Source organism: Sphingopyxis sp. Soil_C_28 (genome assembly GCF_057657055.1).
Window position 1 is genome coordinate 1,304,836 of record NZ_JBDGJE010000001.1, and the last position, 54,964, is coordinate 1,359,799.

Consider the following 54,964-nt stretch of genomic DNA (forward strand, 5'->3'; position numbering starts at 1 on the left):
CATAGCCCTTCAATGCCTTGGGCGTCGAACCGCCGCTCTGGTCGAGCGCAGCGATAAAGCCCTGTCCCGACTTGATCTGTTCGAGCATTGCGGCATTGGCGGTCGTCATAACGTCTCCGATGGTTGCATACGTATGTGGCGGCGCGCATAGCTACCCCGCGCACGGGATGCAATGCGGCCAGGAAAACTAGGCTTTGAGCGCGTCCACGCCCGGCAGCACTTTGCCTTCCATCCATTCGAGGAAAGCGCCGCCTGCGGTCGATACGAAGGTGAAGTCGGCCGCGACGCCGGCATGGTTGAGCGCGGCGACCGTATCGCCGCCGCCCGCGACCGAGATCAGCGAGCCTTCGCGGGTCAGCGCCGCGGCGGTCTTCGCCAGCGCGACGGTCGCGGTGTCGAACGGCGGCGTCTCGAACGCCCCGAGCGGGCCGTTCCATACGAGTGTCCGGCAGTTTTTGAGAACGTCCGCCAAGGCTTCGACCGCGGCGGGGCCGACATCGAGGATCATCTCGTCGGCCGCGACTTCATGCACGTTGACGGTGCGCGTCGGCGGGTTCGGCGCGAACTGCTTTGCTACCACGACGTCGTACGGCAGGTGGATCGTGCAGCCCGCGGCGTCGGCCGCTTCGAAAATCGCATTGGCGGTATCGACCAGGTCATGCTCGCAGAGCGACTTGCCGACATCGACCCCGCGCGCGGCGAGAAAGGTGTTCGCCATGCCGCCGCCGATGATCAGATGGTCGACCTTGCTCACCAGATGGCGCAGCACGTCGATCTTGCTCGACACCTTGGCGCCGCCGACGACGGCCGCCACCGGATGCGCCGGATTGCCCAGCGCGGCGTCGAGCGCCTTGAGTTCGGCTTCCATCGCGCGGCCGGCATAGGATGGCAACCGGCGAGCAATACCCTCGGTCGAGCCATGCGCGCGGTGCGCCGCCGAAAAGGCGTCGTTGACGTAAAGGTCGCCGATTTCCGCCAGCGCGTCGGCAAAGACCGGATCGTTTGTTTCCTCGCCGGGATTGAAGCGCGTGTTTTCCATCACCGCAACGTCGCCGGCGGCGAGCACCGCGATGCCCGCCTTGGCGCCCTCGCCCACCGCTTCGGGGATGAACATCACCGAATGGCCGAGCACATCTTCCAGGCCGCCCATCACGAGGCTGAGCGACTGGGTCGGGTTCTTCGCCCCCTTCGGGCGCCCGAAATGCGCAAGAAGCAGGACGATGGCGCCCTTGTCCGACAATTCGCGGATCGTCGGCATCGCCGCCTGGATCCGGGTCACGTCGCTGACCGCGCCTTCGATCATCGGGACGTTCAGGTCGACACGCACGAGCACGCGCTTGCCGGTGACGTCACCGATATCGTCGAGGGTTTTGAAAGCGGTCATCGACGTTGCCTTTAAATCAGAGGAACTTGGCGATCACGCCCGCGGTATCGATCATGCGGTTCGAGAAGCCCCATTCATTGTCGTACCAGCTGAGCACGCGCACCAGCTTGCCGTCGATCACAGAGGTTTCGAGGCTGTCAATGGTCGAGCTGGCCGCATTATGGTTGAAGTCGATCGAAACCAGCGGCTCGTCGGTATAGCCGAGCACGCCCTTCAGCGGGCCCTCGGCGGCCGCCTTGAGCAGCGCGTTGACTTCTTCCTTGGTGGTTTCGCGGAGCGGCGTGAAGGTCAGGTCCACCACCGACACATTCGGGGTCGGAACGCGGATCGACGACCCGTCAAGCTTGCCCTTGAGTTCGGGCAGGACCAGGCCGACCGCAGCCGCTGCACCCGTTGAGGTCGGGATCATCGACATCGCGGCGGCGCGGGCACGGCGCGGATCGTCATGGATCTGGTCGAGAATCTTCTGGTCGTTGGTATAGGCATGGATCGTGGTCATCAGGCCGCGCTCGATACCGATCGCTTCATGCAGCACCTTGGCAAAGGGTGCGAGGCAGTTGGTGGTGCACGACGCGTTCGAGATGATCAGGTTGTCAGCCGTGATCTTGTCGTCGTTGACGCCATAGACGACGGTCAGGTCGACTTCCTTGGCGGGGGCCGAGATCAATACGCGCTTGGCGCCGGCATCGAGATGCTTCTGGCCGCCGGCCTTGTTGGTGAAAAAGCCGGTGCATTCCATCACGATGTCGATGCCGTTCGCGGCATGCGGCAGAGCGGCGGGGTCGCGCTCGGCGGTCACCTGGATGCGCTTGCCGTTGATAATCAGGTCGTTGCCGTCGACTTCGACGGTACCGTTGAAGGCACCGTGCACCGAGTCATGGCGGAGCAGACGGGCATTTGCCTTGGCATCGCCAAGGTCGTTGATCGACACCAGTTCGAGATCATGGTCGGTACGCTCCAGAATCGCGCGCGCCACGTTGCGGCCGATGCGTCCGAAACCGTTGATTGCAACCTTCACTGCCATGTCGAAAAAATCCTTTCTGCGTGTGGAGGCTTGGTCGTTAAGCGCCGAGCCGATCCAGGATCTGGGGGGTGATAGCGTCGGCGGTAAGGCCGAAATGCTTGAATAGGTCTTCGATCGGTGCCGAAGCGCCGAAGCTGTCGATGCCGAAGCGCAGCCCGTGACGGCCGGTGTAGCGTTCCCAGCCGAAGGTCGTGCCCGCCTCGATCGAGACGAGAAGCGCATCGTCGGGCAGGATATCGGCTTGATATGCTGCGCTCTGCTCGTCGAAGAGTTCGGTCGAGACCATCGAAACGACGTCGGCGCCGTGACCGGCGGCTTCAAGCTTGTCGGCCACTTCGATCGCGAGCGACACTTCGGACCCCGTCGCAACAAGGACGACCTTGCGTGCCGTCGAAGCCGTGCGAAGGCGGTAACCGCCTTTCAGGCAAAGATTTTCGGTGACGTCATGACGCTGCGGCGGAAGGTTCTGACGCGTTAGCGCGAGCAGCGATGGCCGGCTTTCCTGCGCCAGCGCGAGCGCCCAGCATTCGGCGGTTTCCACCGCGTCGGCGGGACGTAACACGAGCAGGTTCGGCATCGCGCGAAGCGACTGGAGATGCTCGATCGGCTGGTGGGTGGGGCCATCTTCGCCGAGCCCGATGCTGTCGTGCGTCATCACATACACGACGCGCTGCTGCTGGAGCGCCGACAGGCGGATCGCGGCGCGGCAATAATCGGCGAAAACCAGAAAAGTGCCGCCGTAAGGCACGACGCCGCCATGCAGCGCCATGCCGTTCATCGCGGCGGCCATGCCAAATTCGCGAATACCATAATAGAGATAACGGCCCGAATAGTCATTCTTTGTCAGTGGCTTGGTCGACGAAGTTTTGGTGTTGTTTGAACCGGTCAGATCGGCGCTGCCGCCGACAAGCGCCGCGATATCGGCGGTCAACGCGCCCAGCGTGTTCTCCGACGCCTTTCGCGTCGCGACCTTCGGCGGTTCGGCGACCAGCCCGTCGAGATAGGCTTTAAAGGCGTCGCCCGGAACGATCTTGCCGCTCAGACGATTCTCAAATTCCTTTTTGTTCTGGTTGCTTGCGAGGCGATCATTCCATTCGGCATGAAGTGTCGTGCCCCTCTCGCCGAACGCCGCCCATGCCGAAGCGATATCGGCGGGAATGACGAACGGTTCGGCGGTCCAACCGAGTTCCTTGCGCGCGGCGGCAATCTCGTCTGCACCAAGCGGCGCGCCGTGCGTCGCCGAGGTGCCCTGCTTGTTTGGCGCACCAAAGCCGATGATCGTCCGGCACGCGATCAGCGACGGGCGCGGATCGGCAAGCGCGGCGTCGATCGCGCGGCGAATATCGGCAGGATCATGCCCATCGCAGCTTTCGACATGCCAGCCGGTCGCGGAATAGCGCGCCGGAATGTCTTCGCTGGTCGACAGGTCGGTCGATCCGTCGATGGTAATCTTGTTGTCGTCCCACAGGACGGTCAGGCGACCGAGGCCAAGGTGCCCCGCCAGACCGATCGCTTCGTGGTTGATGCCTTCCATCAGGCACCCGTCGCCCGCGATCACCCAGGTGCGATGATCGACGAGATCGTCGCCATAGAGCGCATTCAAATGCCGCTCGGCGATTGCCATGCCGACCGAGGTCGCGAGGCCCTGTCCCAGCGGTCCGGTCGTCGTTTCGACGCCGGCGAGTTCGAAATTCTCGGGATGGCCGGCGCACGGGCTGTGCAGCTGCCGGAAATTGCGGATGTCGTCGATCGTCGGACGTGCGTAACCCGCGAGGTGCAGCGTCGCATAGGCAAGCATCGAGCCATGCCCTGCCGACAGGACGAATCGGTCGCGGTCGGGCCAGTGCGGATCGGTCGCGTCGAATTTCAAATAATCCGAATAAAGGACGGTGGCGACGTCCGCCATGCCCATCGGCATTCCCGGATGGCCGCTGTTTGCGGCCTGTACGGCGTCCATCGCAAGCGCGCGGATGGCGTTGGCGAGCTGGCGTTCGGGCAGTGTCATTGGTCCCCCGGAAATGGCTGAGCTGGTGCCGGACCCAAAAAGACTCTGGGCGTCCGGACTGGATGCGCACAGCCCTTTGCGGTGGTGGGGGCAGGAGTCAACCGCTCGTAACGGAAAATCGGCGCATTTTGGACCGAGAGGACAATTGCACCCCCTCCCCCACGCTGCTAACCCTTCGTCATGGAACTCGATCTCGACGAATCCAGCCTGGCCATCGGCCGTATCGAACGCGCATTGAGCCGCATCGAAAAGGCTCTGACCGACCGCGCTAACCGCCCCGCCGTGGCCGTTGCAGCACCGGCTGCCGACCAGTCGGCGCTGAAGTCCGAAGTCGCCGCCGTGATTGGCGAACTCGACCTGCTGATCGCGGAGGCCAATCGTGGCTGATGTCAAACTGACGGTCGCCGGGCGCCCCTACGACCTGCATTGCGCCGACGGGCAGGAATCGCAGCTACTTCAGCTTGCCGCCGTCGTCGATGAAAAGGCACGCGAAATGCCGGGCGGAACAGAGGTACGACAGCTTCTGTTTGCCGCACTGATGCTTGCCGACGATGCTCAGGAAGCGAAGGGCAAGATCGAAAAGTCCGAGCCTCAGTCCGATTCGCTCCGTGCCGCTGTGGCTCTCGCCGAAAGCCGCGAGGCTGCGGCGCGCGACGAACTGCGCGCGGCGGTTTCCCGCGAGCAGTCCGCGCTCAAGGAGTTGGAGGCGGCACGCCAAAATGCTCCGGTGGCTTCGGTCCCGGCAAGCCCGTCGAACAACCGCGCCCTCCTGCAAATTGCGGACCGCATCGAGGCCTTGGCGGCGAAAGTTGAGCAACTCCCGTAAAGGGGGTTCGGCTTTCGCGTAAAGCCCTTGAGCCGACACGCCCGCCACCCTACATAGGGGGCGGCGGGTACTGCCCGGCACGAGCTTTTGCGAAAATCCCTGAGGCGATACATCATCCTAGGGAGCTGTCCCTGCCCGGACCCTGGTCCGACGTATATGGTTCCCACCTGACGTTACTGGCGTCAGAGGACTTTCCAGCAAACGACCTCGGCGGTCCCGCCAACCGATCCGCTAAACCCAGAGGAGGCGATGACCGACTTGTCCGTCGATCTGGTTCAGCAAAAAAAGAAATTGCGCGAAAAGTTGCGCTTCCGAAGGAAGCACTTCGCTGCGAATCTCGACGGTATGGCGCAACTGGCCGCATTTCGTGCTCTGCCCGCCCCGCTTTCCGAACTGCTCGCCGAGCATGCCATCGTCGGCGCCTATGCGGCGTGGGGCGACGAGCTCGACATCATGCCGATGTTCGCGAACCTCGCCGAGGCGGGCGCGCTCGCTCTGCCCCATCATGCGGGCCGCATAGACGAAATGAGCTTTCGTCGCTGGCGACCGGGCGAACCGCTGGTCAAAGGCCCGTGGAGCACACAGCAGCCGGCCGACGACGCGCTAGCAGCCACACCCGACCTCATCTTCTGCCCCCTCGTCGGCTTTGATCGCCAAGGCGGCAGGATCGGGCAAGGCGGCGGCCACTATGACCGCTATTTCGCCGCGTATCCCGATGCTTTGCGGATCGGAATCGGATGGTCGGTGCAGGAAATCGACGCGACGCCGCGCGAATCGACCGACATTGCGCTCGATGCGATACTAACCGAACAAGAATTCATCCTTTGCGGAGACCGTTTGTGAGCCAGAACCCCGCCGATCCCCAGCCGAGCTGGCGCAAGCCTGCCGGCATGTTCCTGATCCTGACGCTGATTGCCGTATGGACAGTGATCGTCGTCAGCGTTTCGCCATGGGTCGGAACCTGGCCGGTGCTGGTGCAGGCGATTTTTTATCTTGTCGCGGGGATCATCTGGATCCTGCCGCTGAAGCCGCTGCTGCGGTGGATGGAGTTGGGGAAATGGCGCGGCTGAAGCGCCGCGCCATTTTCCGATATTCCAGCGATGGAATGGTCCCAAGACGCGGTGGCCATTCCGTCCGAAAATGGAAGGAATGGCGCGAGTGACGGGGCTCGAACCCGCGACCTCCGGCGTGACAGGCCGGCACTCTAACCAACTGAGCTACACCCGCGTGTGCTTGGGAGCAGCGCCAATATGCGGCGCGCTCCGGCCTGTCAACCGTCGCTTTCCTCGTGCGTGCGATTTAATCGATCGCGCACGTCATCGGGGGTTGTCAGCGTGCCATGCTCGAACAGGAAACCCGCCAGATCGGGCGTTCCGGTCGACGCCAGCACGGTCTGCAAAATCAACAGCAACGGTACAGCCAGCAGCGCGCCCGGCGTTCCCCATACCCATCCCCAAAAGCTCAGCGACACAAGAATCAGCAGCGGATTGATCGTCAGCCGCTTGCCGAGCACCAGCGGGGTGATCAGATTCGCCTCGACCAGATGCACGCCGATAAAGATCAGCGCAGGAAGCAGCGCGAGCCCGACGGCATCGAACGTCATCAACCCGCCAAGCCCGAGCAGGACCGCCGCGACGATCGGCCCCAGATAGGGCACGAAATTGCAGATGCTGACGATCCCGCCCCACATGAAGGGCGACGGCATCCCGAGCGCCCAGAGCAGGAGCGAGACGGTCAGGCCGAGAATCGCATTGATCATCGTGATCGTCGCCAGATAGTCGGCCGTCGCATCGACGACATTCTGGATCACGCGCGCAGTCTGCATCGCGCCATCGAAACTGCCACGCCGCCTGATCGTGCCTTTGCGCAGCCGCGTCCAGCCCGAGAGAAAGAAGAAGATCACGAGCACCGCAAAGAAGAGCTGGATCGCTGCCGCGGGCGCCGATGTGATGAAATAATCGACGACCGACGTCGGCGCGGTCGCCGCGACCGCCTGCGCCGTCGCTTCGGTCCCGCTCGCCACCGACATCAATGTGCGGTCGACAAAGCGTTGCAGCGTCGAATAAAAATCGATCAGCGGCGCCAGGTTGCTCTGGATGCGCGGAATCGAATCGGGAAGCCGCGCGAACCATCCCGTCGCCGGCACCACGATGATCGCCAGCGCGGCGTTGATGATCGCCAGAAAGGTAGCGAGCGCGAGAAAGGCTGCGAGTGCCGAGGGCATGCCGCGCCGCTCGAGCCATTCGAGCAGCGGGACAAGCGCGATGGCGATGACGATCGCGGCGGTCAGCGGCAGGAAGAACTCGGCCCCGGCCTGTAAAGCGAAAGGCAACCCGAGGCAGAAGGCCGCACCGAAGATCAGCGCAAGCGCAGCAAGCAGCCGGTCGCGGCGAAAATCATCAACCTCGATCTGGTGCAGCGGATTGGGACGCGGCGAACGCGTATCCTTGCCGCCCCTTTCGTCCGCCACCCCTGCTCTCCTTGTTAACCGCCTCTTCTTACGCGAGCTTATCTTTTGGCGCCAGTCGCCCCGTTTTGCGACGAATGGAGCGCCCATTCTGTCCCTTTGTGGATCAAAAATTGTCTTTCTCTCTGCTTTTTAACCAGAAATTACCCTTTATCGGCGACTGAAGGCTCCAAGGACCAACCTGTTCGGAGTCAAAATGATGATGAAAGCGCCTGTGGGGGGCGCGAAGCATCAGCTTCTACCCTCTTGTTCACTTCTCGCCTTGCTGGCCGCGCTCGCGCTGCCAATTCAGGCTCAGGCCGCCGGCACTCGTGCCGGCTCGACCATCAGCAACACCGCGAGCGCCAGCTTTGATACCGGCGGCGGTACGACGACGATCGATTCGAACCGCGTAGAACTGCTCGTCGACGAGTTGCTCGACGTCACGGTCGATTCGAGCAATCCCGCCGACGTCCCGACGACGCCGGGCGCGACCAGCCAGGTGCTGACCTTCTCGGTTACCAACAACGGCAACGGCGTCGAAGCCTTCGGGCTCAGCACAATCGCAAACGCAGGCGGCGACAATTACGACCCCGTCGTTACGCAAATCTATATCGACAATGGCGACGGCGTTTTCGACGCCAGCACCGACACGCTCTACACGGCCGGCGCGAACGATCCGTCGCTCAATCCCGACCAGAGCGTCACCGTCTTCGTCCTGGCGACGACGCCCGGCACCGTCGTTGACGGCAATCGCGGCATCGTCAGCCTCGTCGCGGCGGCGAAGACGGGCATCGGTGCACCGGGCACCAGCTTTGCAGGCCAGGGCGAAGGCGGCGGCGATGCCGTTGTTGGCTCTACGGGTGCCGATGGCACGGATGTGGGTGCCTATATTGTGTCGGCCGCGACGGTGACACTCGTCAAATCGGCAGTCGTCACCAATTCGCTCGGCACCGCAGACCCCGTCCCCGGCGCGACGATCACTTATACGATCGTCGCAACCGTTGCGGGCAGCGGTTCGGTCGCCGGCCTTGCAATCACCGATAACATTCCCGCGGACACCAACTATGTCCCCGGATCGATCACACTTGGCGGCACCGCGCTGTCCGACGCGACCGACGCCGACGCGGGCGATTACAACGGCACGCGGGTCAACGTCGCGCTTGGCACCGTCGCCGGCGGCCAGACCCGCACCGTCACCTTCCGCACCACGATTCGATGATGGAGCCCCGTATGCGCACGGCCCTTTTCCTTTTGCTTGCTGCCCTCATGCCGGGCCAGGCTTTCGCCGCGAACCAGGTCGCGCTCGACAACAATGTGTTCGTCGAACGCGTGTCGATCGACGCTCAGGGCAAGCAGCGGATTTTGCTCGAAGAACCAAAGGTCGTCGTTCCCGGCGACCGCCTCGTTTTCGTGCTCAACTATCGCAACGCCGGCGCGCAGCCCGCCGACAAATTCGTGATTACCAACCCGATGCCGTCGGCGGTTCGTTTTGCGGACGCCGGCGACACGCGCCCCTTGGTTTCGGTCGATGGCGGCAAGCAGTGGGGACTGCTTGCCGACCTCTCGGTTCCGATGACCGGCGGCACGCACCGTGCAGCGCAGCCAGCCGACGTCACGCACGTTCGCTGGGCTTTCCAAAAGCCGATTCCGGTCGGTGGCACGGGCAAGCTCATGTTTCGGGGAGTTGTAAAATAGCGAATGAATAAAACCGCTTAACGGTTGCCAGCGGTGGGGAAACGGCAACCAACATAAAGTCCAGGAGCTCAGCTATGACCAGCAAGCTGACTTATATGGGTGTCATCGGTCTGGCGGCGCTTTCGAGCGTCGCCGCCACGCCGGCTTCTGCCGCCGGCACGACCGCAGGCACCACGATTACGAACACCGCCACAGTCGACTATCAGGTCGGTGGCGTCGCACAGGGACAGCAGTCGGCGTCGAACAATTTCACCGTCGACCGCAAGATCAACCTGCTCGTCGAAGAAGTCGGCACCGTCACGACCAATGTCGTGCCGGGGCAGACGAACGCCGTCACGACGTTCCAGCTGACCAACAGCTCGAACGAAACGCTCGACTTCGCGCTCGTGGCAACGCAGATCACGGGCGGTACCGCCGCACATGGCGGAACCGACACGTTCAATGCCAACAATATCCGGATTTACCGCGATAATACGGCAACGGGCACGATCGGTAGCTGGGATGCGGGCGATACGTTGATCACCGCCTATGTCGACGAACTCGTCGTCGATACGGCGATCAGGCTCTTCGTCGTCGCCGACATCCCCGCAGGGCTCGCCAACAATGCCGTCGCGGGCGTGACGCTGCGCGCCACGGCGCGCGAAGGCGGGCTTGCCGGTACCCAGGGTGCGGTCATCACCGAAACCACGGGCGCAAACACCGCGGGCAAGGACACTGTCTTTGCCGATATCGCGGGTGTCGCAGGCGACGTCGCGCGCGACGGATCGCACAGCGACAATGACGACTATACGGTGCAAACCGCGACCCTTGCCGTCACGAAGACCAGCCGTGTCATTTCGGATCCGTTCAACAATACGACGAATCCGAAGCTGATTCCGGGTGCCGTGATCGAATATTGCATCGCGGTGGCCAACACCGGCGGCGCGGCCGCGACCTCGGTCGTGATCAATGACCCGGTTCCGGGGCAGCTAACGTTCAACGCCGGCACGATCCTGCTGGGCGGCACGGTTACCAGCGGCACGTGCGACTTCAACGGCACCGCCGGTGGCAGCTATGCCGCGCCGAACGTGTCGGGCACGATCGCTTCGATCGCTGCGGGCACCGCCAGCACGCTCGTCTTCCGCGCGACCGTCAACTGATCGGGTAACCGATGGAGCAGCGGGTGCGGCCCAAAAACCGTCTCCCGCTGCTCCTTTCGGGGCTGATATGGCACTCCGCACGAAATTTTCCGGCCTTGTGACCGCCCTGGTCGCAGCAGCATTGCTGCCTGCGATACCCACGGCGCAAGCACAGGTGATCACGAACACGGCTTCGGCGCAGTGGACGCATGACGGGCAGCCCGGTCAGGCGCTGTCGAACCGCGTCGATGTGACCGTGACCGCGCGGCCGCCTGAGCGGCCGACGATCACGACCTATCGCCTTACCAATGGCAGCGGCAACAAATCGGTACCACTTGCCCCAACGCAGTGCATCCGCCCGGCGGCCCGCAGCGCGACCAGCACCATCGATTTGAGCGGCGTTTATGAGGGCATCTCGACCGCCCCGGCCTCGCTGCAAAGCACCGACAATTTCCGCGCCGGCGAAGTTCTCGTCGTCGGTGTCACGCTCGCATCGGCGAACACCGATCCGCAGGCGCGCGACACCCTGCCCGTCGTCCTCGAACTGGAGAATGGCGACCGCGAAGCGATCATTCTGACCGAAACCGCGAACAACAGCGGCGAATTCGTCGGCATCATCAACACGATCGGCGTCCCGCCCGCGGTCGTCGCAGGCGATTGCCGCCTCTCGGTCAATCCGGGCGCGCCGCTCGCGCTCCGTGTCACCGATCAGGCCAACGCCAGCCTTGTCGCGCTGGCGACGATCAATTTCCTCGTCGACCCGTTCGGCATTGTATTTGACAGCGGCGACGGCGCGCCCGTGGCCGGTAGCCGTGTAACGATCGTCGACGCCGCGACGGGCCAGCCCGCGCAGGTGTTCGGCGACGATGGCGTCTCCGCCTATCCGTCCAGCGTTGTCACCGGTCAGCCCGTCACCGACTCGGGCGGGACAACCTATAATTTCCCTCCAGGCGACTATCGCTTTCCGTTCGTCGCGCCCGGCACCTATCGCCTGATTGTCGCGCCGCCGGCGCCCTACACCGCACCCTCGACGTCAAGCGCCGTCGCGCTCGCTGGCCTCCGCCGCCCCGACGACGGGCAGCCGTTCGAGATCACCGGCGCGAGCTATGGCAATGCGTTCACACTCAGCAGCCCGGCCCCGGTGCGCGTCGACATTCCGGTCGATCAGCCTGGCCTGCCGTTAATCCTGCGCAAGACCACCTCGACACAGATCGCGGTGCCCGGCGACGTGATCCAGTATCGAATCGAAGTCGCCAACCGCGATACGCGACGCAACACCGGCGCGGTGACCATCCGCGACATGCTGCCCGCCGGAATGCGACTGCGCGCCGATACGGTGCGAGTCGACGGCGTGCGCGTCGATGCCTTGATCCAAGCCAATGGCCGCGAGTTCGCGGTCACCCTGCCCGGCATCGCCGCATCGCGTTCGGCGCTGCTCACCTATCTGGCCGAAGTTATCGTATCGGCGCAGCCGGGTAATGCGCTCAATCGCGCCACCGCGACCGACAATCGCGGTTCGACCAGCAACGTCGCCGAAGCAACGATTTCGATCAAACGCGATCAGCTCGGCGACCGCATGACCATCATCGGCCGCATTACCGACGGCGGTTGCAGCGTCGATCCGAGCAAGTCCAATGGGATCATGGGCGTCCGCGTGATGCTGCAGGATGGCAGCTATACCGCTACGGACGAAGACGGCCGCTATCATTTCGAGGGCGTCCGTCCCGGCCTGCATGTCGTGCAGATTGATCCGTCGACGCTCCCGCTCGACCGCGAGGCGATCGACTGCGCGCGATCAACGCAGAGCGCCGGCAGCGCGATCTCGCGCTTCGTCGAAGGTCGCGGCGGCGCCTTGAAGCGCGCCGACTTCCGTGCGGTCGCCAGCGCGCCGCGTGCCGCGCCGAACAAAACGGCCGTCGAAGCGCCCAAGACTCTAAGCGACCCCGAGGCCGCCGGTTCAGGTCGCGACTGGCTCGCGGGCCAGGCACCGGGAATCGACTGGCTCTTCCCTGACATCGACCATAACCCGCGCGCCAAGGCGATCCGCGCCGCGCTCAAGCATGCTCCGGGCCAGACCGTGTCGCTCCGCGTCAACGGCAAACCCGCCGATGCATTGACCTTCGAAGGCGTGAGCAAGTCGGCCGACGGCAGCGTTGCGGTCAGCCTTTGGCGTGGGCTCGAAATCCGCGAAGGCGAAAACCGACTGATCGCCGAAGTGAAAGATGCAAGCGGTAATCTCATCGAAACGCTCGAGCGCAATGTCCATTATTCGATCACCCCGATGCGCGCCTCGCTGATCCGTGAAAAGTCGGTGCTGGTTGCCGATGGCGTGACGCGCCCTGTGATCGCGGTGCGCCTGACCGACCGCGACGGCAAACCGATCCGCGCCGGCCTGACGGGCGATTTCAGCGTCCCCGCGCCTTATTATCCCGCGGTCGAAGCCGATGCGCAGCAGGCGCGCCAGCTTGCGGGCCTCGAACGCGCACAGCCGGTGTGGAAGATCGATGGCGACGATGGTGTCGCCTATATCGAACTCGAACCGACGACCGCGTCCGGCACGCTCGCGATGGATTTCACCTTCCGCGACGACAAGGTGACGCGCAAGCAGACGATCGAAACCTGGCTCGACCCGGGCAATCGCCCTTGGACCGTCGTCGGCTTTGCAGCGGGGACGCTCGGCTACAACACGCTGGACGACCGGATGGAACCAGCAGCCGAGACTCTCGACGATCTCAACGCCGACGCGCGCCTCGCGCTCTATGCGAAGGGCCGCGTGCGCGGAAAATGGCTGATGACGCTGGCGTATGACAGTGACAAGGACAAGGATGACACCCGGTTCGGCGGCGTGATCGATCCGCGCGCCTATTACACGATCTACGCCGACCGCAACGAGACGCGCTATGACGCCGCGTCGGTGCGCAAGCTCTACCTGCGCCTCGAACGCCCGCAATTCTACGCGATGTTCGGCGATATCGAGACGGGGATTTCAGAACCCGAACTCGCCCGCTACCAGCGCGCGCTTAACGGCGGCAAGGCCGAGTATCGCGGCCGCAATGTTGCCGCGACCGCTTTCGTCGCCGACACGCCGTATCGTTTCCGCCGCGATGAGATCCAGGGCAACGGCCTGACGGGTCCGTACCAGCTCGGCGCGAAGGACATTTTGCCGAACAGCGAACGCATTGTTATCGAGACGCGCGACCGGCTGCACAGCGAGCGCATCGTCGACAGCGTCAGCCTGTCGCGCCATGTCGATTACGATATCGATTATCTGTCGGGCACGATCCGTTTCCGCGAGCCGGTGCTCAGCCGCTCGTCGAACCTTGACCCGCAGTTCATCGTCGCCGAATATGAGGTAGACGGCATCGGCCAGCGTGTGTTGAACGCCGGTGGGCGCGTCAGCTATCAGTCGAATGACGAGAAATTGCGCGTCGGCGCGACCTTCATCCACGACGAAGACGGCAACGCCAAGACCAACCTTGGCGGTATCGACGCGCGTTATCGCCCCACCATCGAGACCGAAGTCCGTGCCGAACTCGCCGTCAGCGATGCCAAGGCGACCAACGGCAGCACGACCGCCAGCGGCACCGCCAAGGCATGGCTGATCGAAGCCGAACATCACAGCAGCAGCGCCGACTTCCTTGCTTATGTTCGCGAGCGCGAGGCGGGATTCGGCACAGGCCAGCTTAACAACAGCGAGGATGGTACGCGCAAATTCGGCTTCGACGCGCGGGTAAAGGCCAGCCGCGGCCTGTCAGTCACCGGCAGCGCGTGGCAGGAAGATTATCTCGACACCAATGCCCGGCGCCGCGCCGCCCGCGCGCTTGTCGAATATGACAATGGCACCAGCGTTGCGCGCGCCGGGCTGACGCATGCCGATGATCGTTTGTCCGATGGCACCCGCAATCGCTCGAACATCGTCCAGCTCGGCGCTACGCAAAGGCTGATGGGCAAACGCCTCGAACTCGACGCGCAGACCGAATTTGCGCTCGGCGGCAAGGACGCCAGCATCGATTTCCCGACACGGCACCGCCTCGGCGCGCGCTATGCCATCAACCGCGACCTCAACCTCGTCGGCAGCTACGAAATCGCCGACGGCGACAGCATCAAGGCGCGCACCGTGCGGTTGGGCTTCGACCTGACGCCCTGGTCGGGCGCGCGGCTGCTCGCGACTGCGAACCAGCAGGAGATCGGCGAATATGGCCCGCGCAGTTTTGCCGCCTATGGCCTGTCGCAGTCGCTGAAGATCGGCGAGCGCTGGTCGATCGATGTGTCGGTTGATGGCAATCGTACGATCGACGGCGTCCGCGCCGGCGATGTGCTCAACGTCGAGCATCCCGTCGCATCGGGCGGCTTCCTTGGCGGCAATGGCACGCTGACCGAAGACTTCCTTGCTATCAGCACCGGCGCCACATATCGCGCCGACCGTTGGACGCTGACAGGCCGCGCCGAATATCGCGATGGCGAGATTGCCAATCGGTACGGCTTGACGCTGGGCGGTCTCCGTCAGCTTGGCGAAGGTCGCGCACTGGGCGCGCTCTTCACTTACGCAAAGGCGAGCGGCGCCGGCACCGCACCGACCACCGAAGTCATCCAGTTCGAAATGAGCTGGGCCCACCGCCCTGCTGATTCGCAGGTTTCGTGGCTCAACAAGAGCGAATTCCGTTCGGACAAGGTGCGTGATGCGATCGCGGGTGAAGCCGGTCCGATCGGAGGCCCGTCGCTGACGATCGACGGCGATGCGACAAGCCGCCGCCTGCTCAACAGCCTGTCGGTGAACTGGACCCCGCTCGGCGACCGCGGGATCGGCAGCGGCGACAGCTGGTACGAGCGCGCCGAAATCGGCTTCTTCTGGGGCACGCGCTATAATTTCGATCGCTTCGGCGCGGACGATGTGAAGGGCTGGTCGAACCTGATCGGCGCCGACTTCCGTTTCAACCTCGGCGAGCATGTCGACGTCGGCGCATCGGGTACCGTGCGGGTCGGCACCGACGCCGATACGGTGAGCTGGGCTGGCGGCCCTACGGTCACGCTTGCGCCGATGACAAACGCGAACATCACCTTCGGCTATAATTTCGCGGGCTTCCACGACCGCGATTTCGAAGATGCGCGTTTCTCGCGCTCCGGGGCTTATGTGACTTTCAAACTGAAATTCGACCAGACGAGTTTCGCGGGGCTGGGACTCTAGTCCACTCGCGTGTAGCGAAGCAATCCGGGGCGAGCGTCCACTGCCCCGGATTGCTTCCCGCTACAGTCTCGAACTCAGTCCGCGAACAGCAGAACCGGCGTCTCGACCAGCTTTTTCAACGCCTGAACATAGCTTGCCGCGTCCCAGCCATCGACGACACGGTGGTCGCAGCTGATCGACAGGTTCATCAGCTTCGCGCGGCGAATCTCGTCACCATCGAATACCGGACGTTCGACGATCTTGTTCGGACCGATGATCGCGACCTCGGGACGGTTGATCACCGGGGTCGTCGCGATCCCGCCCAGCGGGCCGAGCGAGGTTACAGTAAGTGTGCCGCCGGTCAGTTCCTCGACCTTCGCCTTGCCGGTGCGTGCGGCTTCGGCGAGGCGCGTGATTTCGGTCGCCAATTGCCAGACATTCTTGTCCTGCGCATCACGGATGACCGGGACCATCAGCCCCGCGTCAGTCTGCGTCGCCATGCCGAGGTGCACCGCGCCGTAGCGCGTCACTACACCGCCCTCATCATCATAACGGGCGTTGATCATCGGAAACTGCGGGATCGTGCGGCAGATCGCAACGATCAGGAAGGGCAGCATCGTGAGCTTTGGCCGTCCACCGCGATTGGCATTGAGGTCCGCGCGCATCTCTTCGAGCGCGGTGACGTCCATTTCCTCGACATAGGTGAAGTGCGGAATTGCGCGCTTCGACGCCGCCATATTCTCGGCGATCTTGCGGCGCATGCCGATGACCTTGACCGGCTCGTCGGCGCGAGCGCGCGAGGCCCCCGGCGCGCTATATCCCTGCCCGCTGCTGTAGCGGAGGAAGGCGTCGAGATCGGCGTGGCGAATGCGGTCGCCTTCGGCGTGGACCTGACCCAGATCGACACCCAAATCCTTGGCGCGGGCACGAACGGCCGGCGATGCGAGGACCGCACGGCCAGGATCGGCCGCTGCGACGGGCGGGGGTGCCGGCGCTGGTGTCGGCGCGGGAGCGGGAGCCACAACGGGCGCGGGCGGCGCAACCTCAGCGACGGAGATTTCCTCGGCGCCCGGCGTTTCCGCCAAAATTTCCTGCTCGGCGGTCGTATCGGCCGGCGGCGCGTCGACCGTGCCCTCTTCGTCGGTCTCGATCACCGCCAGCGTCGATCCGATCGGGATCAGGTCGCCGACCTCGCCCGCCAGTTCGACGACGATCCCCGACACGGGCGATTCCATTTCGACGGTCGCCTTGTCGGTCATCATGTCGGCAAGCTGCGCGTCTTCCTCGACGCGCTCGCCGATCTTGACGTGCCAGGCGACGATTTCGGCCTCGGCAATGCCTTCGCCGATGTCGGGCAGGCGGAATGAATAACGAGCCATGGCGTCAGTCCTTCAAAATCTTGGTCAGCGCGGTCGCGATGCGCACCGGGCCGGGGAAATAGGCCCATTCGAGGCTATGCGGATAAGGCGTGTCGAACCCGGTCACGCGCTCGACCGGCGCCTCGAGATGATAGAAGCAGCGCTCCTGCACCAGCGCCGCGAGTTCGGCGCCGAAGCCCGAGGTCCGCGTCGCTTCGTGGATGATCAGGCAGCGGCCGGTTTTCTTTACCGACGTCTCGATCGCCTCGATATCAAGCGGCAGCAGCGTGCGAAGATCGATGATCTCGGCATCGATGCCCATTTCTTCGACGATCGTCTTGGTGACATGGACCATCGTGCCATAGGCGAGGATGGTGAGCGCTTCGCCCGAACGCACCGTCGCGGCCTTGCCGAGTTCGATGCGGTAATGGCCTTCGGGCACCGCGCTCGCGTCATGCTTTGACCACGGTTCGACCGGGCGGTCGTAATAACCGCTGAACGGGCCATTATAGATGCGCTTGGGTTCGAGGAAGACGACGGGGTCATTATCCTCGATCGCAGCGATCAGCAGGCCCTTGGCATCATAGGGATTCGACGGGATCACCGTCTTGACGCCGCAGATGTGAGTCATGATGCTTTCGGGCGACTGGCTGTGCGTCTGGCCGCCAAAGATGCCGCCGCCGAACGGGGTGCGCACCGTCATCGGGCAGATGAAATCGCCCGCCGAACGATAGCGAAGGCGTGCCGCTTCGCTGACGAGCTGGTCAAGGCCGGGATAGATATAGTCGGCGAACTGGATTTCGGGGACCGGGCGCAGGCCATAGGCGCCCATGCCGACCGCAACGCCGATGATGCCGCATTCGTTGATCGGCGTGTCGAACACGCGCGTCTTGCCATGCTTTTTCTGCAGGCCTGCCGTCGCGCGGAAAACCCCGCCGAAAAAGCCGACATCTTCGCCCATCACGACCATGTTCGAATCGCGTTCGAGCATGACGTCCATCGCGCTGTTGATCGCCTCGATCATGTTCATCGTCTTGGTGGCGGTTTGCGTGTCGGCGCTCATTATTCGGGCTTCCAATTGGGGCCGAACTTGGCCTCTTGCTCGGCGAGCATCTGCGCGCATTGTTCTTTCAGATGCCAGGGCAGCTCTTCGAACACATCGTCGAACATCGTTTCGAACGGTTGATGCATGCCGTGGCCGAGGATGCCTAGCTTTTCGGATTGTTTCTGGGTCGTCTTGACCAGATCGTCGAGCTCCTTCGCCTGGGCCTCGTGACGGTCGGCATCCCATTCGCCGAGCGCTTCGAGATGCTGGCGGAGGCGGTCGATCGGGTCGCCGAACGGCCAGATCGTCGGCTCTTCGGCGGGACGATAGGCGGTCGGATCGTCCGACGTGCTATGCCCTTCGCTGCGATAGGTGAAATGCTCGATCAGCGTCGGGCCATTGTTCGTGCGCGCCCGGTCCGCCGCCCACTGCGTCGCGGCGTAAACCGCGAGCGGGTCGTTGCCGTCGATCCGCAGCCCGGCGATGCCATAACCGACCGCGCGCGCCGCAAACGTCGTACGTTCACCGCCGGCAAAGCCCGAGAAGCTGGAGATCGCCCACTGGTTGTTCACGACGTTAAAGATCACCGGCGCGTTGTAAACGGTCGCGAAGGTCAGCGCCGAGTGGAAGTCGCCCTCGGCCGACGAGCCTTCACCGCACCAGACGGTCGCGATCCGGCTGTCGCCCTTCGACGCCGAGGCCATCGCCCAGCCCACCGCCTGCGGATATTGCGTGGCAAGGTTACCCGACACGCTGAAGAAGCCATGCTCGGGCGCAGAATACATGATCGGCAGCTGGCGGCCCATCAGGTGATCGCCGCGGTTCGAGTAGATCTGGTTCATCATCTGGATCAGCGGATAGTCGCGCGCGATCAGGATGCCCTGCTGGCGATAGCTCGGAAAGCACATGTCGCCGCGGTCGAGCGCCATCGTCGAGGCGACCGACGTCGCCTCTTCGCCGGTGCACTTCATATAAAAGCTGGTTTTGCCCTGCCGCTGCGCGCGGAACATGCGATCATCGAACGCCCGCACCAGCATCATATAACGCAGCATGACGCGCAGCCGCTCGGGCGTCAGTTTCGGATCCCACTGCCCCTTCGCCTGTCCATCGAAATGGAGCACGCGAACAAGGCCATAGCAGAGCTCGCGCATCGCATCGGGCTTTGTCGCCTCGCTCGGGCGCGGGGTCGCGTCGACGGCGGGAACCACGATGTCGCCGAAGTCGGGCGTATCGCCGGGGCGATAGCGCGGCTCGGGGATATGAAGCGACAGCGGCGGCAGATTGCTCGCCGGGCGCCGATCCGTTTCGGTCATCTCTTCATCCCTTTGAAGGCGCGAATCGCGCCTAGTTATATTTCAACACGGCGACATATTATTACGGTCGCCATACGAATGCAACGCCAGCCGTCAGACCGCGACAGGCGCGGAAATATGCGTTTGCGGTGCATAATCCTCGACCGCGAAATCCTCGAACTCATAGTCAAAAACGCTGTCGGGCCGCCGCAGGATACGCAGCTTTGGGCTTCCTTCGGGCACACGCGACAACTGTTGTTCGACCAGGTCCGCGTGATTGAGGTAGAGGTGCACATCGCCGCCCGTCCACACCAGTTCGTGTGCATGAAGGTCGCATTGCTGTGCAATTAGGCGCGTCAGCAGCGCCGCTTCGAAAATGTTGAAGGCAAAACCGAGGCCAAGGTCGCACGAACGCTGGAACAGCAGGCACGACAGCCCGCCGTCGCTGCGGACATGGAACTGATAGGTCATATGGCATGGCGGCAGCGCCATGCGATCGAGGTCGGCGACGTTCCAGCCGGTAAAGATATGCCGCCGCGACCCCGGATTGGTCCGGAGCGAATCGATCAACGCCGCAATCTGGTTGTACCCTTGTTCGGCGCGGCGAAAGAGTCCTTCACCCGCGAGCTCGTATCGCGGCCAGTTCACCCACTGATGGCCATAGACCGGGCCGAGATCGCCCCACCTCGCGGCGAATTCGTCATCTGCGACTATCCGCGCCTCGAAATCCTGCGCGGCCATATGATCGCCGGTCTCGCGGCGATATTTTTCGAGCGGCCAGTCGGTCCAGATTTTGACCCCCTGCGCCACAAGCGGCTGGATATTGGTGTTGCCCGTCAGGAACCACAGCAACTCGCGGAGCGCCGTTTTCCAATAGACGCGCTTCGTCGTGAGCAATGGGATCGCGTCGTCTTTCAGTGAGAATCGCATCGTCTCGCCGAACAGCGAGCGCGTACCGACCCCTGTGCGGTCGACGCGCTCGTCGCCTTCCACCCAGATACGGCGCATCAGGTCGAGATATTGAAGTTCATAATGGATGGAATCAGACAAGACATTCTCCCGGCTTCGCCTTCTCATTGCTAGGCTCCGCGTCGTCGGCGGACAAGGGACCAACAGGAGCGACGCCACAAAGCCTCCGATGCGGGGCAGTCGGGCGTTGGGAATCGTTGGCAGGGCGCGCATGGGGGCATGAATGACCCTGTCTGAACCCGTGGGCCAAACGCCGGAACCTTCGGCGCTGGCCGGATTTGTGCCATCCCGATCCGAGGATGCGGTGGCGCGCCAGCTGCTACGCCCGATGTTTGATAACGAACGAGAGACGCTGCTTCTCGCCGGATTCGACGCCTTCGACCGTCTCGTTCGGTTGGAACGCGTCGATGGTGACGATGCCGGGCGATGCGTCATCCCGCCGCAATGCTGGCGCGCCTTTCTGGGCGGCGGAATCGTAACCGTCGTCATGGCCCATAACCATCCGTCCGGCGTCGCCTGGCCCAGCGACGCCGACATCGACGCGACCCACGATGCCGCGCTTTTCTTGCGGACCATCGACATCGATCTGGTCGATCATCTGATTTTCGTCGAGCAGGGCCATTTCAGCTTTCGAACTGGCGAAATGCTGTAGTTCGGGCAATCCTGTCCGATGTGCCGATTGGCGCTTGAAGTTCCCAGATTGCACGTCTAGAGGACCGCCCTGCCTTCGCGGCGACCCAGGTCGGCGCGCAGATCGGTCGGGGAGTAGCTCAGCCTGGTAGAGCACTGTCTTCGGGAGGCAGGGGCCGGAGGTTCGAATCCTCTCTCCCCGACCAATTTCTTGCAAATTGCAGATTCTGCACCGTCTCTTCTTGTAAGTCGGCGCACAACATCCTAAATTCGTCTTACGCCGCCATGGTTTTCCCCCTTTCCATCGCGGTGAGTGTCCCGTCAGCATTGACGCGGACGCGTCCTCCCTGGACCCTGGCCACCTCGTACTTCGGTACGAGGTGGTTTTTTATTCAGCGGCTTGTGGAAATATGTCGGCCTCGGGCCGCGCCTGTCCAACCTCCCTCACCAATTCTGAGAACCAGCGCGAAAGCCGCGCGATGCGCTGCGTATCGGGCAAACGATCGGACGTTACGTAAAGCGTGCGGTCGATCTCGATCTGCACCGCGTGGATGGCATCGCCGGGCCGGCCATGCGTCCGGACGATATGGCCGCCGGCATAAGGCTGATTGCGCGACACGGGCTCGCCCAATCGCTCCGCCGCCCCGGTCACCCGATCGACCAGCCATTCGCCCGACGTCGCGCCAAAGCGATCCCCGACGACGATTCGAGCGCCGTACCCCGGCTGCCCCGGAGGAATCGGCGGCATCGAATGCAGGTCGATCAAAATTGCGTGGCCGAACCGACTGCGGGCAGCGGCCAGCGCATCGGCCAGCGCGGTGTGATAGGGTCGATGGAAGGATTCCAGCCGCCAGTGCAGCCCCGCGTGGTCGATCGGCCGTTTCCACAGCGGACCGCAATCCGCGAGCCGCGTTGGCACGACGCCCAGCCCCGCACGCTCCTTGCGCCCGGGTGCCGAAAATTGCGTCCGGAGCGGCAAAGCGACTTCCCCGGGCGCCATTTGACCCTCGGCACGGTTGAGGTCGGCGACCGCGCGGGCCCACACGGCCTGAACGACCGTTGCGCCCGCATCGGCGGCTCCGGCCGCGATCAGATCGCACCAGCTATCCTCCAGCCGTTCGAGTTGCGCCTGATCCACCCGCGCTGCCGCCAGGATTTCCGGCGGATAGATGCGCCCCGCGTGCGGCACCGACACAATGACCGGGCCCGCCACCGCAGGCCGGTTGACAGCGATGGCCGTGGGCGGGATGGTGCGGGATCGCATGAAATATGGGTGGCAAAAAAAGCGGGACAAATCCAGCGCCCGCGTCAATTTGTTAAATCTATGATGCTATGCGGGGCTTTCAGAGGGTGCAGCCGAGCGGAACCGGCCGCATCGAAGGACCAGAGGATTGTTTTCAGCATGATTCGTATTTTGCTGGCCGAAGACGATGACGTGATGCGCGAGTATCTGGCACGGGCGCTGACCAGTGCCGGCTATCACGTCACTGCGGTCGACCGCGGCACCGCCGCCGTACCCTATATCGATTCGGGAACCTTCGACCTTTTGCTGTCGGACATCGTCATGCCCGAAATGGACGGGATCGAACTCGCGCAGCACACGGCAAAGGTCGCACCGCAGACGCAGGTCATGTTCATCACCGGCTTTGCGGCGGTATCGCTCCGCGCCGAGGAGAATGTGCCGCAGGCAAAGCTGCTGTCGAAGCCGTTTCACCTCAAGGATCTGGTGCGCGAAGTCGACAATCTGTTCGGCCGCGCCGACCGGTCGAGCCAACAATAACGACATGACCTCGCGCGAAGGGCTTGCCAAGCCGCGTCGGGGATATTAGGGGCCGCGTCACCCCAAGGGATGGGCGTGTAGCTCAGTGGTAGAGCACTGTGTTGACATCGCAGGGGTCGCAAGTTCAATCCTTGCCACGCCCACCATTAAAAACGCCGCCACCCTATAGGGTTGGCGGCGTTTTTGCTTTCATCGTCGGGCGTCGTCGGCGCCGTTCAGGCCATCCCCCGTGCCACGTCGCCGCGCGACGCATCGCCGATCTGGCTCCCGCCGTCGCAGTCGAGGATCGTGCCGGTGATATATCCCGCCGCCGGCGAGCACAGGAACACCGCCGATTCGGCAACCTCCTCGACCTTGCCCCAGCGTTTCATCGCGATCCGGTCATAGTGCGCCTGCCGGGTCTCGGCATCGGGGGCGAGCCGCTTCATCCCCTCGGTGTCGGCGATCGGCCCTGGCGAGATGCCGTTCACCCGCACCTCGGGGCCCCATTCGAGCGCGAGGACGCGAATCAGCTGGTTGATTCCCGCCTTCGCGGCACAGGCATGGACCTGCAATGCCGACGCATTGACCGCCTGCCCCGCCGTGATCGCGATGAGCGACGCGCCCGGTCGGTTGAGCAGATCATGACAGCCACGGAATACGTTGAAGGTACCGTTGAGGTCGATATCGACCACGGTGCGGAACGCATTTGCCGACATGCCGAGCGCGGGCGCCAGGAAATTGCCCGCCGCGCCCGAGATGACAATGTCCATCGGACCCAGTTCGCCCGCAACCCGCTCCATCACGCCGCGGATCGCCGCATAATCGCGGACGTCGCCCGACAGGCCGAGCGCGCCCTCACCGATGTCCGCCGCCGCACGCGCCGCCTTGTCCGGATCGCGCCCCGCAACCGCAACCTTTGCGCCCAATTCGGCAAAGCGCTTGGCGATGCCAAGGTTGATGCCGCTGGTGCCGCCGGCGACGAAAGCGGTCTTGCCGGCCAGCAGATTATCGCGGAATGTCGTCATGTTTCTCTCCCTTGCGCGTCTCTATTCGTCGATGGCATCGATGCGGGGTTGACGGATCGAAACCAGTCGCCTTTTGAAACTGGAACAGACAGCAAGGATGATCCGATGGCAAGTGCCGGCCCCACCTCGAACAGTTTCATCTCGCAGCGGCTGAAGCTGCATTATGTCGACTGGGGCAATCGCGGGGCGCCACCGCTGCTGCTCGTCCACGGCGGCCGCGACCATTGCCGGAACTGGGACTGGGTCGCCGAAAAGCTGCGCGACCGCTATCATATCATTGCGCCCGATCTGCGCGGCCATGGCGACAGCGCATGGTCTCCCGACGGCAATTACGCGATGGACACGTTTGTCTATGACCTCGCACAGTTGATCCACCAGCTCGACCTTGGCCCGCTGTCGATCGTCGCGCACTCGATGGGGGGCAATATCGCGCTGCGTTATACGGGCCTCTATCCGGAAAACGTCCGCAAGCTCGTCGCGATCGAGGGGCTTGGCCCCTCGCCCAAGGTCATCGCCGAACGCGCGAAAACGGGTTACGCCGAACGCTTTCGCAAATGGATCGACGACAAGCGCCAGGCGGCTGGGCGCACCCCGCGCCGCTATGCGACGCTTGAGGACGCGCTGGCCCGCATGATGGGCGAGAACAGCTATCTCACCGAGGTTCAGGCGCGCCACCTGACGATCCACGGCATCAGCCGGAACGAGGATGGGACCTGGAGCTGGAAGTTCGACAATTATCTGAACGTCTGGCCTGCCTTCGACATGCCACAGGATGATATCGCGGCGCTGTGGAACGCAATCTCCTGCCCTACGCTTTTGCTCTATGGCGCGAACAGCTGGGCCTCGAATCCGGAGGGAGACGGGCGGCTCGTCCATTTTAAGAACGCAAAGGTCATCGAATTCGAAAATGCGGGCCATTGGCTGCACCACGACCAGTTCGACCGGTTCATGTCCACGCTAGACGAATTCCTCTAAACCCGACGCCGGTTGCGCACCTGCGTGCGCGATAAAGGGCGACACGATGGCCTATACGGGGCAGATTTCGGGGCGACAGAAAGCCTTGTCGGGTGGCGCGGCGCTGACCGCGGTCCTCGCGATCGGCCTCGGCCTCGCAAGCGGCCTCGATCTCGGCGTCGTACGCAAGGTCGGCGAAGCCATCACCGCGGTTGCCGTCCCGGCCCCGCCCCCGCGCGAACAGGTTGTGCCGTCGAAGACGCCGAGCGAGAAGGCCAGCGGCAAGACGTCGGCAGCCAATCGACATGCCAAGGCCACGGCGGTCGCAGCACCGCCCCCCAAACTTCCCCCTATCGTCCCGCCGGTCGCGATGGCCCCCAATCCGGGCGCTGGCCATGCCTCGTCGGCCGGCGCGACGCCGAATCCGGGTCCCGGATCGGGGGCAGGTGGCCGCGGCGATGGGACCGGCGCCGGCGGCACGGGCAGCGGAACGGGTGGTGGGACCAAAGCCATATGGCGAAGCGGCACGATCCGCGACCGCGACTATCCCCGCGAAGCGAGCCGGCTCAAGGCCGGCGGCGAGGTCGAGGTGCGATTCACGATCGAGCCGAGCGGCAGGGTCAGCGGATGCCGCGTAACGCGGTCGAGCGGAGATGCTTCGCTGGACAGGACGACGTGCGAGCTGATCGAGGACCGTTTCCGGTTCAAGCCTGCGACCGACGCCTTTGGGGGGCCCATCGCCAGCCAATATGGCTGGCGGCAAAGTTGGTGGCTCGAGCGGCGGCGATAGGAGCAACTTCTCGATCGTTGCGCATAAACGAGAGATATTGCGACAGTATCGCGAACGATTCGCAATATTAATTGACTTTGCAACCGACTCTCAATAGCGGCGCCTCCGAACCAATCAAAAAACAGGGGGTTTACGTGAAGCCATCGACATCCGCCTCATTCCTCGCACTCTCCTGCGTGGGCAGCCTGATCAGCGCGCCGGCCTTCGCCGCAGAAGGCGACGCGGCGCAGGACGCGCCCGGCAGCCGCAGCGACATCGTCGTCAGCGGCACGCTCGCTACCGAGGTGGAATCGCCCAAATCGACGGCACCGCTCGTCGACACGCCACAGACGGTCACCGTCGTGTCGCAGGAACAGATTCGCCAGCAGAACCTGCTGACGCTTCGCGATGCGCTCGCGACAATCCCCGGCATCACCTTTGGCGCGGGTGAAGGCGGCGGCGGTTATGGCGACTCTATCAACCTGCGCGGCTATTCGGCGAACAACGACCTGACCGTGGACGGGGTGCGCGACAGCGCGCAGTACAGCCGCACCGACCCCTTCAACCTGCAGCAGATCGAAGTCTATAACGGCGCGAACTCGGTCTTTAACGGATCGGGCAGCGTCGGCGGCACGATCAACCTCGTCAGCAAAATCCCCTTCGCGCGCAACGCGACGACGGTGCAGGCGGCGGTCGGCACCGACAATTATTATCGGGCATCGGTCGACAGCAACTGGCGTCTGAACGATTTGATCGCCGTGCGTCTGAATGCGATGTATCATGAGAACGACGTCCCGGGCCGCGATGTCGAATCGTACCAGCGCTGGGGCGTCGCACCGTCGATCACGATCGGCGTCGAAAGCGACACCAGCCTGACGCTCGCCTATATCCATCAGGACGACGACAATACGCCGATCTATGGCGTCCCCTTCTTCCTGAGCGGCGTGAACGACGGGCCGCTGGCCGGCGTCGACGACAGCGATTATTTCGGCATCGTCAACCTCGACGAGCAGAAGACGAAGGTCGACCGCCTGACCGCGACCTTCCGCCACGCGTTCAGCGACAATGTCTCGATCCGCAACCTGACCCGCTGGCAGCGCGTCCACCAATATAGCCAGACCAGCGCCCCGCAGGGTGTTTTCTGCCTTGCAAGCGGCGTGCAGCCGATCGGCGGCAGCGCCAATGCGACCGTCGGCACCGCCTGCCCCGCCGGTCAAAACACCCCCGGTTTCTACTATCCCGCCGGACCGCGCGGTCTTGTCCGCGACCAGGTCAACGACCTGATCCACAACCAGACCGATCTGACGGTTGTCAATGGCGCCAAGGGCGGCCTGTTCAACACCCTCGTCATCGGCGCGTCCTATACACAGGAAGATTATTCGATCGAGAATGCGCAGTTGCTGCGCAATCCCGGCGGCGCCTTGCCCAACCCCGCCCAGCCGCCGATCAGCCTGTCGAACCCGAACACCGTGTGGACCGGTCCGGTCAATTATGTCCGCACCGGCAACAGCTATGGCGACACGCGCAACCTTGCCGTTTATGCGTTCGACACGCTTGAAATCTCGCCGATGTTCGAACTGAACGCAGGGGTTCGTTATGAAAGCGTACGGACCATCTTCCGCGCCGATACGGTGACGACGCCAGCGACCGGGGCGGTCTATACGCGCGGCGTCGATCAGACGAGCGACGAGAATCTCTTCTCCTATCGCGTCGGCGCGGTTTTCCACCCGATCGAGAATGTCAGCCTCTATGCGGCCTATGGCAATGCCAAGACGCCGACCTCGGCGACCGTCCGCGCGGGCTGCGGCCTGCCGACGGCGCCGGGCGCCGCCGATCCATGCGCCGTCGCGCCCGAAAAGGCGCGCACATACGAGATCGGGGCGAAGGCCGAGCTGTTCGACAAGAAGCTGTTGCTGACCGCAGCGCTGTTCCGCAACGAGCGCTCCAACTTCCGTACCCCGTCTAACGATCCGGCGCAGCCCAATTCGCTGCAGGTGCTCGACGGCAAGTCGCGCGTCGATGGCGTCGCGCTGGGCATCAGCGGCAACGTGACGCCCGAATGGGCGATCTTTGCGAATTATACCTATCTCGACAGCGAAGTGCGGCAGAGCGTATCGGACTTCTGCCTCGCCACGCCGGGGGCGACGGGCTGCCCCAACAATGCCGCGATCCCCGATCCGCAACGCGGCGACCGGTTGATCCAGACGCCGAAGCATTCGGGCAGCCTGTTCACCACCTATGCCTTTCCGTTCGGGCTCCAGGTTGGTTACGGCCTGACCTATCAGGGCAAGTTCGCCACCAACCAGCGCAATCTGGCGCAGCGGACGCAGTTTATGGTCGACGATTATCTGATCCACCGCGCGTTCGTGTCGTATGACTTCAAGAATGGGCTGGTCGCGCAGTTGAACGTCAGCAACCTGACGAACGAAGATTATTATACCGGCGTCCGAAACAATGTGAACGCGACGACTGGCGCCGTTTCGGGTGGCTGGGCAACCCCCGGCGACGCGCGCTCGGCGGTGTTCAGCCTCTTCTACAACTTCTGATCAACCGGGCGGGCGCGGCGATTGCCGTTCCCGCCCTTTTCGGCCTAGAAGCGGCGCATGATCCGCATCATTCCCGACGTGCTCGACGCCGAAGGTGTCGCAAAGCTCCGGTCGATTCTCGACGCCGCCGACTGGATCGACGGCAACGAGACATCGGGTCCGCAGGCCGCGCTCGCCAAACGCAACCAGCAGCTTCCCGAATTTGGCGAAGCCGCCGCAGACGCGGGGCGCTTCGTGCTCGACGCGCTCGGCCGCAGTCCCTTGTTCATCGCAGCGGCGCTGCCGCTCAAAATCTATCCGCCCTATTTCAATCGCTATGCCGGCGGCGAAAATTTCGGCGACCATATCGACAATGCGATCCGCATGCGCCGCGGCAGCGATTTCCGGATACGAAGCGACCTGTCGGCGACGCTCTTCCTTGCCGATCCCGACAGCTATGAGGGCGGCGGCTTGGTCGTCGAGGGCTTTACCGACGCGCCCGGCCTGAAACCGCCCGCCGGGCATATGGTCCTGTACCCGTCGACCACCGTTCACCGCGTCGAACCGGTGACGTCGGGCGCGCGCGTCGCGAGTTTTATGTGGATCCAGTCGATGGTCCGCGATCAGGGGCAGCGCAACCTGCTGTTCGACCTTGATATGGGCGTGCAAGGCGCGGCGGCCGCGCTCGGCCAGGGCGATCCGACGGTCGTGCGCCTGACCGGGACATATCACAACCTCTTGCGCCGCTGGGCCGACAGCTAGCCCAGCATTTCGCGCCAGGCGCGCGACAGATATTCGCGGTCGCCTGCAACGACGCAGGCGGCGAGCCGCTGTTCGTCGGCGAGCGCGATCGCGGCCTCCGCCCCCAGAACCGTCAACGCGGTCGCCCAGCCGTCGGCGTGCATACAACTGCGATGAATCACCGTCACCGACGCGACGCCGTTGACGATCGGGCGTCCGGTCTTTGGATCGAAGCTGTGGGTATAATGGGTTCCGTCAGCCACAAAGCCACGGCGATAATTGCCCGATGTCGCGACCGACAAATCGTGAAGCGCGATCCGCCAGGGCAGGATCGACGATGTCGGCGGCATCTCGACATCGACCCACCAGGGCTGGCCGTCGGGGCGAATCCCCTCGCCGCGCAGCTCGCCGCCGACTTCGAGCAGGAAATGGCGTAAGCCGTCGGCCAGCAGCCATTCCGCCGCGAGATCGACGCCATAGCCCTTGGCAATTCCCGACAGATCAAGCGCGGCGCCCTCGCCGCGCCGGACGCGGCGGGCCGCCGGATCGAAATCGACGGTGCGGTCCGCGGCGGGATCATCTTTGGGGGCCTGATCGACGGGTCCGGCGCGGCCGAAACCCCAGGCTTCGGTCAGGCGGCCCAGCCCCGGATCGAAAGCCCCGGCGCTCGCCTGCGCTATTGCGAGCGCCGCCTGTATGACGTCAGCGAACTCGGCGGGGATATCGTGCCACGCGCCCGGCGCGGCGCGATTGAAGCGCGCGAGGTCCGATCCGTCGTCCCACTGGCTCATCTGCGCCACAACCAGGTCGAGCGCCGCCTGGACGCCTTCGGTCGTCCCCGCGGGCGGCGACACCGCCTGCAGCGACCAGCCTGTTCCCATGCTCGTCCCGGCGAAGCTTTCGATGACCGCCCCCGCATCGCGCCCGGCAAACGCGGCGGGCGTCAACGCGTGGGGGATCAGGATGCGGTCGGTCAGGGTGCCAGCACTTCCAGCGTCGTGACATAGCTCGCGCGGCGCTGCGGCGTCGCGGGTTCGGGAGCGCCCTCTTCGCGTTCGGTCTGCGGCGTCGTGACATTCAGCCAGTACAGGCCGGGTTCGGCCCAGTTGATCTCGACCTTGCCGTCGGCGCCGGTCTTAAGGTCGATCTGGCCGAGCTGGTCGCGATAGCGGATACCGCCGGGGATCACGGTAACCGGCAGGCCCGCTGCGGGCTGGCCGTCGAGCAGGAACTGGAAGGTCGCCGCCTCGCCCGAGATCAGGTCGTTCGGATGCGTAACGGGAACCAGCTCGATGCCCTTGCCCGTCGGCTTGAATAGCGTGCCCGTCGGTTCACCGACGGTCACGAAAATCTCGTTGCGATTGTTCGATTCGGCGGTCTTCACATTGGTCGCGCCGGCGGGAATGCGCTCGGCGAGGTTCGCGGTGGTGGTTCCGCGCGGCAGGCGCTCGGTCTTGCCGCCCAAAGCATAGCTGCCCATCACGCCGTCGGCGACCGAGGCGATCCGCCACGTGCCCTTCTGCGTCAGATGGACGTCGAACGTGCTGCGATACCGTCCCGTCGACTTGTTCTCGATCGTCGCCTCGGTGCCGTCGGGCGCCCAGGCCTTGAGCGCGTCGAGGCGCATCGGCTGATGCTCGAAATAGAAGAGATCGTTCGACACCGCCGCGTCGACGGTGACCCAGACATCGTCGCCGGACAGCACGGTGGCAGACGGCATCATCCACTGGCGATGCGCGGAGGCCGGAACGGCGACGAGTGCCGCAAGTGCGGCCGTCGCGGCGAAACCCCAAATTCGCTTTTTCATAGTCCTGTCCTTCTTTTTCAAGTTCAGCGGAAGGCGACCGACACGGCGCCCAGTTCAGTCGTTCCAGCAGCGCGTCCGCCTGCCCCGGCCTTCGCCGGCCAGGTGAAGGGAATGCGCAGAATTTCCCGCCCGCCGACTTCGCGCGCTGCCTCGATTATCAAGCTATACTGGCCGGGCGCCGCGGCGCCGAGCTGCGCGCGCGAGAAAGACACCTTGTGCGCGCCGGGCGCGCGCGTCGCGCCGGTGATGCCGTTCGCGGGGAAGGTCATCGAGCGGCCTGCGGCGCGCCACCACTGGCGCACGTCACGCAGCCATTTGGTGCCCTCGTTCGCCTTCATGTCATAATCGTACCAGACCGCGACGGTCTTGGCCTTTGCCCCCGCTTTCTCCACCCAGATCGCGACATAGGGTTTGTGATATTCGGCAACCTTCAGGCGCGGAATGTTGATCGTCACATCCATCGTGCCGAGGTCGGCAGCGAACGCGGGCGCGCCGAGCACGGCACCGAGCCCGATCGTGCCGCCCAGGAAGCGCGCGGGGGTGGAAAGCTGCATGAAGGGTCTCCCTAATGAATGAAGATGACGGCGATGGCGGCCGGGATCGCGAGTCCCAGCCCGACCAGCGGCCAGGTGCTCTTGCGCTTCGCCGAATGAAGCTGGAGCAGGAACAGGCCGGTGAATGCGAAGACGAGGCAGGCGAAAGCGAATATATCGATGAACAGGCTCCATTCGCCGCCCGAATTACGGCCCTTGTGGAGATCGTTCAGATAGGAAATCCAGCCGCGGCTGGTGATCTCGCTCGACGCCTCCCCGGTCGCAAGGTCGATCGCGACCCACGCGTCGCCGCCGGGACGCGGCGCGGGAAGATAGACTTCATCCGCCGACCACTCCGCCACGCTCGATGCCTTGACGGGAAAGCTTTGCTCGACCCATTCGGCGATGGCGGGGGGTAGCGGCGCCTTTTCGGCGTCGGGGACCCCCGCCTTCAGCCGCGTGAGCAGCGCCGGCGGCATTTGCGCCGATTTCTGCGTGATCACCGGCGATCCCTCGATATCGGCGGCATGGTTGAGCGTGAAGCCGGTGATCGCGAACAGCAGCAGGCCGATCAGGCTGACTGCCGAGCTCATCCAGTGCCACATGTGGAGCTGCTTCAGCCAAAAGGCTTTCCGGCTCTTCTTGGTCGCCGGTCGCGAGGGAGTGGGTGCATGCATGTGGGAAAGTTCTACCGTAAGGACGCACCGCCATTATCGAGAACGATTCGCAATTACAATAACTATTCCGGCTTTTGGGCTACGAGACGCCCGGCTCCGGGCGCCGATGGCCCGGAATTTTCGTCGGTCGAAAAGAGTAGTGGCGGAGACGGAGGGATTCGAACCCTCGGTGCCGCATTCACAGCACGACGGTTTAGCAAACCGTTGGTTTCAGCCACTCACCCACGTCTCCGCATGGCCTGCCGCGCTAACGACAGTTGGCCTAGGCGGGTCGCTATAGCCATGCACCTCGCGCCCCGCAACGGCAAAGATTGTGCATTTTTGCGGTCGCGGCAGGCATTTCGTCGCCGGAATGATTCGGTCTGGCGTAATTTCGACTCAGGTCATCGCCCGTTCATTGCTCGACGGCCAAAGCGAGTCATGATTGAAACAGATTTCGGCGCGCTTGTGCCGTTCGATTTTTGGGGGTCCAATATGCGGAAAACGTTCACCAGCCTTGCCCTGGCAGCAATGGCATCGCTCGGCCTCGCGCTGACTCCGCTTCCCGCGGCGGCGCAAATGCGCGAAGTCGATCCCAACAGCACGTCGATCGATGCCGACCTCAACAATCCCCCGCCGCCTCCGACGTCGAGCGATTCGACCGCCGGCACGTCGTACGACAGCGACCTTGCTACCGGCGACCAGCAGACGAGCGATACGCCCGTCGATGGCATCGCGACCAGCGACGATGCTTCGGCGGCAACCGTCACCGCCGCGCCGGGCTCGACCTATAAAAAGGACGATCTGATCGGCGCGGCCGAGGGGGTATTCGGCAAGGGGGCACAGGGCCTTGCCGGCTTGATCGAGGATATTTTGAAAAAGCAGGGCGAACCCAACGCCTATATCATCGGCCGCGAAGCCGGCGGCGCGCTCGTGCTCGGCGTGCGTTACGGTTCGGGAACGCTCCATCACAAGATCGAGGGCGAATTGCCCGCTTACTGGACCGGACCTTCGATTGGCTTCGACGCGGGCGCCAACGCCGGCAACACCTTCGTCCTCGTCTACAACCTCTTCGACAGCGAAGATCTCTACAAGCGCTATCCCGCGGGCGAGGGCGCCGCCTATCTGATCGGCGGCTTCAACGCGAGCTACCTGCGCCGGGGCGACGTCGTGCTGATCCCGATCCGCGTCGGTGTCGGCGCGCGGCTCGGCGCCAACGTCGGCTATATGAAGTTCCGCAAGAAGCAGAATTGGGTTCCCTTCTAAGCACAACCCGTTTGCCACGGGGGCGATAGCCCGCGCTTCGGCGCGGGCTTTTTCTTTGCCGGGATGTTATTATGCCGACGCAGCCGTCAGGGAGATCGACGACATGACATCGCAGCCTGCCAGCGGCCCGCATTATTCACCCTTTACCATCGGCGGAGGCCTTATCTTCGTGTCCGGCCAACTGCCGCTGCGTCCTGGCCGCGATACGTCATTGGCCGACGCGCCGTTCCCGGATCAGGTCGAGCAAACGCTCCAGAACCTGAAGACCGTTCTTCAAGACGCCGGAGTCGACCTGGCACAGGTGATCAAGACGACAGTCTATCTCAGCGACATCGCCGACTGGGACGAACTGGACGAGGTCTATGGCCGATTTTTCGGATCGACGCGGCCATCGCGGAGCGTAGTCCCCACCGGGCCGCTCCACTTCGGATTTCGCATCGAGGTTGAGGCCATCGCCCTTGCGACGAAAGATTCTGACTAGTCGCCGTCGAAGGCGATCAGCGTCTCACAGGTGAGGCCCGCAGCCTCCAGCCGCTGCGACCCGCCGAGGTCGGGCAGGTCGATCACGAACAGCGCCGCGGCGACCTCTGCCCCGACATTGCGCATCAACGCGGCGGTGGCGAGGATCGTACCGCCGGTCGCGAGCAGGTCGTCGACAAGGACGACGCGATGCCCCGGCAAAACCGCGCCTTCGTGCAGTTCCAGCCGGTCGACGCCATATTCGAGTTCATAATCGACGCCGATGGTGACGCCGGGCAGTTTGCCGGCCTTGCGCACCGGGACGAGGCCCAGCCCCATTGCGGTGGCCATCGCGGCGCCGAACAAAAAGCCGCGCGCCTCGACCGCGACGATGAAGTCGGGCCGATGGACGGCGGCCAGAGCGCTCAGGCGGCGCACACTTTCGGCAAAACCGGCGGCGTCGCCGATCAGCGTAGTGATATCGCGGAACTGAATACCCGGCTTGGGAAAGTCGGGGATAGTGCGGACCAGCGACGCAAGGTCGAGGTCGGGCTGAGGCGGGAGGGCGATCATCGAACGGGTCGCCCTCCCCTATGTCCTCAATGCTTCTTGTCGGCCCAGATGTTCCGGTACGACAGATAGGTCAGCACGGTGAAGATCAGCAGGAAGAAGAACACTGCATAACCCACCTGGATGCGCTTGATCAGCTTCGGCTCGGCGGTCCAGACGAGGAATGCCGTGACGTCCTTCGCCATCTGGTCGACGGTTGCCTTGGTGCCATCCGCATATGTCACCTGATTGGGGGCCAGCGGCGGCGCCATCGCGAGGTTGAGGTTCGCGAAATAGGGGTTGTAGTGTAATCCCGTGCTCGGCTGAAGTTCCTTGGGCAGGTTCTTCGGCGGATTCTGGAACCCGGTCAGCAGCGAATAGATATAATCCTTGCCGCCTTCGCGCGCCTTGGTGATCAGCGACAGGTCTGGCGGCAGCGCATTATTGTTCGCAGCGCGTGCAGCGACGTCGTTCGCATAGGGCGACGGGAAGTAATCCGACGAGAGACCATCGCGCGTCGCCGGCTCGCCGGTGTCGGGGTTGACCGACGGAACCTGGAAGCCCTTGGCGAAGGTCTTGATCTGACCATCGGTGTAGCCGAGGTCCGCAATATCGCGAAACGCGACAAGATGGAGGCTGTGGCAGGCCGAGCAGACCTCTTTGTAGACCTGCATCCCGCGCTGCAACTGCGCCTTGTCCCAATGCGGCAGAACGATGCCATCGCTGGCCAGCTTCAGATGCCGGGGGTGTTTGTGAAACTCGTGCGCGACATTGACTTCATTGCTGAGCGGCGTCGTGAAAATCGCGAGCACCAGCGCGGTAATGAAACCGAGACCGACGAGAAAACCGAGCGGACGAACCATGGCTGTATCAGCTCCTATTAAAGTCCGGCGCTCAGGCCGTTGCCGAAGCCGACGAGGTGTCGGTGGCGTGTTTGGCGAGGACCGCTTCGGTGATCGAATTCGGCATCGGAAGCGGGCGTTCGATCCGCGACACGATCGGCAGGATCACCAGGAAGTGAGCGAAATAATAGATCGCGCCGATCTGGCTGAGGATCACCCACGGCTGTTCCGCCGGCTGCATACCGCACCAGCCGAGCAGAAGCACGTCGGCGACCAGGATCCAGAAGAACCAGCGGTACAGCGGACGATAGTTCGACGACTTGATCGGCGAGCTGTCGAGCCAGGGCAGGAAGAACAGCAGCGCAATCGAACCGAACATCGCGATGACGCCCCACAGCTTCGCGTCGATCCACAGGAAGTTGAAGGTGAAGGCCTTCAGGATCGCGTAGAAGGGCAGGAAATACCATTCGGGAACGATGTGCGCCGGGGTCGAAAGCGAGTTCGCCGGGATATAGTTATCGGCGTGGCCGAGCATGTTCGGGCTGAAGAAGGTCAGCGCGACGAAAATCAGCAGGAAGACACCGACGCCGACGCCATCCTTCGCAGTGTAATAGGGGTGGAACGGGACGGTGTCCTGTTCGTCCTTCACCTCGATGCCCGTCGGGTTCGACGAACCCGGGATGTGCAGCGCCCAGATGTGCAGGATGATGACACCCAGGATCACGAACGGCAGCAGATAGTGCAGCGAGAAGAAACGGTTGAGCGTCGCGTTGTCGGGGACGAAGCCGCCGAGCAGCCACTGGCGCACCGGCTCGCCGACGATCGGAATCGCCGAGAAGAAGCCGGTGATCACCTGCGCACCCCAGAAGCTCATCTGGCCCCAAGGCAGCACATAACCCATGAAAGCGGTCGCCATCATCAGGAGGAAGATCACGACGCCGAGCAGCCACACCATTTCGCGCGGCGCCTTGTACGAACCGTAATAAAGACCGCGGAAGATGTGCAGATAGACGACGATGAAGAACATGCTCGCGCCGTTCATATGCGCATAGCGGATGAACCAGCCGGCGTTCACGTCGCGCATGATATGCTCGACCGAATTGAACGCGACGCCCGCATTGGCGGCATAGTGCATCGCCAGAACGATACCGGTGATGATCTGGATCATCAGCGCGGCGCCGGCGAGGACGCCGAAGTTCCAGAAATAGTTGAGGTTGCGCGGGACCGGATATCCGGGGCCCGTGGCATTATAGACGAGGCGCGGAATCGGCAGCTTCTCGTCCATCCACTTCATCAGCGGATGCGTCGGTTCATAGGGTTTGGCCCAGGGAAAGCTCATCTTATCTCGCTCCTCAGCCGATCGTCACGACGGTGTCGCTGTTGAATTCATAGGGCGGCACAACCAGATTCTTGGGTGCCGGGCCCTTACGGATGCGTGCCGCGGTGTCATAATGCGAACCGTGGCACGGGCAGAAATAGCCGCCAAAATCGCCTTTGTTCTCGCCCTCGGCGGCGCCGAGCGGCACGCAGCCCAGATGGGTGCAGACGCCCAGGGTGATCAGCCAGTTTTCCTTGCCGGGCTTGGTGCGCTGGTCGATCGTTTCGGGATCGCGCAGGTCGCCGAGCGGCACCGCCTTCGCTTCGGCGATTTCCTTGGCGACGAGGTTGCGCACGAACACCGGCTGCTTGCGCCAGCTGGTCTTGATCGCCTGGCCGGGCTGGATCGCCGAGATGTCGATTTCGGTCGTCGACAGCGCGAGGACGTCGGCCGACGGGTTCATCTGGTTGACCAGCGGCAGCACCACGGCGACCGCACCGACACCAGCGAAACTCACCGCCGCAATATTGATGAAATCCCGGCGGCGTACGCCATCCTCGATACCGGCGTTGAGTTCAGATTCACTGGCCATTCGACTGCCCTTGCATGGGTGAACTATAAAAGCTCTCGAAGTTCTGGCCGTCCCTGTTGCACGCGCACGAAAGCGCACAACCCGGCGGCCCCTCCGGGAATTGCGGGCCTGATAGCCGCACTGTCCGGGCTTGCCAACAGGCAATTTCCGCTTCTCGCACTGTACCAAGTCGCCGGGCGAAGACCTCTCGATTCAACGCACGCCCGCGGCTATGGGCTGTTTATGGAAATCGCCCTGTTTCAGCCGGATATCGCGGGCAATGTCGGCACGACCTTGCGTACCGCGGCCTGCTTCGGTGTGCCCGCGCATATCATCGAGCCGTGCGGCTTTCCCTTTTCCGACGGTGCGCTGAAACGCGCCGGGATGGACTATGCCGTCAGGGCCAATGTGCGGCGTCACGCCGACTGGACGGGCTTTTGCGCGTGGAGCGCGGAGGCCGGAGGGCGCCTTGTGCTGCTGACGACGGCGGGCGCGACACCCCTGCCCGCCTTCGCATTCCGGCCCGACGACGTCTTGCTGCTCGGCGCCGAATCCTCGGGCGTGCCGCCCCATGTCCATGATGCGGTGGCGGCGCGGGTCGCAATTCCGATGCAGACCGGCTTTCGCTCCTTGAATGTCGCGGTCGCGGCTGGCATCGCGCTCGCCGAAGCGCTCAGGCAAACGAAAGGCTTTCCGGCATGATCTCGCTCGACCCGCAGCAACAGACGGCCCGCACCTGGTTCGAATCGCTCCGCGACCGGATCTGCGCCGAATTCGAGGCGATCGAAGCCGAGGCCGGCAGCGACGCGCGCTTTGCCTATACGCCGTGGGACCGCGAGGCCGACGGGCTGGAGGCAGGCGAAGGCGGCGGCGGGGTGCGAGGCGTGATGACCGGGACCGTTTTCGAAAAGGTCGGCGTCAACGTCTCGACCGTCGGCGGACAGTTCGCGCCCGATTTCGCCGCATCGATTCACGGCGCGGGCGAGGATCCGAGCTTTTTCGCCACGGGAATCAGCCTCGTCGCGCATATGGCGAACCCCCACGTCCCCGCCGTCCATATGAATACCCGCTTCCTTGCGACGACGAAGCGCTGGTTCGGCGGCGGCGCCGATTTGAACCCGCCGATCGAATATGCCGAGGACACCGACGCCTTTCACGCGCGCCTGCGCGCCGCGTGCGCGCCTTTCGGTCCCGACGTCTATGAACGCTATGCCAAATGGGCCGAAGATTATTTCTATATCCCGCATCGCGGCGTCCATCGCGGGGTCGGCGGGATTTTTTACGATCATCTCGAATGCGGCGACGATGCCGAGTTCGACCGCAATTTCCAGCTGACGCAGGCGGTCGGAGAGGCTTTTCTTGACATCTTCCCGCAGATCGTCCGCCGCCGGATGGGGCTGCCCTACACCGACGCCGAGCGCGAGGCGCAGCTGATCTGGCGCGGGCGCTATGCCGAATTCAACCTCGTCTACGATCGCGGCACCCTGTTCGGGCTCAAGACCGGCGGCAATATCGACGCAATCCTGATGAGCCTGCCGCCGCTCGCCAAATGGAGCTGACATAGAAAGGGCGCCTCCGTTTCCGGCGGCGCCCTTTCCATTGCCCTGTACCGTCGATCAGGCGAAGACATCGCCCGATGCGCGCGGCGCGATGGCGCGATACACCCCGACCGGCATCGAGAACGAGATCATGATGATCGGCAGATAGACCACCGCGGCCATGACGATCATCGTCAGGATCGCGCCGACGACCGATCCGCCCATGATCGCGCCAAGAATGCCGCCAAAGATCATCCCGGCGATCAGCGCATAGATGAATATGGCGATCGTGAAGAGCAGATAGAAGCCGACGATCGTCCACTGCGACGGTCCGGTCAGCCGCCACGATTCGGTGAGTCCCGTCATCGGATTGCGCGTCAGGCGATCGGCCATCACGGGACCGGCCACCATGAAGCGGCCCTGCACCCACAGCATGAAGACGATGACCGCGATATAGAGGATGATCATCAGGAAGATCGCTCCTCCGCCCACCGCGCCCGATTCCAGCGCGCCGGGCGACAATCCGCCCATTCCGCCAAGCGCCGCGCCGAAAATCAGCGTCAGGATGAACATGACGATGAAGATCAGGATATAGGCGGCAATCATGACGACGACCATGCCGAAGGCCAGCGCCGGCCCGGCCTGGAACGCCCAGGGAAAATTGGGCGCTTCGCCGGGATGCATGCCGCCGCGCCAGATCAGCATCGACACGCCGTAAAAGATGACGGCGGCGAGCAGCGCGAACACCGCGATCTTGCCAAAGGCACCGAGAATGAGCGACGGGTCGTTCGGTGCCATCGCCATCGCCGAAAATGTCGAACCGAGGAAAAGAAAGCCGAGCAAGCCGACGACGACCAGAGCGCCACCGACCCACAATAGCATTTGCTGCCAATTGGCCTTCAGAAACGCGAAGGTTTCCGAAAAGGCCGCACCGATACTCATTTTCATCATGTCACTTCCCCCTGTTTTCAAACCAGATTCTTACACTCCACCCAAGGTGGGACAAAGCCGGACGGCCTCGTCCCGTTTGCGACACATCATATTATTGGCGGCGGTCCGCATCATTGAAACACATCGGACGACGTTCGGAGCGCAAGCTGGCGATAGGCGGCGGCCGACACCGCGACCGACGCCAGGCTGCCGGCTGCGCCGAACGCGGCCTCGATAAAGCCGCCGACCATCCGCCCGAATCCCGGCTCGGACCCGGCGATGACCGAAACGACGCCGCCGACGATCAGCGCCGCGATCACGATCACGAGCGCGACGAGGAACAGGAAGAAGAAGATTGCCCAGCCATTGTTCCGCGTGAGGTCCCAGCTCGCGCGGATCGCCTCGAACGGATTGAAGAGGCCGCGATCGGCGACGGCGGGCGCCACCAGCGCGAGACGCCCGACAAGATAAAGGCCAGGGACGATCAGCAGGATGAAGCCAAAGCCGATCGCGAAACCGCACAGGATCTGGATCGCCACCATGGTCGGGAAGACGGTGAGCGCGAAGGTCAGCGCTTCGCCAACGCTGGTGCCGGTCCGCGACAGCCACAGCCGCAGGATTCCGGCCGTGCCGATGAGCGTGCAGAGCGCGATAGCCAATTGTCCCGGGATCATCTGGCGAAAGTTTTCGCGAAAACTTTCCATGACCTGATTGAAATCGGCACCCGCCGCGGGCTCGATCGGCAGCGGCCCGAACCATGCGACGGCGAGCGCAGGCAGAAACAGAAACACACCCGCGATCGTCCCGACCAGCGCCGTATGCGATTTCAAAAGCTGCAGCGTGTCGTCCCACGCCGCGCCCATGTCGAATTTTACCATTGATACCCCGTCATTTTTTCGATTTCCCGGTCGCCCCGAAAGTGGCGATCTTCGGCCCTCCTGTCCAGCCCTGTCCGCAATCCGCGCTCTGCCCCTTGCGCGCAGCCTCGCGGCGGGCCAGATAGCCGGCGCGATGAGCCCCCTTGCCCCGCCCGATTGGACCATAAGTCCCGGTCTGACCGACTATGACGTCGCGCTCGCCGCCATGGAGGCGCACGCGGCCGCGATCCATGCCGGTGACGCGGGCGAGCGAATCTGGCTGATCGAGCACCCGCCGCTCTACACGGCCGGGACGAGCGCCGATCCTGCCGAACTGCTCGACCCGCGCTTTCCGGTTTACGACGCGGGCCGCGGCGGGCGCTATACCTATCACGGCCCCGGCCAGCGGGTCGGTTATGTCCAGCTCGACCTGACCCGGCGCGGGCGCGACGTACGCGCCTATGTCTCGGCGCTCGAAGGCTGGGTGATCGATGCGCTCGCGCTGCTCGGCGTCGAAGCGCGCCGTGCCGACGGCCGGATCGGCATCTGGACCGACGCCCCCGACGGCCGCGAAGCCAAGATCGGCGCGATCGGGGTGCGCGTGAAACGCTGGGTGACGCTGCATGGCTTCTCGCTCAACGTCGCGCCCGACCTCACGCATTTCGGCGGCATCGTGCCGTGCGGAATCGCCGAATTTCCCGTCACCAGCCTTGCCGCGCTCGGCCGCACCGCATCGTTTGGCGACGTCGACGCGGCGCTCGCGCAAAGCCTGCCCGCCTTTCTCGACAAGCTTCGACCGAGCGATTAGGAACGGCGCATGACCCGCACCCTCATCGCTTCGCTCCTCCTTCTTTCGCTCGGCGCCTGCGGCGGCAGCGACACTGCAGGCAAATCGACGACCAAGCTCGACGCGGTCGAAGTCCAGCCGGGTTCGGTCAGCGATTCGATGATCATCCTCGACGATGCGGTCAGCGACGGCACCGCGGTCGACAACAGCGTTCCCGACGATGGCACGAAGAAGGATGCGGCGAAGACCGACGACGCGGATAGCGCCGATGAGGCTACCCCCGCAAGCGAAGCCGACGACAACCCCGAAGCGGTCGACATTCCGGTCGCGAAACGGGCGATCACCGCCGATTCCGCTGCCAAAAAGGGCGAATAGCCCCTAACGCAATCCCAGATTCTTGTGCGTCTGTAGCGACAGGCGCCAGCGCGGATCGTCCATCACCAGATCGATGCACGCCTGCACATTGGCGGCGGCATGCGGATCGTCGAGCGGCTGGACGAGACGATGTTTGAAATCGAGCGCGGCGAGCCTTTCGACGTCGCTCCCCGGCTGCGGCCAGACGAGCTTCAGCTCGTCGCCGCCGAGCTGAACCAGCTCGCTGCCCGCCTTCGGGCTCACACAGATCCAGTCGATGCTGCGCGGAATCGGCAGCGTGCCATTGCTTTCGATCGCGATCGTGAAGCCGCGGTCGTGCAGCGCGTCGATCAGCGCGGCATCGACCTGCAGCATCGGTTCGCCGCCGGTCAGCACGACATATCGGTCGTCGCCACCCTCGCCCCAGCTATCGGCGATAACGTCGGCGAGCGCGCTGGCATCGCGATATTTGCCGCCGAGCGTGCCATCGGTCCCGACGAAATCGGTGTCGCAAAACTGGCAGATCGCCTTCGCGCGATCCTTTTCGCGTCCCGTCCACAGATTGCAGCCGGCAAAGCGGCAAAAGACCGCACGGCGGCCCGCCTGCGCGCCCTCGCCCTGAAGGGTAAGGAAAATCTCTTTGACCGCGTATGTCATGGGATCAGGCGTAGCGCGTCGGGTCGGCGAGCCCCGCGTCGGCAAAGCCTTTGCTGCGCAGCCGGCAGCTGTCGCAATAGCCGCAATGCAGCCCGCCGGGTGCCGGATCGTAACACGACCAGCTCATCCCCGCGTCCATGCCGAGCCGCGCCGCTTCGGCAGCGATGTCGGCCTTGGTCATGTGCTGGAGCGGCGCGTGGATGCGGAAATCGACACCCTGATCGCCGTCGCGTGTCGCGAGCCGCGCGAGGTCTTCGAAGCCCGCGATGAATTCGGGGCGGCAGTCGGGATAGCCCGAATAGTCGAGCGCGTTGACGCCGATGACGATGTCCTGCGCGTGCCGCGCCTCGGCCAGCCCCAATGTCAGCGACAGGAAGATAAGATTGCGCGCCGGGACATAGGTGACGGGAACATCGCTTCCGACTCCATCCTTGGGCACGTCGATATCGGCGGTCAGCGCCGAGCCGCCGAAGCGGCGGAGGTCGAGCGGCAGCACGATATGCTCCGCCGCGCCGACATAGTCCGCGATGCGCGCCGCCGACTCCAGTTCGACGCGGTGACGCTGATTATAGTCGATCGTCAACGCGACGATCCGCGCGCCAGCCTCGCGAGCGAGGCCTGCACACACCATCGAGTCGAGGCCACCCGACAAAAGGACGATCAGGGTTTTTCCGGCTAGATCCTGCATCGGCGCCAGATAGGCCCGCGCCGCAGAGCGTGCAAGTGCTGCGGCGCACCAAAAGAACGGGCCGCGAGGCATTTGCCGCACGGCCCAGTTCGGCATGACAGCCGTTAGGGAGAAGGGCACACATCAATATGCCACGCCTCTCCTCTAACGACCGATGGTTAATATAACATTAGCCTAGCAGCCGCCGGTGCGCCGCGCCTCGATCGCTTGCGAGAAAGGCTTGCCGTCGGCGATACCCTGCGTGTCGATCTGGACGAGGCGATTGGTCTCGCTGCGAATGCTCGTCCGGCCATGACCGGCGCCGGGGCAGGTGTAATGGACGGTTACCGAACCCGGCGTGTCCTCGATCACATAGCGCGAGCAGGTAGCGCCCGGATGCTGGATCTGGATCATCCGCCGTGCATCGCCGACGCAAATCGTCTGCAGCACCGCGTCCTTGCCACGTTCGCGAAGCTGCCAGCTGCCCTTTTCGAGCCGGTCGAGCATCGCAAGCGACGGCGCCTGCGCCGGCACTGCCGTCGCGCCCGCAAGCGCGCACGCCGACAAAGACCATCGTATGAAGGGAGAGAAGATCGCCATTTTCACCTATCCATTGGCTGCCCGTGACCGGGCTGAATTGCGACCCCGTTCTCCCCAAGTTAGCGATGCGCGGGTTTGATTTCAACCGCTGGCCGTCAGATCATACCGCTTCGTCGTCGGAATCCGATTGGCGAGAACGCGTCACCTCTTCGAGTGCGATCGGGAAAACGCGCGAGCAAAAGGCACAGTCGACGACGATATTACCCACCTCATCCGCCATGTCGACGCGCTCGGATTCGGGGAATTGCGCGAGCACTCCGGCAAAATAGGCCGTGCTGCACCGACAGCCGCGCGATACCGAGATGCCGGGTTCGACGCGCACCACATCCTCGTGAAACAGCCGCCACGCGAGCGTTTCGAGCGATGTCGCGGGGTCGGTAAGTTCCTCGTCCTTCAGCGTCACGGCGATCGAGCGCGCATGCTCCCATTCGGGAACGTCATGCCGGACGTGCAGCCGGTCGCGGCCCACCTCGCCTTCGGGAAGATGCTGGAGCAGCAGTCCGCCAGCGAGGCATCCCGCCTCGGCATCGTGGCGCGAGGCGATCTTGATCAGGCTCGAAATCTGTTCCGACTGCTCGAAATAATGCTCGGCCGCCTCACCGATCGACGCCCCTTCGAGCGGGACGATGCCCTGATAGCGCTCGGCGGTCGCCGCCTGATCGAATGTGATCGCAAGGAAGCCTTCGCCAAACAGCGCGAACAAGGTCGGGTCGGACCCGACCTCGGCCAGCCGTTCGGCATCGAATTTCAGATATCCGCGCAGTTCGCCGGCGCGATAATCGCAGACGAGCAGTTCGATCGGGCCGCCGCCGGTCTGCGCCTGCAGCGTCATCTGGCCATTCTCGTCCTTCAGCGTCGAACCGAGGAGGACGGTGAGCACGAGCGCCTCGGCGAGCAGCTTTTCGGCGGCCGGCGGATAATTGTGCGCCGCCATGATGGTCTTCAGCGTCGGCCCGAGCCGCACCAGCCGCCCGCGAACATGGCGTTCTGCGATGGTGAACAGCAAGGGCTGGTCGAACCAGGTTTCGATGATGTCACTCACGATATCGAACTCACAATTTTCCGAGCGCCCAGAGCAGAATCGATTTCTGCGCGTGAACGCGGTTTTCAGCCTCGTCCCAGACGCGCGATTGCGGACCGTCGATCACGGCATCGACAACCTCGTCGCCGCGGTGCGCGGGTAGGCAATGAAGGAAGATCGCGTCGCTCTTGGCGCCCGTCATCAGCCGTTCGTCGACCTGATAGGGCGCCATCGCCGCGATCTTGTTGTGCGCATGATCCTGTCCCATCGACACCCAGGTGTCGGTGACGACCAGATCGGCGCCCGCAACGGCTTCGCGCGCGTCGCGCATGATGTCGATGCGGACACCCTTCGCACGCGCCGCCTCGACGAAACGCGTATCGGGTTCATAGCCCTGCGGAACGCCTGCACGGACGTGGAAACCGAACAGCCCGGCTGCCTCGATCAGCGATGCGAGAACATTGTTCCCGTCACCGAGCCATGCAAGCTCCAGCCCCGGCAAGGCCTTGCCGCCCTCGACGATCGTCAGCAGGTCGGCTACGATCTGGCACGGGTGCGACAGGTCGGTCAGACCATTGATCACCGGGACGCTGGCAAATTCCGCAAGTTCTTCGACCTTCGCATGGTCGTCGGTTCGGATCATGATCGCATCGGCGTAACGCGACAGGACGCGCGCGGTGTCGGCGATCGACTCGCCACGCCCGAGCTGGGTCACCCCCGCGTCCATGATCATCGCCGTGCCGCCAAGCTGGCGGATCGCGATGTCGAACGAAGCGCGGGTGCGCGTCGAATTCTTTTCGAACACCATCGCGAGCACATGTCCCGCGAGCGGCGCATCGGCGTCGACCTTGCCCTTCGGCCAGCCCGCACGCGCCGCCTTGCGATCGATCGCGTCGGCAAGCATCGCGGCGACCGCGTCCCCGCCCGCATCGGACAGGTTCAGGAAGTGCCGCATTATGCCCTCCGTTCTACAGGAACGGAAAACATCAAGACTCGGGCGGCGTGTAGCTCGCCGCGCCCGCTGACAATTTCTCAATGAATTCGGCGATATGGCTGTCGTCGATATTGAGCGGCGGCAGCACGCGAACGACATTCTCGCCCGCCGCGACGGTCAGCAACCCGTGATTGTCGCGCAGATGCGCCACAAACGCACGGCTGTCCGAGCTGAGCTTGAGCCCGAGCATCAGGCCGACGCCGCGCACGCTTTCGAACAGCTGGTCGTGATTGGGGATCAGCTGCTCGAGCGCCCCGCGCAGACGCTCGCCGGTCGCCTTGACCGACGCGAGAAAGCCCTCTTCGAGCACGACGTCGAGCACCGCCTGCCCCGCTGCGCACGCGAGCGGGTTGCCGCCATAGGTCGAGCCATGGGTGCCGATCACCATGCCGCGTGCAGCCTTTTCGGTCGCGAGGCACGCACCCATCGGGAAGCCGCCGCCGATACCCTTGGCGCTGGCGAGGATGTCGGGGGTGACGCCATAATGTTCATAGGCGTAAAGATGCCCGGTGCGCGCGACGCCGCACTGGACCTCGTCGAACACCAGCATCAGGTCGCGCTGATCGCAGATGTCGCGAAGCCCCTGCAGGAATGGCTGCGATGCCGGGCGGATACCGCCCTCGCCCTGAATCGGCTCGACGAGGAAGCCCGCCGTATTGTCGTCGACCAGATCGAGCGCGGCGTTGAGATCGTCGAACGGCGCATAGGCGAAGCCGGGCAGCAGCGGGTCGAAACCCTTGCGCAGCTTTTCCTGATTGGTGGCGGAGATGGTGCCGAGCGTGCGGCCGTGGAACGCGTTGTTGAAGGTGATGAGATTATGCTTCTCACCATTGCCCGCGCTCGAATGATAAGCGCGCGCGGTCTTGATCGAACATTCGACCGCCTCGGCGCCCGAGTTGGTCAGGAAGACGGTGTCGGCAAAGGTGTTCTCGACAAGGCGCGCGGCATAGGCCTCACCCTGCGGGCTGCCGTACAGGTTCGACACATGCATCAGCGTCGCGGCCTGCTCCTGAATCGCCTTCGTCAGGTGCGGATGGCCGTGACCGAGCAGGTTGACCGCAATGCCGCTCGCGAAGTCCAGATAGCGCTCGCCTCGCTCGCCGATCAGATAGGCGCCTTCGCCGCGCACCGGACGCACAGCGCACCGGGGGTAAACGGGCATCAGCGGCGTGATCGACATGGGCGTGGCACCTTTCAGGCAAAAGTAAAAAGGCGACCCCGATACGGGCCGCCCTTGGTCGGGCCGCTCCTATACTGCCGCACCCGGAGGTGCGTCAACACGGGGCACGCGCCAGCGCCTAAAGCGCCTTGCCGGCCTCCATGGTCAGCGCGAGCGAATGTTTGCGCGCGTCATGGTCGTACATTGAAGAGGCGATGATCACCTCGTCGACGCCCGTCCGGGCGACAAAGGCCTTCAGCCCCGCAGCGATATCATCAACGGTCCCGACCGCCGAGCATTGCAGAACATGGTCGAGTATCGCGCGCGCATTAGGCGGCAGGCTGTCCTTATAGCCCGGCAGCGGCGGCTGCATCTTGCCGGGATTGCCGGTGCGCAGCGCAACGAAGGCCTGCTGCTGCGAAGAGGCAAGCAGTTCGGCTTCCTCGCGCGTGTCGGCGGCAAAGGCGTTGAAGGCGGCTGCGGCATAGGGTTCGGCAAGCTGCGCCGACGGCTTGAACTGCCGGCGATAGATATCGAGCGCTTCGTCGAGCGCGTCGGGCGCAAAATGGCTGGCGAAGGCATAAGGAAGCCCCAGCATCGCCGCGAGCTGCGCGCCAAAGGTGCTGGAGCCCAGAATCCACAGCGGGATGTGCGTTCCGGCGCCCGGCACCGCGGTGATACCAAGCTGCTCATCGCCGGCCAGAAACGCCTGAAGCTCCAGCACATCCTGCGGAAACTGCCGCTCGTCGCTGGCGAGGGTGCGGCGCAGCGCCCGCGCGACGCGCTGGTCCGATCCGGGTGCGCGGCCCAGGCCCAGATCGATGCGGCCGGGGAACAAGGCTTCGAGCGTACCGAACTGCTCGGCGATGACCATCGGCGCATGATTGGGCAGCATGATGCCGGCCGAGCCGATGCGGATGCTTTGGGTCGCATGCCCGAGATGCGCGAGCACCACTGCCGTCGCAGCACTCGCGATCCCCGTCATGCCATGATGTTCAGCCACCCAATAGCGTTGGTAGCCGAGCGCCTCGGCGTGGCGAGCCAGATCGGCGGCGTTGGCGAGCGACCGGGCGATCGTGCCGGTGTCGGTCACGGGGACGAGGTCGAGGAAAGAGAGTTTCGTCATGAAACCGATATGCGGTGCCGGACGCCGCGGTTCAAGCTCACCCCTTCGCGGGCATGGCGAAGAAAAACTATGCCCGCTCGTCCTTCGGCGAATCCATGAGCACATAGGTGGTGATCGAATGCACCTGCGGCAGCATGCCGAGCACCTCGGTATGGAAATGCTTGTACGCCGCCAGATCCTCGGTCTCGATGCGCAGCAGATATTCGATCGCGCCGGTGATATTGTGGCACTCGCGCACCTCGGGCGCATCCGCCATCGCCGCCTCGAAATCGGCCTGTGCCTTTTTGGTATGGGTCGACAGGCCGACGGTGACATAGGCGAGGAAGGTCAGGCCGAGCTTCGCTGGATCGATCCGCGCGCGATAGCCTGCAATCACCCCGCTGCGTTCCAGCTCCTGCACGCGGCGCAGGCATGCCGATGGCGACAGCCCGACGCGCTCGGCGAGTTCGAGGTTCGAGATTCGCCCGTCGCGCGAAAGTTCGCGCAATATCTTGCGGCCAATGGCATCAATCTTGGTCATAGATTGCGCAATCTATCCGATCGGCGCCAATCTTTGCAATCCATTGCATCGAAAAACGCATTATGTTGCGCGATATGGAACAAACCACCCTTATCGCGCTCTCAGCCTTCGCGCTCGTCTCGTCGATCACGCCGGGGCCGAACAATATGATGTTGATGGCGTCGGGCGCGAATTTCGGCCTGCGCCGGACGATACCGCACGCGCTCGGCGTCGGGTTCGGCTTCACGCTGATGATCGTCCTCGTCGGGGTCGGCCTGATGGGATTGTTCGACCTGTTCCCGGTGTTGAACACCGTGCTCAAGGTGGTGAGCGTTGTCTATCTGCTCTGGCTCGCTTGGAAGATCGCCAATGCCGCCGCGCCGGACACCGAAACGGGTGCCCGCGGCAAGCCGATGACCTTTGTCCAGGCGATGCTGTTCCAGTGGGTCAACCCCAAGGCCTGGTCGATGGCGCTGACCGCGATCGCGCTTTACGCTCCCGACCGCAATTTCGGTGCGGTGCTGCTCGTCGCGGTCGTGTTCGGGATCATCAACCTGCCCTCGACCAGCCTGTGGGCGGTGATGGGCCAGATACTGCGCGGCTGGCTGTCGAGCCCGGCGCGGCTCAAGGCGTTCAACTGGACGATGGCGGCGCTGCTCGTGGGATCACTCGCGCTGCTGATCTGATTGCAAGGTTGCATCGCGCAACCTATGGACAGCGATCCCCTCTTCTGACCGGAGAATAAGAGCATGCAGAGTCGTCGCCTCGGCAAGAGCGCCATCCATGTGTCCGACATCTGCATGGGGACGATGACCTTCGGCAGCCAGACCGACGAAGCCGAGGCGTTTCGCGTCCTCGACCGCTGCTTCGACGCGGGAATCAATTTCTACGACACCGCCGAGGGCTATCCGGTGCCGCCCGACATCAAATGGGTCGGCCGCACCGAGGAGATCGTCGGGCGCTGGATGAAGACCAAGCCGCGCGACGCGATCATCCTTGCGACCAAGGTGTCGGGGCCGAGCCATGTCTGGTTCAAATCACCCTGCCGCAACGGCATGACCGCGCTCGACCGCAAGAATATCTTTCAGGCCGTCGACGACAGCCTGACGCGGCTTCAGACCGACTATATCGACCTCTACCAGACCCACTGGCCCGACCATGATGCGCCGTATGACGAGATGATGGACGCGCTCGACGAGCTTGTTCGTATCGGCAAGGTGCGCATCCTCGGCTGCTCGAACGAGACGAGCTGGGGGCTGATGAAATCGCTTGCGGCGTCGGAGAATCTCGGCGGCGCGCGCTACCATACGATCCAGAATAATTTCAGCCTCAACAACCGCCGCTTCGAAGACGAGCTGGCGCAGGTGTGCCGACAGGAAGGCGTCAGCCTGATCCCCTACTCACCGCTCGCGGGCGGCGTGTTGTCGGGCAAATATCAGGGCGGCGCGAAGCCCGAGGGCGCGCGCTTCTCGCGCTATCTCGGGATGGAGGGACGGCAGGCCGCGATGGGCCGCCGCTTCGTCAACGAAAAGAGCCTCGCCGCGACCGAACGCTATCTGGCCATCGCCGAAGAGGCCGGGCTGCACCCGGTGACGATGGCGACCGCCTGGTCGAAACAGCACGACTTCGTCGCCTCGACGATCGTCGGGGTCAGCGCCGACGATCAGGTCCAGCCGATCCTCGATGCGCTGGACCTCGTGCTGTCTGCCGACGTGATGAAGGCGCTGCACAAGGTCAGCAAGGATATCCTCTACCCGATGGGTTGAGCGGCTTGTCCCGCGGCAATGGCGAATGCTATGCCGCGTGATATAATCTTTGGGAGTTTGCCATGTCGTCCATTCGCCGTTCCTTGCTCGCCCTCGCGCTCCTGACCGGGACCGCGGGCGCTGCGCATGCCGCAAATCCGACGATGTTCCGCGATGCGGGCTGCGGCTGCTGCCTCAAATGGCTCGAACAGGTGAAGGCATCGTTCGGTCAGAAGGCCGTCGTCGTCAATTCGCCCGACATGACCGCGGTGAAGGACAAGCAGGGCGTGCCGCAGGCGCTGCGCAGCTGCCACACCGTGCTCGTCGGCGGCTATGTGATCGAAGGCCATGTTCCGGCCAAAGAGATCACCCGCCTGCTCCGTGAAAAGCCGAAGGGCGTAAAGGGCCTCGCCGTCGCCGGCATGCCGACGGGTTCGCCCGGCATGGAACATGGCAACCACCGCGAGGCGTACAAGGTCATGACCTTCGGCCCCGCCGGGCAGCGCGTCTATGCAAGCTATGCCGCGAGCGGCGGCGCGCACGCGCACTGATCGCGGCGCGCCTCAGGCCAGCTCGGCCTTGAACAGTTCGAGCATCCGTCCCCACGCCTTTTCCGCCGCTGCTTCATTATAGGCGCGGCCGTCGGGCGGGCACCAGCCGTGCATCGCGCCTTCGTAAACTTCGACCTCGTGCCATTGCTTGCGCGGTTCGAGCACGGCCTTGAGCAGCACCTTCTCGTTCGGCGCTTCCTTGTCGTCATTGTCGGCGATCGCGAACAGGTAACCGGCGTTGGTTTTCGGGATCAGCAGATGCGGGCTATCGGGCTTGTCGGTGCCGACGCCGCCGCCGTGGAAGCTCCCCGCCGCGCCGACGCGGTCGGGCTTCAGCGCCGCAGTATAGATCGTCATCGCGCCGCCCATGCAATAGCCGGTCGTGCCAAGCTTGCGCTTGGTATCGACTTCCTTTTGCTCGTCGAGGAATGCCAGATGCGCTTTCGCGTCGGTCTCGACGATCGGACGCGTCAGCTGCTTCAGATAACCGAACAGCTTTTCGCGGATCGCGGGGTCGCTCCAATCATTCGCGGCATCGACCACCGGCGATTTCTGCCAGCGATAGAAGGGATTGACGCAGAGCACCGCATAACCCACGCCCGCCAGCCGGTCGGCCATCTGGCGAAAGGCGGGGCGCAGCCCGCGGATGTCGGGCCAGATCAGCACGCCGGGATGCTTGCCGGTCGCGGGTGCGACGAAATAGGCGTCGGCGGTGCCGTCGTCGGTCTTGATTTCGACATCGCGGCCCTTCACCGGCTTGCCCGCCATCGCCCGCGCGGGCAGCGCCGCGATCAATGCGCCCGCCCCCGCGAGCGCAGCAAAATTGCGCCGCCCGACGGACATACCCGCACGGTCAAGATCGGCTTCGGTGTCCTCGGTGCACATATCTCACTCCATCTAAGCGCGGTTTGAAAAGTCGCGGAAAACTGCGCAACTTCATTCGGGATTCTATTTCCAGTCCCGTCATCGGGATATGAATCTATGCCGAAGCTAATCCAGCCCGCATTTATAGGACAGCGGTTTTTGAGCAGGTTAGCCGGCCACCCCAAGTTAGAGGGCGAGCCCCGCCACCTCGTCGAACGACAGCGCCACATGATGCACGCCAAGGTCGCGCAGCATCGCGGCATGGCCCGCACGGTCGACGATATGCCCTGCCCCGCAAAAGCCGATGACCGTCATCCCCGCCGCGATCGCAGCCTGCGCGCCCGTCGGCGAATCCTCGATCGCAAGGCAGTCGGCCGGACCGATCCCCAGCCCGTTGGCCGCCGCGAGATAGATATCGGGAAACGGTTTGCCGCGCTCCCAGCCGTCGGCGCTGTAGACATGCTCGCCGAAATGATGGCCGAGGCCGAACAGCCCGAGCGCCCAGCCGATATATTCGGCGCGGCTCGACGAAGCTATCGCGCGCGGCAAGAATCCGAGCGCGTCGAGAAAGGCGGCGACGCCGGGGACCGCGTCAAAGCCCTCCATATAGCGCGCCCGCGCGCGTTCGCGGTGCGTCTCGCGGAAATCGGCGGGCAGCGCCCGGCCATAGCGGGCGACGATGCGCCGCTCGGTCTCCTGCCAGTTGTGACCATAATAATCGCGCAGGCAGTCCTCATAAGTCGCGGGCATATCAGCCGCGGTCAGGCTCTCGGCGAGCGACTGGTTCGCGCGCACTTCGCTGTCGGCGACGACGCCGTCGAAATCGAAAATGATCGCTGCGAAGCTCATATGAATCCTACAATCTTCATATTTCCCGCCTAGGGCCTCGATGAACAGGAGACATCCCATGAAATTCATCGAACTCAAGTCGCGCGGCGGCAACTATCTGGTCGTCGCCGAAAATGTCGCCTGGCTCCGCGACTATGAAAACGGCCAGACCCAGGTCGGCATGGTCGGCGGCGCGCCGCTTCTGGTCGCCGGCAAGATCGACGAAATCGCCGCGTCGATTCTGGCGCAGGCGAATGCGGTGGAATAAACGGGCGATAGGCGAGCGGCGAAAGTTTCCCGCTACTCCACCGTCACCGACTTCGCCAGATTGCGCGGCTGGTCGACATCGGTCCCCTTTGCCACCGCAACATGATACGCCAGCAACTGCACCGGCACCGCGTAAACCAGCGGCGCGATCAGCGGGTGGACCTTGGGCATTTCGATCGTTGCCATGCAGCCATCGCCGGCATCGGCGATGCCGTCGGCGTCCGAAATCAGCACGACCTTGCCGCCACGCGCCATGACTTCGTGCATGTTGCTGACGGTCTTTTCGAACAAGGGTCCACTGGGGGCGAGGACGATGACCGGGACCGACTCGTCGATCAGCGCGATCGGCCCGTGCTTCATCTCGCCCGAAGCATAGCCTTCGGCGTGGATATACGAGATTTCCTTGAGCTTCAGCGCGCCTTCGAGCGCGAGCGGATAATCGGGGCCGCGGCCGAGATAGAGCACGTCGCGCGCCGGGGCGACAAGATGCGCCATGCCGGCGATATCCTCGTCATGCGCGAGCGCTGCGTTGAGGGCGGCTGGTGCTTCGATCAGATGCCGCACGATCTCGCGTTCTTCGTCGGCGCTGAGCTTGCCCTTCTTGAGCGCAAGGTGCGCGGCGAGCGCGGCGAGCACCGCGAGCTGGCAGGTGAAGGCCTTGGTCGAGGCGACGCCGATCTCGGGCCCGGCATGGGTCGGGAGCAGAAGGTCGGCCTCGCGCGCCATGCTGCTGGTCGGCACGTTGACGACGACCGCGATCGTCTGTCCGTTCGCCTTGCAATGGCGGAGCGCCGCGAGCGTGTCGGCGGTCTCGCCCGACTGTGAGATGAAGAGCGCGAGCCCCCCGGGTTGGAGCACCGGGTCGCGGTAACGAAACTCCGAAGCGACATCGATATCGACCGGAACGCGCGCGAAGGTCTCGAACCAATATTTCGCGACCATACCCGCGTAGAAGCTGGTGCCGCACGCGACGATCGTGATGCGATCGATCTTGCTGAGGTCGAAATCCATCTGCGGCAGCGCGACCGTCTGTTCGAGCGGGCGGATGTAGGAGGAGAGCGTCTGCGCGACCACCGTCGGCTGCTCGAAAATCTCCTTTTGCATGAAGTGGCGGTAATTGCCCTTCTCGACCGCCGCCGCGGTGACCCCCGACGTCGTGATTTCGCGCGTGACCGGCTTGTTGTCGGCGTCGAAAATCTGCGCACCGTCGCGCGTGATGACGACCCAGTCGCCTTCGTCGAGATAGGCGATCTTCTGCGTCAGTGGCGCGAGCGCGAGCGCGTCGCTGCCAAGATAGGTTTCGCCGTCGCCATAGCCGACGACAAGCGGCGAGCCGAGGCGTGCACCGATCAACAGATCGGGATGCTGACGAAATGCGATCGCGAGCGCGAAGGCACCGCGAAGCTGCGGCAGCACGGCTTTCACCGCATCCTGCGGCGACAGCCCGGCCTCGACCTGTTCGGACACGAGGTGCGCGACGACCTCGGTGTCGGTCTCGCTTTCGAATGTGCGGCCGCGCGCCTGCAGCGCCTCGCGCAGCGGCTTGAAATTCTCGATGATCCCGTTGTGGACCAGCGCGACTTCGCCCGTCGCGTGCGGGTGCGCGTTGCTCGTCGTCGGCGCGCCGTGCGTCGCCCAGCGCGTATGCGCGATGCCGACCGTGCCCGGCGCCGGATTGCCCGCGAGTTCCTTGACCAGATTGCCCAGCTTGCCCTCGGCGCGGCGGCGGATCAGCTGCCCACCCTCGACCGTACACACGCCCGCCGAATCATAGCCGCGATATTCCATGCGCTTCAGCCCGTCGACGAGGCGGTCCGCGACCTGCGCCGTGCCGATGATTCCGATAATTCCGCACATGGATTCTGGCTTTCTTTATAACGTGTAGGGAACGCGAATACCCGGCATTGCGGCCGGGAACACCTTGATATTGCGAGTCACGAGGATGCGACCGCTGATTTGCGCGCTCGCCAGAACAAAGGCATCGGCCAGCGTCAAGCCCTTGCGTTCGGCGCGCAGGGCGGCGGCGCGGCGCGCAACCGCATCGCCGACCTCCTCGACCGCGAAACAGCCGAGAAACGCCTCGACCGCTTTGATCGACGCGGGGTCGGCCGCCGCCATGACTTCGGTCCAGCTGATCCGGCTGATGCTCTTGCGCCCCGCGCGGCGGATTTCGGCGCGCGCCGCCTCGACGCCGTTCAGCGCATCGATCAATATGTCGCTGTCGAATTGCGCGTCGATCATTCGCGCTTGCCCCGCAAGCGGCGCTGATATTTCAGTCCGTCGCCGATATCTTCGCGGCCGCGCCAGATGCCGAACGCATTGTCGATCGCGTCGCCTGACACATCGGCGCGATAAGCGGTTACAGCCCGGCGGACCAGCTCGGCGCGCGACACCCCCTGCTCCGCCGCGAGCGCGTCGAGCCACTGGATATCATCGTCGGGGATGTCGGCAAGAAAGCGCATCGGGGCATGATATCATATCATGATATCAATTCAAGTCCGCTGAAAGCTCCGGTCGACGAAAATATAGGCGAACTGAACCGGATCGGGCGCCTCGCCATGGCCCGCGGCAAAGCGCGCCTTGCCGTCGTTCCAGATTTTCCGGATTTGCGCGGGCAGTTCGGGTCCGAACTTCATCTGCTGCTCGACAATCTGTTGCCAGCTGCCCTTGACGCCAAAGCTCTGCTCGAGCTGAGGCACCATCGCCTTGCAATAGGTTTCGGTTGCCGCGTCGAGATGCCCGATCGCCTCGAGCACCCAGGCGTCGACGAAGCGCAGGAAAGGC

Annotated in this window: 59 protein-coding genes and 4 tRNA genes (2 of these 63 running past the window's edge); 26 read left to right on the forward strand and 37 right to left on the reverse strand. The window is 63.8% G+C overall.

Annotated elements, in window-relative coordinates:
* The 4 genes from AC3A43_RS06105 to tkt form a co-directional block, all read right to left on the reverse strand.
* Positions 1-109, reverse strand: partial view of a fructose bisphosphate aldolase gene (locus AC3A43_RS06105; RefSeq protein WP_487791629.1) — the start only. The gene continues 782 nt to the left of window position 1, outside the view; the window shows 109 of its 891 coding nt (coding positions 1-109); the start codon lies at positions 107-109; the stop codon falls past the left edge of the window.
* A 78-nt stretch (positions 110-187) separates the two neighbouring features.
* Positions 188-1,384, reverse strand: coding sequence for a phosphoglycerate kinase (locus tag AC3A43_RS06110; RefSeq protein WP_487791630.1), 1,197 nt, complete (start codon positions 1,382-1,384; stop codon positions 188-190).
* A 16-nt stretch (positions 1,385-1,400) separates the two neighbouring features.
* Positions 1,401-2,408 (reverse strand): type I glyceraldehyde-3-phosphate dehydrogenase, encoded by a 1,008-nt coding sequence (gap, locus tag AC3A43_RS06115; protein ID WP_487791631.1) that lies wholly within the window; start codon positions 2,406-2,408, stop codon positions 1,401-1,403.
* Positions 2,409-2,445: 37 nt separating this feature from the next.
* The gene (gene tkt, locus AC3A43_RS06120) at positions 2,446-4,413 is read right to left on the reverse strand and encodes a transketolase (RefSeq protein WP_487791632.1); all 1,968 of its coding nucleotides are present in this window, start codon (positions 4,411-4,413) and stop codon (positions 2,446-2,448) included.
* 180 nt (positions 4,414-4,593) lie between these two features.
* Here tkt and AC3A43_RS06125 point away from each other — a divergent pair, with 180 nt between their 5' ends.
* From AC3A43_RS06125 to AC3A43_RS06140, 4 genes are all read left to right on the forward strand, one after another.
* On the forward strand, positions 4,594-4,800 hold the full coding sequence (locus AC3A43_RS06125; protein ID WP_487791633.1) for a hypothetical protein: 207 nt from the start codon (positions 4,594-4,596) through the stop codon (positions 4,798-4,800).
* Positions 4,793-5,239 (forward strand): cell division protein ZapA, encoded by a 447-nt coding sequence (locus AC3A43_RS06130; protein ID WP_487791634.1) that lies wholly within the window; start codon positions 4,793-4,795, stop codon positions 5,237-5,239. The genes AC3A43_RS06125 and AC3A43_RS06130 overlap by 8 nt, the downstream gene beginning before the upstream one ends.
* A gap of 249 nt (positions 5,240-5,488) precedes the next feature.
* The gene (locus AC3A43_RS06135) at positions 5,489-6,082 is read left to right on the forward strand and encodes a 5-formyltetrahydrofolate cyclo-ligase (protein WP_487791635.1); all 594 of its coding nucleotides are present in this window, start codon (positions 5,489-5,491) and stop codon (positions 6,080-6,082) included.
* On the forward strand, positions 6,079-6,309 hold the full coding sequence (locus AC3A43_RS06140; protein ID WP_487791636.1) for a DUF2842 domain-containing protein: 231 nt from the start codon (positions 6,079-6,081) through the stop codon (positions 6,307-6,309). Before AC3A43_RS06135 ends, AC3A43_RS06140 begins: the two co-directional genes overlap by 4 nt.
* An 80-nt stretch (positions 6,310-6,389) precedes the next feature.
* On the opposite strand, the gene AC3A43_RS06145 is transcribed toward AC3A43_RS06140, so the two are convergent.
* Together AC3A43_RS06145 and AC3A43_RS06150 are read right to left on the reverse strand one after the other, a co-directional pair.
* Positions 6,390-6,466, reverse strand: a tRNA-Asp gene (locus tag AC3A43_RS06145).
* Positions 6,467-6,509: 43 nt separating this feature from the next.
* A complete protein-coding gene (locus AC3A43_RS06150; protein WP_487791637.1) occupies positions 6,510-7,709 on the reverse strand; it encodes an AI-2E family transporter in 1,200 nt (399 codons plus the stop codon).
* Between the two features lie 193 nt (positions 7,710-7,902).
* Here AC3A43_RS06150 and AC3A43_RS06155 point away from each other — a divergent pair, with 193 nt between their 5' ends.
* The 4 genes from AC3A43_RS06155 to AC3A43_RS06170 all read left to right on the forward strand — a co-directional run bounded on the left by AC3A43_RS06155 (position 7,903) and on the right by AC3A43_RS06170 (position 15,686).
* Positions 7,903-8,907 (forward strand): hypothetical protein, encoded by a 1,005-nt coding sequence (locus tag AC3A43_RS06155; RefSeq protein ID WP_487791638.1) that lies wholly within the window; start codon positions 7,903-7,905, stop codon positions 8,905-8,907.
* A gap of 11 nt (positions 8,908-8,918) precedes the next feature.
* Entirely contained in the window at positions 8,919-9,383 is a 465-nt protein-coding gene (locus tag AC3A43_RS06160) for a hypothetical protein (RefSeq protein ID WP_487791639.1), read from the forward strand.
* A gap of 74 nt (positions 9,384-9,457) precedes the next feature.
* A complete protein-coding gene (locus tag AC3A43_RS06165; RefSeq protein WP_487791640.1) occupies positions 9,458-10,522 on the forward strand; it encodes a hypothetical protein in 1,065 nt (354 codons plus the stop codon).
* A 67-nt stretch (positions 10,523-10,589) separates the two neighbouring features.
* Entirely contained in the window at positions 10,590-15,686 is a 5,097-nt protein-coding gene (locus tag AC3A43_RS06170) for a hypothetical protein (RefSeq protein WP_487791641.1), read from the forward strand.
* A gap of 74 nt (positions 15,687-15,760) precedes the next feature.
* On the opposite strand, the gene AC3A43_RS06175 is transcribed toward AC3A43_RS06170, so the two are convergent.
* The 4 genes from AC3A43_RS06175 to thyA form a co-directional block, all read right to left on the reverse strand.
* Positions 15,761-17,044: a dihydrolipoamide acetyltransferase family protein gene (locus tag AC3A43_RS06175; protein ID WP_487791642.1), complete on the reverse strand. Its 1,284-nt coding sequence runs from the start codon at positions 17,042-17,044 to the stop codon at positions 15,761-15,763.
* A gap of 4 nt (positions 17,045-17,048) precedes the next feature.
* Positions 17,049-18,053: an alpha-ketoacid dehydrogenase subunit beta gene (locus tag AC3A43_RS06180; protein WP_487792031.1), complete on the reverse strand. Its 1,005-nt coding sequence runs from the start codon at positions 18,051-18,053 to the stop codon at positions 17,049-17,051.
* Positions 18,054-18,085: 32 nt separating this feature from the next.
* Positions 18,086-19,381, reverse strand: coding sequence for a thiamine pyrophosphate-dependent enzyme (locus AC3A43_RS06185; protein WP_487791643.1), 1,296 nt, complete (start codon positions 19,379-19,381; stop codon positions 18,086-18,088).
* A gap of 93 nt (positions 19,382-19,474) precedes the next feature.
* Entirely contained in the window at positions 19,475-20,437 is a 963-nt protein-coding gene (thyA, locus tag AC3A43_RS06190; protein WP_487791644.1) for a thymidylate synthase, read from the reverse strand.
* A gap of 220 nt (positions 20,438-20,657) precedes the next feature.
* Here thyA and AC3A43_RS06195 point away from each other — a divergent pair, with 220 nt between their 5' ends.
* Together AC3A43_RS06195 and AC3A43_RS06200 are read left to right on the forward strand one after the other, a co-directional pair.
* Positions 20,658-20,981, forward strand: coding sequence for a JAB domain-containing protein (locus tag AC3A43_RS06195; protein ID WP_487792032.1), 324 nt, complete (start codon positions 20,658-20,660; stop codon positions 20,979-20,981).
* Between the two features lie 107 nt (positions 20,982-21,088).
* Positions 21,089-21,165 (forward strand) — tRNA-Pro (locus tag AC3A43_RS06200).
* A 182-nt stretch (positions 21,166-21,347) separates the two neighbouring features.
* On the opposite strand, the gene AC3A43_RS06205 is transcribed toward AC3A43_RS06200, so the two are convergent.
* A complete protein-coding gene (locus tag AC3A43_RS06205) occupies positions 21,348-22,172 on the reverse strand; it encodes an N-formylglutamate amidohydrolase (RefSeq protein WP_487791645.1) in 825 nt (274 codons plus the stop codon).
* A 189-nt stretch (positions 22,173-22,361) separates the two neighbouring features.
* Between AC3A43_RS06205 and cpdR the strand changes: the two genes are divergently transcribed.
* Entirely contained in the window at positions 22,362-22,739 is a 378-nt protein-coding gene (cpdR, locus tag AC3A43_RS06210; protein ID WP_088442230.1) for a cell cycle two-component system response regulator CpdR, read from the forward strand.
* A gap of 71 nt (positions 22,740-22,810) precedes the next feature.
* Positions 22,811-22,885, forward strand: a tRNA-Val gene (locus tag AC3A43_RS06215).
* Between the two features lie 69 nt (positions 22,886-22,954).
* Here the strand turns inward: AC3A43_RS06215 and AC3A43_RS06220 are convergent.
* On the reverse strand, positions 22,955-23,746 hold the full coding sequence (locus AC3A43_RS06220) for an SDR family oxidoreductase (RefSeq protein ID WP_487791646.1): 792 nt from the start codon (positions 23,744-23,746) through the stop codon (positions 22,955-22,957).
* Between the two features lie 105 nt (positions 23,747-23,851).
* On the opposite strand from AC3A43_RS06220, the gene AC3A43_RS06225 reads away from it, so the two are divergent.
* The 4 genes from AC3A43_RS06225 to AC3A43_RS06240 all read left to right on the forward strand — a co-directional run bounded on the left by AC3A43_RS06225 (position 23,852) and on the right by AC3A43_RS06240 (position 28,756).
* The gene (locus tag AC3A43_RS06225; protein ID WP_487791647.1) at positions 23,852-24,721 is read left to right on the forward strand and encodes an alpha/beta fold hydrolase; all 870 of its coding nucleotides are present in this window, start codon (positions 23,852-23,854) and stop codon (positions 24,719-24,721) included.
* A gap of 46 nt (positions 24,722-24,767) precedes the next feature.
* On the forward strand, positions 24,768-25,490 hold the full coding sequence (locus AC3A43_RS06230) for an energy transducer TonB (RefSeq protein ID WP_487791648.1): 723 nt from the start codon (positions 24,768-24,770) through the stop codon (positions 25,488-25,490).
* Positions 25,491-25,624: 134 nt separating this feature from the next.
* Entirely contained in the window at positions 25,625-28,015 is a 2,391-nt protein-coding gene (locus AC3A43_RS06235) for a TonB-dependent receptor (protein WP_487791649.1), read from the forward strand.
* Positions 28,016-28,072: 57 nt separating this feature from the next.
* Positions 28,073-28,756, forward strand: a complete 684-nt coding sequence (locus AC3A43_RS06240) for a Fe2+-dependent dioxygenase (RefSeq protein ID WP_487791650.1) — start codon at positions 28,073-28,075, stop codon at positions 28,754-28,756.
* On the opposite strand, the gene AC3A43_RS06245 is transcribed toward AC3A43_RS06240, so the two are convergent.
* The 5 genes from AC3A43_RS06245 to AC3A43_RS06265 form a co-directional block, all read right to left on the reverse strand.
* Positions 28,753-29,682: an FAD:protein FMN transferase gene (locus tag AC3A43_RS06245; protein ID WP_487791651.1), complete on the reverse strand. Its 930-nt coding sequence runs from the start codon at positions 29,680-29,682 to the stop codon at positions 28,753-28,755. The genes AC3A43_RS06240 and AC3A43_RS06245 overlap by 4 nt on opposite strands.
* 26 nt (positions 29,683-29,708) lie before the next feature.
* Positions 29,709-30,542, reverse strand: coding sequence for a DUF4198 domain-containing protein (locus tag AC3A43_RS06250; protein ID WP_487791652.1), 834 nt, complete (start codon positions 30,540-30,542; stop codon positions 29,709-29,711).
* 23 nt (positions 30,543-30,565) lie between these two features.
* On the reverse strand, positions 30,566-31,096 hold the full coding sequence (locus AC3A43_RS06255; protein ID WP_487791653.1) for a DUF2271 domain-containing protein: 531 nt from the start codon (positions 31,094-31,096) through the stop codon (positions 30,566-30,568).
* An 11-nt stretch (positions 31,097-31,107) separates the two neighbouring features.
* Positions 31,108-31,752, reverse strand: coding sequence for a PepSY-associated TM helix domain-containing protein (locus AC3A43_RS06260; RefSeq protein WP_487791654.1), 645 nt, complete (start codon positions 31,750-31,752; stop codon positions 31,108-31,110).
* 140 nt (positions 31,753-31,892) lie between these two features.
* Positions 31,893-31,984: transfer RNA gene (locus AC3A43_RS06265), tRNA-Ser, on the reverse strand.
* Between the two features lie 242 nt (positions 31,985-32,226).
* Between AC3A43_RS06265 and AC3A43_RS06270 the strand changes: the two genes are divergently transcribed.
* Both AC3A43_RS06270 and AC3A43_RS06275 read left to right on the forward strand, forming a co-directional pair.
* The gene (locus AC3A43_RS06270) at positions 32,227-32,997 is read left to right on the forward strand and encodes a DUF1134 domain-containing protein (RefSeq protein WP_487791655.1); all 771 of its coding nucleotides are present in this window, start codon (positions 32,227-32,229) and stop codon (positions 32,995-32,997) included.
* Positions 32,998-33,100: 103 nt separating this feature from the next.
* Positions 33,101-33,478, forward strand: a complete 378-nt coding sequence (locus AC3A43_RS06275; protein ID WP_487791656.1) for a RidA family protein — start codon at positions 33,101-33,103, stop codon at positions 33,476-33,478.
* Here the strand turns inward: AC3A43_RS06275 and AC3A43_RS06280 are convergent.
* From AC3A43_RS06280 to petA, 4 genes are read right to left on the reverse strand one after another with little or no spacing between them, the layout of a single operon-like run.
* On the reverse strand, positions 33,475-34,029 hold the full coding sequence (locus AC3A43_RS06280; RefSeq protein WP_487791657.1) for an adenine phosphoribosyltransferase: 555 nt from the start codon (positions 34,027-34,029) through the stop codon (positions 33,475-33,477). The two genes, AC3A43_RS06275 and AC3A43_RS06280, sit on opposite strands and share 4 nt — an antisense overlap.
* A 26-nt stretch (positions 34,030-34,055) precedes the next feature.
* Entirely contained in the window at positions 34,056-34,868 is an 813-nt protein-coding gene (locus AC3A43_RS06285) for a cytochrome c1 (RefSeq protein WP_487791658.1), read from the reverse strand.
* Between the two features lie 31 nt (positions 34,869-34,899).
* Complete coding sequence (locus tag AC3A43_RS06290) at positions 34,900-36,186, reverse strand: cytochrome b (protein ID WP_487791659.1); 1,287 nt, start codon at positions 36,184-36,186, stop codon at positions 34,900-34,902.
* A gap of 13 nt (positions 36,187-36,199) precedes the next feature.
* Entirely contained in the window at positions 36,200-36,757 is a 558-nt protein-coding gene (petA, locus tag AC3A43_RS06295; RefSeq protein WP_325539002.1) for a ubiquinol-cytochrome c reductase iron-sulfur subunit, read from the reverse strand.
* 222 nt (positions 36,758-36,979) lie between these two features.
* On the opposite strand from petA, the gene AC3A43_RS06300 reads away from it, so the two are divergent.
* The gene (locus AC3A43_RS06300; protein WP_487791660.1) at positions 36,980-37,438 is read left to right on the forward strand and encodes a tRNA (cytidine(34)-2'-O)-methyltransferase; all 459 of its coding nucleotides are present in this window, start codon (positions 36,980-36,982) and stop codon (positions 37,436-37,438) included.
* A complete protein-coding gene (hemF, locus tag AC3A43_RS06305) occupies positions 37,435-38,295 on the forward strand; it encodes an oxygen-dependent coproporphyrinogen oxidase (RefSeq protein WP_487791661.1) in 861 nt (286 codons plus the stop codon). Before AC3A43_RS06300 ends, hemF begins: the two co-directional genes overlap by 4 nt.
* A 57-nt stretch (positions 38,296-38,352) precedes the next feature.
* On the opposite strand, the gene AC3A43_RS06310 is transcribed toward hemF, so the two are convergent.
* Positions 38,353-39,225 carry a hypothetical protein gene (locus AC3A43_RS06310; RefSeq protein WP_487791662.1) on the reverse strand — a complete coding sequence of 291 codons (873 nt, stop codon included), beginning with the start codon at positions 39,223-39,225 and terminating at the stop codon, positions 38,353-38,355.
* Between the two features lie 110 nt (positions 39,226-39,335).
* The gene (locus AC3A43_RS06315; RefSeq protein WP_487791663.1) at positions 39,336-40,082 is read right to left on the reverse strand and encodes a hypothetical protein; all 747 of its coding nucleotides are present in this window, start codon (positions 40,080-40,082) and stop codon (positions 39,336-39,338) included.
* Positions 40,083-40,215: 133 nt separating this feature from the next.
* On the opposite strand from AC3A43_RS06315, the gene lipB reads away from it, so the two are divergent.
* Positions 40,216-40,869 carry a lipoyl(octanoyl) transferase LipB gene (gene lipB, locus AC3A43_RS06320; protein WP_487791664.1) on the forward strand — a complete coding sequence of 218 codons (654 nt, stop codon included), beginning with the start codon at positions 40,216-40,218 and terminating at the stop codon, positions 40,867-40,869.
* A gap of 9 nt (positions 40,870-40,878) precedes the next feature.
* The gene (locus AC3A43_RS06325) at positions 40,879-41,223 is read left to right on the forward strand and encodes a hypothetical protein (RefSeq protein ID WP_487791665.1); all 345 of its coding nucleotides are present in this window, start codon (positions 40,879-40,881) and stop codon (positions 41,221-41,223) included.
* A gap of 3 nt (positions 41,224-41,226) precedes the next feature.
* On the opposite strand, the gene queE is transcribed toward AC3A43_RS06325, so the two are convergent.
* The 8 genes from queE to AC3A43_RS06365 form a co-directional block, all read right to left on the reverse strand.
* Positions 41,227-41,859, reverse strand: a complete 633-nt coding sequence (gene queE / locus AC3A43_RS06330; RefSeq protein WP_487791666.1) for a 7-carboxy-7-deazaguanine synthase — start codon at positions 41,857-41,859, stop codon at positions 41,227-41,229.
* A 4-nt stretch (positions 41,860-41,863) separates the two neighbouring features.
* Positions 41,864-42,547: a 7-cyano-7-deazaguanine synthase QueC gene (gene queC / locus AC3A43_RS06335; protein WP_487792033.1), complete on the reverse strand. Its 684-nt coding sequence runs from the start codon at positions 42,545-42,547 to the stop codon at positions 41,864-41,866.
* A 174-nt stretch (positions 42,548-42,721) separates the two neighbouring features.
* Positions 42,722-43,126: a hypothetical protein gene (locus tag AC3A43_RS06340; protein WP_487791667.1), complete on the reverse strand. Its 405-nt coding sequence runs from the start codon at positions 43,124-43,126 to the stop codon at positions 42,722-42,724.
* Between the two features lie 100 nt (positions 43,127-43,226).
* On the reverse strand, positions 43,227-44,168 hold the full coding sequence (gene hslO, locus AC3A43_RS06345; RefSeq protein ID WP_487791668.1) for an Hsp33 family molecular chaperone HslO: 942 nt from the start codon (positions 44,166-44,168) through the stop codon (positions 43,227-43,229).
* 10 nt (positions 44,169-44,178) lie between these two features.
* A complete protein-coding gene (gene argF, locus AC3A43_RS06350; RefSeq protein WP_487792034.1) occupies positions 44,179-45,105 on the reverse strand; it encodes an ornithine carbamoyltransferase in 927 nt (308 codons plus the stop codon).
* A 28-nt stretch (positions 45,106-45,133) separates the two neighbouring features.
* Positions 45,134-46,321, reverse strand: coding sequence for an acetylornithine transaminase (locus AC3A43_RS06355; RefSeq protein ID WP_487791669.1), 1,188 nt, complete (start codon positions 46,319-46,321; stop codon positions 45,134-45,136).
* 118 nt (positions 46,322-46,439) lie between these two features.
* Positions 46,440-47,426 carry an LLM class flavin-dependent oxidoreductase gene (locus tag AC3A43_RS06360; RefSeq protein WP_487791670.1) on the reverse strand — a complete coding sequence of 329 codons (987 nt, stop codon included), beginning with the start codon at positions 47,424-47,426 and terminating at the stop codon, positions 46,440-46,442.
* Positions 47,427-47,493: 67 nt separating this feature from the next.
* Complete coding sequence (locus AC3A43_RS06365) at positions 47,494-47,946, reverse strand: Lrp/AsnC family transcriptional regulator (RefSeq protein ID WP_487791671.1); 453 nt, start codon at positions 47,944-47,946, stop codon at positions 47,494-47,496.
* Positions 47,947-48,020: 74 nt separating this feature from the next.
* Between AC3A43_RS06365 and AC3A43_RS06370 the strand changes: the two genes are divergently transcribed.
* The 3 genes from AC3A43_RS06370 to AC3A43_RS06380 all read left to right on the forward strand — a co-directional run bounded on the left by AC3A43_RS06370 (position 48,021) and on the right by AC3A43_RS06380 (position 50,221).
* Entirely contained in the window at positions 48,021-48,611 is a 591-nt protein-coding gene (locus AC3A43_RS06370) for a LysE family translocator (protein ID WP_487791672.1), read from the forward strand.
* Positions 48,612-48,674: 63 nt separating this feature from the next.
* Complete coding sequence (locus tag AC3A43_RS06375; RefSeq protein WP_487791673.1) at positions 48,675-49,691, forward strand: aldo/keto reductase; 1,017 nt, start codon at positions 48,675-48,677, stop codon at positions 49,689-49,691.
* Between the two features lie 62 nt (positions 49,692-49,753).
* A complete protein-coding gene (locus AC3A43_RS06380) occupies positions 49,754-50,221 on the forward strand; it encodes a DUF411 domain-containing protein (RefSeq protein WP_487791674.1) in 468 nt (155 codons plus the stop codon).
* A gap of 12 nt (positions 50,222-50,233) precedes the next feature.
* Here AC3A43_RS06380 and AC3A43_RS06385 read toward each other — a convergent pair whose 3' ends face one another.
* Positions 50,234-51,106 carry a dienelactone hydrolase family protein gene (locus AC3A43_RS06385; protein WP_487791675.1) on the reverse strand — a complete coding sequence of 291 codons (873 nt, stop codon included), beginning with the start codon at positions 51,104-51,106 and terminating at the stop codon, positions 50,234-50,236.
* A 165-nt stretch (positions 51,107-51,271) separates the two neighbouring features.
* Positions 51,272-51,934, reverse strand: a complete 663-nt coding sequence (locus AC3A43_RS06390) for an HAD family hydrolase (protein WP_487791676.1) — start codon at positions 51,932-51,934, stop codon at positions 51,272-51,274.
* Between the two features lie 58 nt (positions 51,935-51,992).
* On the opposite strand from AC3A43_RS06390, the gene AC3A43_RS06395 reads away from it, so the two are divergent.
* The gene (locus tag AC3A43_RS06395; protein WP_487791677.1) at positions 51,993-52,181 is read left to right on the forward strand and encodes a hypothetical protein; all 189 of its coding nucleotides are present in this window, start codon (positions 51,993-51,995) and stop codon (positions 52,179-52,181) included.
* 32 nt (positions 52,182-52,213) lie between these two features.
* Here AC3A43_RS06395 and glmS read toward each other — a convergent pair whose 3' ends face one another.
* The 4 genes in view from glmS to AC3A43_RS06415 are tightly spaced (at most 30 nt apart) and all read right to left on the reverse strand, a layout consistent with a single transcriptional unit that may run on beyond the window.
* Positions 52,214-54,037 carry a glutamine--fructose-6-phosphate transaminase (isomerizing) gene (glmS, locus tag AC3A43_RS06400; protein ID WP_487791678.1) on the reverse strand — a complete coding sequence of 608 codons (1,824 nt, stop codon included), beginning with the start codon at positions 54,035-54,037 and terminating at the stop codon, positions 52,214-52,216.
* A gap of 15 nt (positions 54,038-54,052) precedes the next feature.
* A complete protein-coding gene (locus tag AC3A43_RS06405; RefSeq protein ID WP_487791679.1) occupies positions 54,053-54,421 on the reverse strand; it encodes a PIN domain-containing protein in 369 nt (122 codons plus the stop codon).
* Entirely contained in the window at positions 54,418-54,642 is a 225-nt protein-coding gene (locus AC3A43_RS06410) for a ribbon-helix-helix domain-containing protein (RefSeq protein ID WP_487791680.1), read from the reverse strand. The genes AC3A43_RS06405 and AC3A43_RS06410 overlap by 4 nt, the downstream gene beginning before the upstream one ends.
* Before the next feature lie 30 nt (positions 54,643-54,672).
* Positions 54,673-54,964 carry the 3' portion of a hypothetical protein gene (locus tag AC3A43_RS06415; RefSeq protein WP_487791681.1) on the reverse strand. Its footprint extends 23 nt past the window's final position, so only the last 292 of its 315 coding nucleotides appear in the window; its start codon lies off the right edge, out of view — the gene reads right to left on this strand; the stop codon is at positions 54,673-54,675.

Excerpts from the sequence above, each read along its gene's own strand:
- AC3A43_RS06390 (WP_487791676.1), bottom strand. The coding sequence starts at position 51,934 with ATGAGCTTCGCAGCGATCATTTTCGATTTCGACGGCGTCGTCGCCGAC.
- thyA (WP_487791644.1), bottom strand. The coding sequence starts at position 20,437 with ATGAGAAGGCGAAGCCGGGAGAATGTCTTGTCTGATTCCATCCATTAT.
- AC3A43_RS06340 (WP_487791667.1), bottom strand. The coding sequence starts at position 43,126 with ATGGCGATCTTCTCTCCCTTCATACGATGGTCTTTGTCGGCGTGCGCG.
- AC3A43_RS06110 (WP_487791630.1), bottom strand. The coding sequence starts at position 1,384 with ATGACCGCTTTCAAAACCCTCGACGATATCGGTGACGTCACCGGCAAG.
- AC3A43_RS06230 (WP_487791648.1), top strand. The coding sequence starts at position 24,768 with ATGGCCTATACGGGGCAGATTTCGGGGCGACAGAAAGCCTTGTCGGGT.
- AC3A43_RS06170 (WP_487791641.1), top strand. The coding sequence starts at position 10,590 with ATGGCACTCCGCACGAAATTTTCCGGCCTTGTGACCGCCCTGGTCGCA.
- AC3A43_RS06405 (WP_487791679.1), bottom strand. The coding sequence starts at position 54,421 with ATGATCGACGCGCAATTCGACAGCGACATATTGATCGATGCGCTGAAC.
- AC3A43_RS06175 (WP_487791642.1), bottom strand. The coding sequence starts at position 17,044 with ATGGCTCGTTATTCATTCCGCCTGCCCGACATCGGCGAAGGCATTGCC.
- AC3A43_RS06315 (WP_487791663.1), bottom strand. The coding sequence starts at position 40,082 with ATGGTAAAATTCGACATGGGCGCGGCGTGGGACGACACGCTGCAGCTT.
- AC3A43_RS06155 (WP_487791638.1), top strand. The coding sequence starts at position 7,903 with ATGATGATGAAAGCGCCTGTGGGGGGCGCGAAGCATCAGCTTCTACCC.
- queC (WP_487792033.1), bottom strand. The coding sequence starts at position 42,547 with ATGCAGGATCTAGCCGGAAAAACCCTGATCGTCCTTTTGTCGGGTGGC.
- AC3A43_RS06270 (WP_487791655.1), top strand. The coding sequence starts at position 32,227 with ATGCGGAAAACGTTCACCAGCCTTGCCCTGGCAGCAATGGCATCGCTC.
- AC3A43_RS06260 (WP_487791654.1), bottom strand. The coding sequence starts at position 31,752 with ATGCATGCACCCACTCCCTCGCGACCGGCGACCAAGAAGAGCCGGAAA.
- cpdR (WP_088442230.1), top strand. The coding sequence starts at position 22,362 with ATGATTCGTATTTTGCTGGCCGAAGACGATGACGTGATGCGCGAGTAT.
- AC3A43_RS06125 (WP_487791633.1), top strand. The coding sequence starts at position 4,594 with ATGGAACTCGATCTCGACGAATCCAGCCTGGCCATCGGCCGTATCGAA.
- AC3A43_RS06195 (WP_487792032.1), top strand. The coding sequence starts at position 20,658 with ATGTTTGATAACGAACGAGAGACGCTGCTTCTCGCCGGATTCGACGCC.
- AC3A43_RS06160 (WP_487791639.1), top strand. The coding sequence starts at position 8,919 with ATGCGCACGGCCCTTTTCCTTTTGCTTGCTGCCCTCATGCCGGGCCAG.
- AC3A43_RS06165 (WP_487791640.1), top strand. The coding sequence starts at position 9,458 with ATGACCAGCAAGCTGACTTATATGGGTGTCATCGGTCTGGCGGCGCTT.
- lipB (WP_487791664.1), top strand. The coding sequence starts at position 40,216 with ATGAGCCCCCTTGCCCCGCCCGATTGGACCATAAGTCCCGGTCTGACC.
- queE (WP_487791666.1), bottom strand. The coding sequence starts at position 41,859 with ATGACATACGCGGTCAAAGAGATTTTCCTTACCCTTCAGGGCGAGGGC.
- AC3A43_RS06360 (WP_487791670.1), bottom strand. The coding sequence starts at position 47,426 with ATGACGAAACTCTCTTTCCTCGACCTCGTCCCCGTGACCGACACCGGC.
- AC3A43_RS06370 (WP_487791672.1), top strand. The coding sequence starts at position 48,021 with ATGGAACAAACCACCCTTATCGCGCTCTCAGCCTTCGCGCTCGTCTCG.
- AC3A43_RS06135 (WP_487791635.1), top strand. The coding sequence starts at position 5,489 with ATGACCGACTTGTCCGTCGATCTGGTTCAGCAAAAAAAGAAATTGCGC.
- AC3A43_RS06180 (WP_487792031.1), bottom strand. The coding sequence starts at position 18,053 with ATGAACATGATCGAGGCGATCAACAGCGCGATGGACGTCATGCTCGAA.
- AC3A43_RS06375 (WP_487791673.1), top strand. The coding sequence starts at position 48,675 with ATGCAGAGTCGTCGCCTCGGCAAGAGCGCCATCCATGTGTCCGACATC.
- tkt (WP_487791632.1), bottom strand. The coding sequence starts at position 4,413 with ATGACACTGCCCGAACGCCAGCTCGCCAACGCCATCCGCGCGCTTGCG.
- glmS (WP_487791678.1), bottom strand. The coding sequence starts at position 54,037 with ATGTGCGGAATTATCGGAATCATCGGCACGGCGCAGGTCGCGGACCGC.
- AC3A43_RS06240 (WP_487791650.1), top strand. The coding sequence starts at position 28,073 with ATGATCCGCATCATTCCCGACGTGCTCGACGCCGAAGGTGTCGCAAAG.
- AC3A43_RS06225 (WP_487791647.1), top strand. The coding sequence starts at position 23,852 with ATGGCAAGTGCCGGCCCCACCTCGAACAGTTTCATCTCGCAGCGGCTG.
- gap (WP_487791631.1), bottom strand. The coding sequence starts at position 2,408 with ATGGCAGTGAAGGTTGCAATCAACGGTTTCGGACGCATCGGCCGCAAC.
- AC3A43_RS06250 (WP_487791652.1), bottom strand. The coding sequence starts at position 30,542 with ATGAAAAAGCGAATTTGGGGTTTCGCCGCGACGGCCGCACTTGCGGCA.
- petA (WP_325539002.1), bottom strand. The coding sequence starts at position 36,757 with ATGGCCAGTGAATCTGAACTCAACGCCGGTATCGAGGATGGCGTACGC.
- AC3A43_RS06395 (WP_487791677.1), top strand. The coding sequence starts at position 51,993 with ATGAAATTCATCGAACTCAAGTCGCGCGGCGGCAACTATCTGGTCGTC.
- hemF (WP_487791661.1), top strand. The coding sequence starts at position 37,435 with ATGATCTCGCTCGACCCGCAGCAACAGACGGCCCGCACCTGGTTCGAA.
- AC3A43_RS06275 (WP_487791656.1), top strand. The coding sequence starts at position 33,101 with ATGACATCGCAGCCTGCCAGCGGCCCGCATTATTCACCCTTTACCATC.
- AC3A43_RS06290 (WP_487791659.1), bottom strand. The coding sequence starts at position 36,186 with ATGAGCTTTCCCTGGGCCAAACCCTATGAACCGACGCATCCGCTGATG.
- AC3A43_RS06185 (WP_487791643.1), bottom strand. The coding sequence starts at position 19,381 with ATGACCGAAACGGATCGGCGCCCGGCGAGCAATCTGCCGCCGCTGTCG.
- AC3A43_RS06280 (WP_487791657.1), bottom strand. The coding sequence starts at position 34,029 with ATGATCGCCCTCCCGCCTCAGCCCGACCTCGACCTTGCGTCGCTGGTC.
- AC3A43_RS06220 (WP_487791646.1), bottom strand. The coding sequence starts at position 23,746 with ATGACGACATTCCGCGATAATCTGCTGGCCGGCAAGACCGCTTTCGTC.
- AC3A43_RS06355 (WP_487791669.1), bottom strand. The coding sequence starts at position 46,321 with ATGTCGATCACGCCGCTGATGCCCGTTTACCCCCGGTGCGCTGTGCGT.
- AC3A43_RS06365 (WP_487791671.1), bottom strand. The coding sequence starts at position 47,946 with ATGACCAAGATTGATGCCATTGGCCGCAAGATATTGCGCGAACTTTCG.
- AC3A43_RS06410 (WP_487791680.1), bottom strand. The coding sequence starts at position 54,642 with ATGCGCTTTCTTGCCGACATCCCCGACGATGATATCCAGTGGCTCGAC.
- AC3A43_RS06310 (WP_487791662.1), bottom strand. The coding sequence starts at position 39,225 with ATGATGAAAATGAGTATCGGTGCGGCCTTTTCGGAAACCTTCGCGTTT.
- AC3A43_RS06380 (WP_487791674.1), top strand. The coding sequence starts at position 49,754 with ATGTCGTCCATTCGCCGTTCCTTGCTCGCCCTCGCGCTCCTGACCGGG.
- AC3A43_RS06285 (WP_487791658.1), bottom strand. The coding sequence starts at position 34,868 with ATGGTTCGTCCGCTCGGTTTTCTCGTCGGTCTCGGTTTCATTACCGCG.
- AC3A43_RS06255 (WP_487791653.1), bottom strand. The coding sequence starts at position 31,096 with ATGCAGCTTTCCACCCCCGCGCGCTTCCTGGGCGGCACGATCGGGCTC.
- AC3A43_RS06325 (WP_487791665.1), top strand. The coding sequence starts at position 40,879 with ATGACCCGCACCCTCATCGCTTCGCTCCTCCTTCTTTCGCTCGGCGCC.
- AC3A43_RS06385 (WP_487791675.1), bottom strand. The coding sequence starts at position 51,106 with ATGTGCACCGAGGACACCGAAGCCGATCTTGACCGTGCGGGTATGTCC.
- AC3A43_RS06300 (WP_487791660.1), top strand. The coding sequence starts at position 36,980 with ATGGAAATCGCCCTGTTTCAGCCGGATATCGCGGGCAATGTCGGCACG.